The organism is Aquiflexum gelatinilyticum, from assembly GCF_024813435.1.
Lineage (GTDB): Bacteria > Bacteroidota > Bacteroidia > Cytophagales > Cyclobacteriaceae > Cognataquiflexum > Cognataquiflexum gelatinilyticum.
In genome coordinates this window covers 230,686-288,356 of the sequence record NZ_JANAEZ010000003.1, presented here as the reverse complement: position 1 = coordinate 288,356, position 57,671 = coordinate 230,686, and the positions used below count along the sequence as shown (strand labels likewise).

Here is a 57,671-nt window from a genome sequence, read left to right as displayed (position 1 = left end):
CTTCAATCAAAAAAGAGAGATTACCCAAGTCGTCTGCATTAGCGGTTTTGTTTCCATCCACCATTTGAAGCAATGGCAAAAACATTACCAATCCAAAGCCATCCAAAAGCCCCACTGAGATATTAAGCCCCATAGAAATAAAAATTCTATGCCGTAAATAGGAATAAAAAAACGAAAAATGTTTGAAGTATTTATTAAGCATTTTAATTCAAGGGTTAAATTCAGATTACAAATTTGATTTTTTCAAAAAAACAGAAAATTACCAATACTAGCCTTTAACCTTGAAAGGACCTTTCCCTGAATAGATTTAAAAAAAAATTGAAATTCTTTTAACATTCTGCTTGATGATATTTCACTTTCAGGGAATGTTATTGTGCTAAAATATTTTTTCAATATTTTCTTCTTTAATATTATGGGCCTTCCTGATTTCACATTTAGCCAATTGCCCCCATGAACTACCACTAGCCAAAAAGGAATACTTGAAATGTTGAAAACTTGTAAATGGTTTGAAACAGATTGGTGTTGGAAAGTAAATACTGAATGAACAATTTTTCTTTGTTTTTGAACTAACACCTGAAATGGATTATTATTCAGTTTTTTTCGGTACAGAATGGTAGTACTTGTGTCAAAAATCAAACCGCTAAGTGGATTTAATATAAAGGATTCAGGAAAAAGGTTAACTCTGGATAAAAAATATTTTTTAATTTCCTCAACATTGAATTTTGAAAGTGCGTCGTCGCTGTCCAGCCGGGCATTCATCAAATAATCATAGTTATCGGGAATATTTTTCAGTTCGGAAAGAATGTCTTCTCTAAAACCTGCCCAGGTACTGAATTTAAATTTAATTAAACCACTTCTATCTTTTTCTCTTAATACGTCTAATATTTTCTTATCTGTTTGAAAATCAAAAAAAACCCACCATTCAAAATTTTTGTCTGATTGGTTAAGTACAGATGGATAACAATAGTCAAAGAATAGATCGATCCTATTTTTGAGCCATTCATCGGGATTGATCCCCAATGTCTCGCTTACAATCCTCTTGTAGTCAAGATTGAATCTTGTAATTAATATGTATTTTAATTTCAAGCTTTTAACTCGGTCAAGAATTCCTCTTTCGAAATCAATCCCAAAAATCTCTTTCTGTTCTGTTCCAAGAAATCAAATTCAGCGTTTTCCAATTCACTCTTTTCAACATTCAATTGATGATGATTTTGGCCAAAAGAAATTACACCAAGACCTTGATCTGCATCTATCGTTCTAACGTTTAATTCAGGATGAAATGCGCGAAGGTGAACTATGGTTTTCCAAACATCACCGTTCCATTCTCCTGTCCACCCTTCTATCCCTCCATCTTGAAGTACTTCAATGACTTCATCATAGCTATTTTTGATTGGATAGGCTTGTGCTGCCCCTTTGGGATTACAATCATGGAGAACCATAAAACCATTTGGATTTAGAAATTCTAAAGAATTGATAACATCTCTCAAAGATTGGTCATAATTATGGAGACCATCAATAAAGACAAGGTCAATTCCATCAGGAAATGTTTTCTTTGCTTCATTCTTAAAAAAATCATCGCTTGTTTGCTTGAACAATTTAAAGTCATTCAGACCCAATACACCTTTCAAAGCTAAGTTTCTTTTTAGATGATAGGCAGGGTCAACACCAATCTTGAATTTGGCTTTGATCTCGGTAATCGTTTTTCCATCTCTAACCCCAATTTCGAGGTAGTTATTTCCCTTTATGCTATTTAATAGGGTATTGATAAGTGTTATTCTATTCATATTATGTTGCTTATTATGTAAAAATATCATGTAGTTTTTATAATTCTCCCAGGCACACCCACTACTGTGACATGGTCCGGGACATCTTTGGTAATGACTGAACCTGCCCCGATGATGACATGGTTGCCGATTTTGATTTTGGGAAGGATGGTGGCATTTGCCCCTATCCGGGTTTGGTTTCCGATTTTGGCAGCGCCAAGAATCACTGCCCTTGGACTGATTTCACAGAATTCCCCCACTTCCACCTCATGGTGGACCTGCGCCCCGGTATTGACTAAGCTGCCTTGGCCGATCTTTGCCTGAGAACCGATAAAACAATGGTTGAAAATATCCACGCCCTCAAGCTTAGCAAAGGGACTGATGGTGTTATTGAATCCCAAAAGATGAACCATTTTACCTCCGGCTTGGGTAAACCTTTCAAAAAACATCCACCTTAAGGCCGGATTGCCAACAGCTAAGATAAACCTCGGATCTTTGGCAAAATGGCTTTCGACCTGAGCTTGGTCCCTGATGATTAGGTATTCTTTCAAAACCAACTTCTCATTGGTCACATCATCAAAGAATTCCAACAAACTCGGAAGCCCGTCTTTGGATAGGATATCCAAACACTCCAAAGCATGTCCGCCTGCACCTGCTACGATCATCTATCAGTTGTTTTGTACACGGAGTAAAATCCTGGCAATCATTTTTTGTTCCTCTTTGCTCAGCCCATGATACAAAGGAAGGCACAAGACCCGGCTGCTGATGCTATCCGAAACAGGCGTCTCTCCCGAAGTATAATCCAAATGGTTGAGCCCCGGAAAGAAATACCTCCTTGACCCGATCTCATGATCCGAAAGCAGCGCCATGCTTTTTTCGAGTTGTCCTTCATTTTCAAAAATGATGGGGAAATAGGCGTAGTTGTAGGATTCGATCCCTACAATGTCCAAAAATTTCACTTTTAACCCTTTGAGCAAATCAAGATAATGGTGAAACTGTAACTTGCGGGCGGCAATGATATCAGCCAGGTAGTTCATATTGACCAATCCCATGGCAGCATGGAATTCGGAGTTTTTGCCATTGATACCGACACCGTTGAATTTCAAAAAACCATCATGCCCAAAGTTTCTGAGGTAGGACATTCTTTTCAGCAACTCGGGATCTTTGGTAAATACCCCTCCACCTTCAATGGTATGGAATACCTTGGTAGCATGAAAACTACAGGTACTGATATCCCCATATTCAAAAATGGATCGTCCTTTGATTTTGACACCGAAGGCATGTGCCCCATCATAGATAACTTTCAGCTGATGCTTTTTGGCAATCTTTTCAATGGCCTCCACATTACAAGGAACTCCATATACATGAGTTGCCAATATGGCTGAAGTCTGCGGGCTGATGGCTTCTTCGATTTTGGTAGGATCCAGATTCAGCGTGTTGGGATCAATATCTACAAAGACAGGTTTACATCCCTCCCAGACAATACTGCTAGTGGTGGCCACATAGGAAAAAGGCGTAGTAATGATCTCTCCGCTCAACCCAAGCGCTTTGATGGCAATCTGAATGGCAATGGTCCCGTTGTTTGTAAACAAGAGGTGATTGACATCCAAATGACTCTTGAGCTTAAGTTCTAGCTCATTCACCAAAGGACCATTGTTCGTCAGCCAGTTCCGCTCCCAGATTCCATCCAGGTAGCGGTGATATTCCTCCTTCGGAGGCAAAAATGGTTTTGTTACAGGTATCAAATTGCTAGATAGGTTTTAAAATAAAAATGATTGGAATATATTGTTCTTATCGGAATTTAAAATTGGTTAATTGAGCATCTAACTGTAATGACAAATCCTCAAGCAAAAACTGGCTTTTGGGATTGGATATAATGAATCATGGAGTTCCCTCCGCTAGAAAATTCCTGCGCATTGACAATAGAAGGAGTTTTGAATCCATTTTCCTCAAAAACTTCAACCAACTCGCCAAAGATATCTCCCAACCCGGGGATTGAATGATACTCCAGCAGGTACTGTTTGGAGCGCTTGATGCTTCCGCTTTCCTTCAAGTCCTCAAAGACCTGCCTTTCTGCACCCTCCACATCAAGCTTGACGAGATCAAATTCAGCTTCTTTCAATAAGTCAGACAAGCGGACAGCATCTATTTCTTTCAGGAAGGATTTCCCAATTTGAGGAAACAGGGAACCATTGATGATCGAGCCTGTGGGAGAAACATAAAAGCGTTCCTTTCCCATCCGGTCAGACAGGCAGGCATTGATTGCTTCCACTTGGGACAAACCATTACCTGCAATATTCTTTTCCAGATAATAAAAAGCCTGTGGATTAGGTTCGATGGCAATGATTTGAGCTTGGGGATACAAGGATTTAAAATACAAAACGCTGATCCCGATATTTGCCCCGCCATCGATGATTTTGGGTGTAGCGCTTTTCGAATCAAACTTGTAAACCTCTTCCAAAAAAATCTCTTTGACCAAGCGCAACAAGACCTGTGGAGAATTTGCAATTATCCTAAATCCAAAAAGACTGACCGTAACTTCCCTGTCATTCCTGAACTTTGCCCTGAAAAACAAAAAGCTAAGCGTGGCAAGCAGTTGAACCTTTCGTGTTTTTTGGCTATAAAATCCATGCCTGACAGCAGGGTAATAAAATTCCTTTAAAAGCGAAAAAAAATTAACCAATGACTTCAAATCACAAAACGAAATGGTGGTTTCTTATTTGAAAATAAATTGTCCTCTATTTTTTTCAAATTAGTAAAAGGTTTGGTACACTATTGCTGTGGACGGTGGACGGTGGACTGATGACCATTTTATTAAAATTTAAAAAATCATATTTTTTTATAAATAACCATATTTTTTCCTTCAAAATCAGCACTTTTCGGGCATGTTCCCTTACCCTTCTCCGACCCTTCCCTTACCCTTCCGTTACACCCTCCTTACCCATTCGTTACCTTTCGACCAATTTCCAAGAAAACGTATCACTTTTCCAATATCTAATTCAGCATTCAAAATTCTTCATTTCCAAGCATTACATTTGGCACCTTGAACATCTCAACACCAACATATTTTCCTGCACTGACAGGCATCAGGGCGATCGCTGTACTGATGGTATACTTCCATCATTTCAATCCTTTTGCAGGTTCCTCAGGTTTCGCTTTCAGATTCTTTGCAGAATTCCACACCGGCGTGACCTTGTTTTTTGTTCTGAGTGGATTTATCATCACCCACAAATACTTTCTTAACCCCTCACCTTCGCTTTCCGTCTATTTTTGGAACAGGTTCACCAAAATCTATCCGGTTTTCTTTATACTGACTATGTTGACTTTCCTCGCGAGGGCAATTTATTTCAGTCAATTTGGAGAAAAAGAAATCCCTGCTCTTATACTTAATCTTCTCCTTTTGAAAGGCTATTTTCAGGAATTGCTTTTCTCGGGAATTGCCCAAGCTTGGACTTTGACGGTTGAAGAAACTTTTTACCTGTCAGCACCGCTTTTGGCTTTGGCCTGGAAAAAATGGCGTTTGCCTTTATTGCTTTTACCGCTTACCATTATCAGTTCAGGGATTTTGATTCAAAATCTTTTTAAGGACCTGTTTCCCTTCGGCTTTTTTGGAGATCTTCAGTTCCTGTTCAATTTCACATTTTTTGGAAGATGCTTTGAATTTCTGTTGGGAATGGGATTGGCTTATCATATGCAGCGCCGCTTACCACTCAAACACCTGACGCTGTTTGGCGCAGCAGGGATACTGCTTTCAATAGTGGCTTTGGCTATGATTGGCAATGGGGAAAAAACAGGTGACAATTTTCCTTTGGGTATTTTGGTCAACAATTTTGCTTTACCCCTTTTTGGTATCTTGCCGCTTTTTTGGGGATTGTTGCATGAAGAAACAGTACTCAAAAAACTCCTTTCCTCGCGCCTGTTTAGGATCTTGGGAGACAGCAGTTACGTGTTTTACCTGATCCACATCGGGATATTCCAATTGGCATTGGCATCACTTGGCCTTTCTATCTTGACCAACCTATTGCTGTTATACCTTTTCGCCATCTTGGGTTATTACTTTTTTGAGCAACCAGTTAAGAATTATCTCAGAAGTCGGTTTTAGTATAGATGCGAGAAGAGAGAGCCGAGAAGCGAGAACGGAGATCTAGTTAACTTTAAAACTTCTAGAACCAAGTATCATGTACCAAGGACGAAGCCAAACCCGACAACGCGCAGCAGACAACCCGACAACAATTTCAACAACTAAAACAATTACAACCACTACAACCACCCCAACAGATCCTCCTACCCCACAAGATTCTCCTTACACAGCTTCGCCCCTTCAATCCCATCTGGGACATCCAACCGAGTACTAAAATTACTCATGAGTAACAAAATTACTCGGGCAGACGGGATTTGCAAACCTTCTAAAAACATTTTCGCCAATGAAAAAAAACTTAAAGAAAACCTTAATTTTCTCCAAAAACTTCGTCCTGAAGAAAATGAGGGTCGATAAATCTAAAATGCATTTCAAATCTTTAAATTGATTTTTATCAATTATTATATAAACAATTATTTTTCAATGAATTATAAATAAAAAAAATAACCATAAAACCCAAAATTCAACCTCTTCTTGAACCCTGCCCTTCCCTTGATTTACATTATTTAAAGTGAAAAAAATAGTATTACTTGGCACTTTAATTGGTCATCAAATTGAAAAGTTTTATACAAATAAAATTTTTCCTGTCGTTTAAGAAATGTCTGTTTATTGGAAAGTAGACGAAACCTGTTTGCAGGTCGACCCTTTGTAACAAAAGGATGCTTTTCGATATCATGAAAATTCCCGACAGCCATAAGGTATGTGGAAGGTGATCCGAAAAAAGGTGGTTAAAAAAATAACTGCCTTCCAATAGCGGGTAAAATTGTAAGTAAGAGATTGAAAAAGATAACCCCTAGTAATTTTAAAGCATGCTGATTATCCAATACCGTGCCCACGATTATTTCCTACACCAGCTTGACGAAAGTTTTATAGGATTGGCATTTGTGCTGACAGACAAGTACGAAGGCAACATGGATGTATTTTTGCCCCACAAACCCAAAATCATCATCCATGAGGGATTCATCTGTATCAAAAAACTCGAACTGAGTGTCAGGGGAAAAAATGACACAAGCAAATTCAATAAAAACCTTGACATCGAATTCAATGAGGTCAAAAAAGTCTTCTTCGACAAATCAGATGAGACTGAAGATTTTTTCCTGAATATCCCTGAAGGAAACTATGACAGGTTGGGATTTGGAATTCACCTGTCAGATCATGAACAAAACCCTTCTGTATTTATCAGTGCGTCTTACTACAGTACAGCAGGTGAATTGATTCCTGTGACCATAGAGCTTTTTGGGGCAAAGCCACGATTTGACTTGGCACTTGATGCCGACAGTTCTCCAATCCTTTCCTTTACTTCCGACAGGACCATCAACCCCTCCATCATCTTCGAAATCAATGCATCCAAATGGCTCGATACCTTGACCATTGAAGACTTTGAAGAAGCACAAAAAACTGAAGACGGCATCCTGATCAACGACAAGCGCAACCGCCATCTCTACTTCAAACTCGCCGCCGAAATCCACAAAGGCGACGAAATCAATGTAGAACTAAGATGAATGATAAATGTTGAATGAATAATGAGGACTAAAGCTATACTTCAAGATATATTTTCCGATTTAAACGTTTAATTTATCAATCCTGAAAAGGTCGTTTTGTATTTTAGTGAAAAAAGAAACTAAATATGAAAAATCCGATCGTTGATAAAAGTTTCATTTTCGCAGAGAAAATACTTAATATTTATTTCTTTCTTCGAGAAAATAATCACTACAGGTTAGCAGATCAAATTGTTGGTTCAGGCACTTCTATTGGTGCAAATGTAGAAGAAGCACAGGCAGCCCAATCAAAAAATGACTTTATTTCAAAAATTAGCATTGCATCCAAAGAAGCGAGGGAAACAGCATATTGGATCAAATTACTGGATCGAAAAGAACTGATCGGAGACCACCCGGACTTCATTTTTTTGCAATCCTAAATCTTAGAAATAAACAAAATGCTCGCCTCAATTCTCATTTCCTCAAAAAATAACCGCTAACCTCAATTCTACGTGCTTATCCCTTAATTTTTCATTCATAATTCACCATTCTAAATTACCCAAACTCCCACACCTTCCCCATATACAACACCCCGCCAAAGCTTTCTTTCCATTGCACAAGGCTTTCTTTTGGCAAACCTGTTTTTGGATCGGTGACGCCCCCAAGGTCAATGTATTTTTCTCCCACATGCCGCATCAGATAACCTATTAAGAGATCCACCGCCCTGTTTTTTCTGCCATCATCCGTTGAAGCGATGTATTGTGTCCTCGCCACTTCAGGGTGGGAAAACACGGTTACTCCTGCTAAAATTTCCCCTTTGTGATAGGCATTGAATTGACGGATTTTCCCCGGATTGTTTGCAGCAAGGTATTCAATTTCAGCCAAGGTGTGTACAGGTTCATAGCCCAATACCTGCTTGTGGTAAGGCATCAGGATTTCATCCCAAAACGTCACAAAACCATCGTCTTCTTCAATATGAATCCCCATATTCATGGCCTTCTGTACACCCCACCTTTTGCCCCTGTCCGAAATCACCTTTGGCAACTCGATGGCATAATTGGGATCCTCATCCACCAAAACCCCGCCACAAGAAACCATAAGGGACTCATTGTCGGTTTTTTGGGAGTGATAAAATTCCGGAACTGGCTTGACACGGATCCTTGTAAATCCTTTTTCAGAAAGGAATTGCAGGGATCTGAGGATGATTTCCTGCTGCTTGACGAAATCAATCCCGTTTCTGAAAATCCATCCCCCAAAGGTCAATCCCTGATGGGATAAAAATGTTTTTTCATAGCTGTTGCCCGGCAATACAGCCACCAATTCCTCCCCTTCTTTAATCAAAAGAGAGACATCAGTAAAACGGTCTCTATGGTAATCCATAAAATTCCTCGAATGAAGAAATATCCCATTGGAACTGTTTTCAACCAGTTCATTCCAAGACTCAAAATCAGATGGAGAATAGAATTTTATTTCCAAAGCTGTAAAAATTGGGTGAATAGTGTAATTGTGCATAGATGCATAACTTTATGAATATGATCAGAAATCAGGATGGAAAAAAAACTTCCTGCTACCGAAAGAATATGAAAATTAATGTCTGTTACTTCAATAAATCTGTTGAAAACCTGTTTCTATTTGTGGTAAATTACCCTTTCTACCTATGAGGTTAAAAAAATGCCGATGATCGTCATCCCTATAGTCATTAGTGCGGTAACAAATAAAATTTGCACTTAATCGACCTTTCCCTTTCAAGCTCCGGAAACAGAAGAAACCGGTTTATTCCTCCGGTACTCCTCTCTCTTATATCGCAACTTCCCTTTCCAGGCTAAAAATACCAAAAATGTAAAAACTATCCCGCCGATGAAATATACCTCAAAAGACATCTTGTGGCCAAAATGCATCCAATACCTTTGAGCAGGAAAGCTACCCATAGCCTCCTTACCCATTGCCAAAGCTTTTTCCATGCCGGGTACATTCATTGGTAACCAAAACAGGGATATCAATACATTGACAATACCGATCACAATCAAGTCTTTGTTGACAATCCTATACCTCCTGACTGCTTTCAAAAGCAGTACCACTATGAATGGGAAAAAAGCCAACAGCAACCTTGACTCCGGGTGTAGCGCAAAAATAAACATCAATATGCCTACTGCTGTCATCCCCATTCCGAGCTTTGCGGCCTCCTTCACCATCCTTGGAAAAAAAGCCAGTGCAAATGGAATGAGAAAGCCAAAAAACATCAAATGGCCAACGAGAAAATCTCCCGGAAACCGTAAGGTGTCAGCTACCATTCCCAAGAAAATTGAGCCTGGTTGAATTGACCTATTATTACCTGACAAGAGAAAAATCACAAGCACAAACACCAAAAATATCCCCACCAACCTTCCCATTTTTTGAGATTTGGTTTTTTTCACCAGCAGGACATAACTCTTGCCCCAGTCCACCGGATTCCTTACCATCATGCCCAATACAAACAAAACCAGGCTGAAAATTGAACCAAGATAGAGGACACCGTTCCAAAAACTTAGGGTTTCAAACCTCCCTGTAAGAAAACCCAGCATCACCAAAAATCCCAATAGAAATGAAGAAACAACAACCGGGAAAACTGACTTCGGCCTTTCTTCAGTATACAGCAACAGCGGCTCACTCGGCAAAAACAAGAGCAACAATCCCGTTATCATCATCGTCGGCCAGACAAACCCGGCAACAATAGAGACCAAAAAAAGCTTTTGACGGTTGATTTTAATAAAATAATTGGCCTGACCAATCGCCAACATCATGGTAGGAAGATCGGTTGAGAAGGGATTATACCAAGGTTCTTTGAGTACTGCAAAATTCACAAACAACAACACAAAGCCCAAAATGCTCAAACTATTTCCTAGCTGAAGTTTAGATGCCAAGGAGAAATACCAATAAACCCCCAAGCCAAGAAACAAAAAATGCAGAACCAACATCCCCCGGATCAGGTTGTCATTGCTTTTCACAATTTCAAACGCCCCAAACATCACATTTACAAAAGCAAATGGCATCACCCTTTGCATCTGAAACGCATTGTAGCTTCCCCCTTCTATTTTTTCTAGAAAATTTCCGGCTACATCTCTAAAAAAAAGCCCATCTCCCATGGCACCTTCGTTAACGGGGACTTTCTCGCCCACTATCTGAAAAAACACAACAGACAGAAGGGCAGCAATTAACGTGAATCTTATCAAGCTATCTTTGGGTTATATTAATTGTAATCTTTGTATTTGGACAATGATTTCGCCTACATTATAGGACTGAAATTCAAATCTAATCTATTTTTTCAAATCAGTGGATAGTCGCTTTTTTCAATTAATATCCATCAATATCCAATTTCAAATTAATATCAATAAATATCCAATATAAATCAATATCGAATATATACATTAGATTACTTGACGCTAACTATAAAAAACTCGGATAGATTGCAATTGTAGTGGCTATGGACTGTCGACCATGGTCTGTGGTCAAATTGATTTACCCAAACACCAGTAATCCCCCCACTTCCTCCAGTTCTTCTTCCAAAACAGACACTTTAATTCTCCTCTGTACTTTTTCATAAGTCTTGTTGACCAAAAATTCAAGGTATTCCTGATCAATCTCTTTCCCTATCAAAACCATCTCAATGGTACCTGAATCTATACCTTTGGCATAATCACCGATGATGTAAGCCCGCTCTACATTACCAAGCCGACGGACTACCTGTTCCAATAATTGGTCCAGACCCAAAAACTTGGAGACCATGTTTTTGATCTCCTGAAAGAAAGGATGTGTGTTGTTTGCCCGGTACATGATGGTCTTTCCCTCCTCACCGGATGTCAATAATCCGGCATCTGTCAACCTGTTGAGCTCCACCCGCACAGCATTGGTAGATTCATCAAACTCCTTGGCTAGTGAGCGCAGGTAGCTTGAATTGTTGTGTGAAAAAAACTTTAATAAAAGTTTAACCCGGGTTTTGGAAGTGACTATGGAGTCAAGCATTTTGTTGATCAGTAATATACATAAGCCAAAATTCCTCTATCTAAAAATGATCCAATCCGTAGTCTTCAATTTCCATCAACCTAATTAACAATTACCCAAATACATGTACTGTGTGTAACCGAAATAACCAATTACCATTAACCAAATACATGTACTGAGCGTAGTAGAAGTAACCAGAAAAAGCCCAGCTTCGCCCTCTCAGTCCCATAAATGAACCTACCAAGATGAGTAAATTTCTTACTCATGAGTAACAAAATTACTCGGGGAAAACAAAAAAACAAGTGCAAACAAATGATTTAAATCATGTACATAAGTCACTGATAAATAATAATTTATAAATATTCAGTTAAACAAAATAAAAAATGAAATTCAGCCTGAGATAAATGAATTTGGTATCAAATCCAAACCCTAAAAAAAATTTCAAAAAAATAAAGGGAATCCTCAGGACTCCCTTTTCGATGTTATCAATTCTCCCGAAAATGGTCCATTAAATAAAAATGGAACATTTAAAAAGGTCGCTATTTAATAGGTGTTTTAAAGTAAGAATTTATGAAGTACATCACCAAGGGAAAGGTGTGGACTGTCGACCAGGGACTGTTGACCCATGTCAATTACAATTTCCCTCTAAATCACAGTTATTCCCATCCTGACTTTCCGCAACCTGTAGCACAGGATTTGCCTTCACATAATCTTCCCAGGCTTTATGGATCGTTTCGTCAAAAACCTCCTTGGGTTGGGCGCCTGATATCCCATATTTCCGATCCACAACAAAAAAAGGAACTCCCCTCACACCTATTAACCTGGATTCGTAGATATCCTGCTCAACTTTCTCTGCAAATTCACCGGAATCCAGACACTCTGCAACCCTGCTTTCAGCAAGACCTACTTCCATTGCCAATGCTGTCAAAGTGGCTTTATCATCAATATTTGCTCCTTCCGTGAAGTAGGCTTTCAATAACCTTTCCTTCATTTCACCTCCTTTGCCTAGGGTCTTACCCAACTGAAGCAATCGGTGGGCATTCTTCGCATTGGCAACGACGGTTTTGTCCATGTGATAAACCAAACCTTCACCAGCAGCCATATCCACAACTTGTTGGGAAACCTGCTTTGTCTGCGCCATGCTCCATCCTTTGGTTTCTGATAGATATTCTAATGTAGATTTTGATGGATCGGTGACCATATCAGGATTGAGCAGAAAACTCTTCCACTCGACCTGAACATGATCTGCATATTCAAAATCCGCCAAAGCAGATTCAAGCCTTCTTTTTCCTATATAGCAAAAAGGACACATGATGTCCGACCAGATTTCTATTTTCATAATTCAGATAATTTTACTTCATTCATAAATCAATTTTAAAATGATATGGTTCAAAAATCAAATACAAAAGAATGTCCATCCTGTGCGATGGACATTGATCCAAAAGCTGAATTCTGCCCCATCTGCGAATACCATTTTCCAAAAAGAAACCCAGTTTACCAATGGATTGCCATACTGCTAGCCATACTGATGCTGATGTTGATGCTTTTTTAAACATCCTTCATTTTTCATTCTCAATTCTCAATTCTTCATTTATAATTTATCATTCTTAATTCTTAATTAACAATTCCTCAAACAAGCTCCAAATGCCTTTCAAGAGAATCCTTGACCGCATCTGCCACCATGTGGTAAAAAGCCTCAGGATTATTATCAACCTGCACGGCCTCCAAGGCCTTATAGTACGCTAACCTTGAAGTAAGGTCTCCCTTTAGGTTGGCTATTGTATAACCCTTCCTCAGCAAGATCAGATTCATCACCAGCCTGCTGCTTCTCCCATTTCCATCAATAAAGGGATGAATACTAACCAATCGTTCATGCATCTCAGCGGCCAAAATCACCGGATGCAGACGCTTCTTCTGCCTATCGTAATGGATAAAATATTCCTCCATCAATTTTTCAAGCAAAAATGGCTGAGGTGGAACATGGGCACTCCCGGAAATTCTCACAGGTACCGAACGGTATTTACCGGCATTATTCCTATCGATGCCTTTCAATATCAGGTAATGCAACTCCATCAAAACCCTTGGGCTAAAATCCAATTGATCGGTCACCAATTGATCCATATAGGAAATTGCCTCCGCGTGATTGATGGCCTCAAGATGCTCTCTCATGGATTTGCCCCCGATGGTAATCCCTTCATTGACCACAAGGTGAGTCTCCTGCAGGGTGAGCGTATTCCCTTCAATCCTATTACTTTCAAATGTATAAGCCACATTGAAAAATTCCTGCATTTTCTGCAATTGTGTAGGATTCAAAGGCCTTCTAGATTGCCATTTGCCTTTCAAATCATCGATATGCTTCAGCTTGTCTTGAATAGACGCACTCAATTCCTGCATGGTCAAAGACTGTTGCCCTGAAAGATAAGCAACCCTAGACTCAGCCAAAGCCAAAATCTCCCCCGCATTTTCTTCATAGGCCAACAAATTATAAACCTTCTCGGCCAGCCACATCTTTCTCGCCTCCTCAAATGGGATCTGAAGTACCTCAGCAAGCACCTTTAAATTATCTTCTGTCGGCAACCTGTTCCCTTTTTCATATTTAGAAATCAATGCCGGATCAATCCCTGTCTGAAAAGCCAGATTCCTAACCACTATTCCCTTTTCATTTCTTTTTTCAAAAAGAACTTCCGCTAATGTACTCACATTGTTGACTTTTAATTTGTTGACAAATTTATTCAACATTTTTTGGTTTAAAAATTTTTTTCACCATTTTGTTTTAAATTTCTCACCATGAACAAGCGGACATTCCTCAAAAACTTAACTTTTACCGGCATCGCCTCCTCTGCCTCATTTGAGGCCTTCTCCAAGACCATTGACGCTTATGCCCATATCCCTCCTGTAGACCTGGCAAAGGATGAAGATTTTTGGAGTAAGATCCGAGGCGGATACAAACTCAAGCCGGATTACATCAACCTAGAAAACGGGTATTATTGCTTTATACCCACAGAAACCCTCGAAAATTACATCAACCACATCCGGGAAATCAATTATCAAGGCTCATGGTATTTCCGGACTGTTCAGTGGGAAAACAAAGACAAAGCAGCAGCAAGGTTAGCCAAGGCCTTTGGAGGAAGTCCTGATGAAATTGCCATCACCCGCAATGCCACCGAATCCCTTGACATCATCATTTCAGGCTATCCTTGGCAAAAAGGCGATGAAGCCATATTTGCGCAGCAAGATTATGGCAGCATCCAAAACATGTTTATCCTTGCCTCACGAAGGCATGGCATCACAAACAAAATCGTCTCCATCCCAAACCATCCAAAAACGGATGAGGAAATAGTCAAGATCTACGAAGACGCCATCACTCCAAATACCAAACTGATGATGGTCAGCCACATGATCAACATCACGGGACAAATCATTCCCGTCAGAAAAATCTGTGACATGGCACACCGGCATGGTGTGGAAGTGATGTTAGACGGGGCACATTGTATTGCCCATTTTGATTTCAAAATCGAAGACCTCAATTGCGACTATTACGCTTGCAGCCTTCACAAATGGCTGAGTGTTCCCTTGGGCGCAGGATTACTTTACGTCAAAAAGGACAAAATAAATAAGATTTGGCCGCTATTGGCACCTTACGAACTCGACCATACCAATATAAAAAACCTTAACCACATCGGAACACATCCTGTCGCGACTGACCTAGCTGTGAACAATGCCTTGGACTATTTCGAAAAAATAGGAGCAGAGAGAAAAGAAGAAAGATTGAGATACCTACAATTATATTGGAGTGATAAGGTTAGAAATGTCCCAAAAATCAATGTCAATACCCCCGCTGACCCCTCCCGTTCTTGCGGCATTGCTAACGTGGGCATAGAAGGATTGGATCCCAATGAAATGGCAAAAATCCTGATGGAAAAACACAAAATCTATACCGTCGGCATCAATTATGCAGGCGTGGTTGGATGTAGAATCACACCAAATATTTATACCTCCACAGAAGAATTGGATGTTTTTGTCAATGCCCTGAAAGAAATGGCTAAATCTTAATGGTTTTTAAATTTTCATTCAAATTTTAACTCCATAAAAATTCCAAAACTTCAAATCAAATTTAAATTGATTTGAAATAACAAAAGCGAATTAAGGTTGCCAAAAAACCAAACATTCTATCGCATTATTACCATCAGTGTAAGATTACAGATGCTTATTGAAATAACTGAAATTAATTCTTGCATCTTGTTTTAAACCTTTTAACATTTGCACACGTTTTCAAAAAGCATGTCAAACCTTAATCTCATAGCAATCAAACTAACCGAAACAAAGATTTTGTCTTTGATAGTTGTTGCTATGCCATTTTTTACTCCATTGAGGAGGTTTAGGAACAGCTTCAGGGTGACATCCCTGACCTAACATTTGGTGTCCTACGTGGACGACCTACAATAGCACCTTCAATCTGTCATTACATCAAAAAGCTCGAAAGAGACTTATAACCATTCATTTATTCCCAATTGGACAAAATGGAAAACATTCCTTCCTTTATCATCAGACCTGCAACAGAAAAAGACGTAGTCTTTGCCGAGACCATCACCACCGAAATGGAAGAGTCAGCCAAAGCACGTGGAACGGGAATCGCAAAGCGTTCTCCGGAATACATAAAAACAAAAATGCAGGAGGGCAAAGCAGTAATCGCTTTGACCAAAGAAGGTATTTGGGCCGGTTTTTGCTACATTGAGGCATGGGGGCACGGTAAGTTTGTGGCCAATTCCGGTTTGATTGTTGCCCCCCAATTCAGAAAATATGGATTAGCCACTTTGATCAAAAATGAAATTTTCAAACTCAGCCGTACCAAATTCCCGGATTCAAAAATCTTCGGACTTACTACTGGTGCCGCTGTGATGAAGATCAACTCAAGCCTCGGTTATATTCCCGTTTCCTATTCAGACCTGACCGATGATGAGGAATTTTGGAAAGGCTGCAACAGCTGTGTCAATGTGGAAATTCTCAAAAGCAAAAACAGACAAAACTGCCTTTGCACAGCCATGCTTTATGATCCATCCAAAAAAGCTAAGGTGGAAGAGGTGGCTTTGAGGACGGATTTCAAGAAAAACATCAAGCTCTTTGAAAGGTGGACAAGACTTAAAAAATACGTCATGCTCAACCTCAAGAAAACCAAAGACAAAACCTTTAACCTATTTTAAACCTATTAAGCCCTATGCCATTGGCTTAAAAAATGATTTTACCAATGAAAAAAACAGTATTAGCGTATAGCGGAGGATTGGACACTACTTTTTGTGCACTTCATTTGACCAAAGACCTCGGCTACGAAGTCCATGCAGTATTGATCAACACAGGTGGATTTTCAAAATCAGAACTTCAGGAAATTGAAGAACGGGCAAACGGTCTAGGAGTAGCCTCCTTCACAGCATTGGATGTTACCAAAACCTACTATCAGGAAGTACTTAAATTTTTGGTCTTTGGTAATGTACTTAAAAACGCCACCTATCCCCTTTCGGTTAGTGCAGAGAGAATCCTCCAAGCGAAAACCTTGGCAGAATACGCCAAAAAAATCGGAGCAAAATCCGTAGCACACGGCAGTACCGGCGCAGGAAATGACCAAGTCCGTTTTGACATGATCTTTCAGACCATTGTTCCGGATATAGAAATCATCACACCCATCCGTGACCTCAAACTCAGCAGAGAGGAAGAAATAGCCTACCTCAAAAAACATGGCGTTTCCATGAATTTTGAGAAAGCAAAATATTCCATCAACAAAGGGATCTGGGGTACATCCGTCGGTGGCAAGGAAACATTGACTTCCAACCAAACATTGCCGGAAGAAGCTTGGCCAACCCAAGTAAGCAAAATCGGTTCAGAAGAATTGGTGATTGGATTCGACAAAGGAGAAATCAATGCTGTAAACGGCATCAGCTACAACAATCCTGTAGATGCCATCCTGAAAGTTCAGGAGTTGGCAGCACCCTATGGCATAGGAAGAGATGTGCACGTCGGAGATACCATTATCGGCATCAAAGGAAGGGTTGGTTTCGAAGCAGCTGCCCCTCTCATCATCATCAAAAGCCATCAATTGTTGGAAAAACATACCTTGACCAAATGGCAGACATTCTGGAAAAACCAGTTTTCCGAATTCTACGGCAACCATCTTCACGAAGGCCATTACCTCGACCCCGTGATGAGAAACATGGAAGCATTTTTGGAAAGCACCCAGGAATTTGTCTCAGGCACAGTGAAAGTGCTCCTCCATCCATACAGATTCCAATTGGTGGGAATAGAATCATCCCATGACCTGATGGCTTCCAAGTTTGGCAGCTATGGTGAAATGAACAAAGGGTATACAGGCGAAGATGTCAAAGGCTTTACAAGAATCCTTGGAAACCAAACTGCGATTTTCCATCAAGTAAACAACCATGAAGAAAATTAAAACAGCCATCATTGGGGCAGCAGGATATACCGGAGGCGAACTCCTTCGTCTCCTTTTACATCATCCTGCCTGCGACTTGGTGTATGTACACAGCAATAGCCAAAAAGGAAAAAAAGTAACCGAAGTCCATCCTGACCTGATTGGTGACACCGAGCTGGTTTTCACTGATAAAGTTAAAACAGAAGGTATCGAAGCTGTTTTCTTGGGTCTTCCCCATGGGGAAACCAAAGGTTTTTTGGAAAACCATACCTTTTCCACCGACACTGTAATCATTGACTTAAGCACGGATTTCAGAGACGAAAGCAATGGATTTGTTTACGGATTACCTGAAGTCAACAAACATAAAATCAAATCTTCAACCAAAATTGCCAACCCGGGTTGCTTTGCCACGGGGATTCAACTGGCATTGATTCCTGCTGTGGCCAAAGGTTGGGTTAAGGATACAGTCCAAATTTCGGGAATTACAGGAAGTACCGGTGCCGGTAAGAAATTGGCAGATACAAGTCATTTCAGCTATAGAACAGGGAATATGTCTGTTTACAAATTGTTCACTCATCAGCACCTCAAAGAAATCAAGCAAACTTTTGGTCAGCTATTTGCTGAGTTCAATCAGGAAATTCTTTTTGTCCCTTATCGCGGAAATTTCTCTCGCGGGATATGGATCACCGCTTACTTTCCTTTCGAAGGAGATTTGGATGATGCTAGAAAGGTGTACAAAGATTTCTATCATGATGCTCCATTCACGCATGTTTCGGATCAAGATATCGACATGAAGCAAGCGGTCAATACCAACAAATGCATCCTTCATTTACAAAAAGAAAAGGGGCAGTTGGTCATCTATTCTGCCATTGACAACTTGCTCAAAGGAGCCTCCGGCCAAGCAGTCCAAAATTTCAACATAGCTTTTGGATTGGAAGAAACTGCCGGGCTGCATTTAAAAAGTATCGCTTTCTAACCTATCAACCATGAACCTATTTGACGTATATCCTTTGATCAATGTCACCCCAGTAAAAGCGCTAGGGTCAAAACTTTGGGATGAAAAAGGAGACGAATACACAGACCTTTACGGAGGCCATGCTGTGATTTCCATCGGACACAGCCACCCCCATTTCAACCAAAGAATCAAAGACCAATTGGACAGGATCACTTTTTATTCCAATTCTGTCCATATCCCAGTCCAGCAACAACTAGCCAAGAAATTGGGGGAAATGTCGGGATATCCTGACTTCAATCTTTTCCTTTGCAACTCCGGAGCAGAAGCCAATGAAAATGCATTGAAATTAGCTTCCTTCGCAACAGGTAAATCCGGATTTATTTCATTTTCAGGTGCTTTCCACGGCAGGACTTCTGGTGCTGTTGTATTGACAGACAATCCAAAAATCGTAGCCCCTTTCAATCAAAGGGCTGATGTATTTATCCTTCCTTGGGAAAATATTGAAGCGGTAGAAAACCAGTTGAAAGTAGGAAACATTGCAGGAATCATCATTGAAGGTATTCAGGGTGTCGGCGGCATCCATGTTCCTTCCCCTAAATTTTTATTGGAGGTTTCAAGATTGGCAAAAACTTATGGCGCAAAACTGATCCTTGACGAAGTTCAATCCGGATATGGGAGAACAGGAAAATTCTTTGCACATCAATGGGTGGAAGGTTTGGTCCCTGATCTCATCACCATGGCAAAAGGGATGGGCAATGGTTTTCCAATTGGAGGCGTATTGATTCATCCTGATTTCAAAGCCTCCTACGGTCTTTTGGGGACGACTTTCGGAGGCAACCACCTAGCCTGTGCAGCAGGATTGGCAGTGCTTGAAGTAATAGAATCTGAAAATCTCCTGCCCCACGCAGAGAAAATGGGAGAATTCTTGATTTCGGAATTGAAAAAAATCTCCGGGGTGACCGAAGTCAGAGGAAAGGGACTTATGATTGGAGTAGACCTTGACAGGGACGCTGCCCCTGTTCGTTCTGAATTGGTGAGCAAATACAAAATTTTCACAGGCAGTTCAGCAGGAAAACAGACCATTCGATTGCTTCCACCTTTAAATATTGGACCGAATGAGCTATCTTCGTTTATAGGTAGTTTAAAAGAAATATTGAATTGATTTCAAATTCATACCCCATCCCATCCATTAATTTTGGATAGAAATTGAATAAAAATGATGCACTTTACCAAATTTGAAGATAAAGCCACCGCAGAAAAACTCATCCAAAAGGCACTTGATTACAAAAGGGATCCTTGGATCGATCAGGCTAAAGGTCAAAGAAAAAGAATTGGATGCATTTTTTTAAATCCCTCACTCAGAACAAGGGCGAGTACCCAAATTGCTGCACAACAACTCGGTATGGAAGCCATCGTCATGAACATGGACAAAGAAGGATGGGCATTGGAAATGCGGGAAGGTGTCACCATGAACAAAGGCACTGTCGAACATATTAGGGATGCAGCAGGTGTATTGGGTTCTTACTTTGACATCCTTGCGATACGGGCATTTCCTTCATTGACCAACAAGCAGGAAGATTTGGAGGATTTTGTTTTCAACCAATTTATCAAATACTCCGGAATCCCCGTCATCAGCCTGGAATCTGCGATCCGCCATCCTTTGCAAAGTCTGGCAGATATGGTGACCATTCATGAAAACCGGAATCAGGAAAGAAAACCAAAAGTTGTGCTTACATGGGCACCACATATCAAAGCCATACCCCATGCGGTCGCCAATTCATTTGCAGAATGGGCCATTGGATGCGGGCATGAGCTCACCATCACACACCCATATGGTTATGAATTGGATGAGAACTTTACCAAAGGTGCAAATATCGTCCTTGACCAAAAAGAAGCTTTGGCAGGAGCTGATTTTGTTTATGTCAAAAACTGGTCAGGATTCAATGATTATGGTAAAATACTAAATACGGACAGTTCTTGGATGCTGACAGAAAAGCATCTAAAACATGCCAAGAATGCCAAAATTATGCATTGCCTTCCTGTAAGGAGAAATCTTGAATTGTCAGATGAGATGTTGGACGGACCAAGAAGCCTTGTCATGCAACAGGCACATAATAGAATTTTCGCAGCCCAATCAGTGATCAGCCATATTTTGGATCAAAAATAATCTGGGGTCTAACCTTAGTGGAAAAACCCATCAGCTCAAACCTAACAAATCATGAATATCAGCATCATCAAAATCGGAGGAAATGTCATTGACTTTCCGGCAAAGTTGGAAGAGTTTCTCTTCCTTTTTTCCAGATTTCCGGGAAAGAAAATCCTTGTTCATGGAGGAGGAATTATGGCCACCAAATTTGGCGAAAGCCTCGGGGTTATGCCCGAAATGGTGGACGGAAGAAGGATTACCGACAAGGAGACCCTTGATATAGTGACCATGGTCTATGCAGGCCTGATCAACAAACAGGTAGTCGCAAAGCTCCAAGGGCTCAAACAAAATGCCATTGGTATGACCGGCGCAGACGGAAACCTGATCAGGTCTGATAAAAGACCTGTCAAAACGATCGATTATGGATTTGTGGGGGATATCAAGGAAGTCAATGTAGACCTGATCCAAATGCTCCTCGATAAGGATATCATTCCGGTGGTTTGTGCGATTACCCATGACAAGAAAGGTCAATTGCTCAATACCAATGCCGACAGCATCGCATCCGAGCTTGCCACCAACCTCTCCAAAAACCACAAAGTCAACCTTTACTATTGCTTTAATAAGTCAGGGGTCCTGATCGATGAACATAACGACAACTCGATCATCCCCATGATCAATGAGGAAATCTACGCTGAGCTCAAAAAAGAGAACGTCATCCACTCTGGTATGATCCCAAAATTGGACAACGCCTTCGCGGCCTTGAACAAGGGAGTCAACTTTGTTTGGATTGGAAAAGCAGAAAATCTTCTGTTAGCAGCAAAAGGAAAACTTTCGGGTACCACTATCGAAAAACACCGCTACGACTTATACTGACCTCGAGTCAGGTAAATTATAAATTCACTATGAATTACTCCAATCCTTCGTTCCAAAGTCTTTATGAAGAGGCCATCTCTTTGTTGGTTTCGATGATAGAGACTCCGTCATTTAGTAAGGAAGAGGAAAAAACCGGAGACTTAATTGCCGATTTTTTAGAGAAAATGGGCATCAAAGCCCACCGAAAAGGAAATAACATTTGGGCATTTAACAAGCTTTTTAATCCCATAAAACCCAACATACTACTTAATTCTCACCATGACACAGTCAAGCCAAATGCGGGTTATACCAAAGATCCTTTCAAAGCAATCATAGAAGATGGCCGAATTTATGGATTGGGAAGTAATGATGCAGGCGGATGTTTAGTAAGTTTGATTGGGGCTTTCTGTTATTTTTACGAAAAAGATATTCCCTATAACCTGATTTTGGCGGCTACGGCTGAGGAAGAAATATCGGGAAAAAACGGCGTAGAAAGTATATTGAACGAACTTCCGGAATTGGAACTCGCCATCGTAGGAGAACCAACTTTGATGCAAATGGCTGTGGCAGAAAAAGGACTGCTCGTCATTGACGCTACTGTAAAAGGAAAAGCAGGACATGCGGCAAGGGAAGAAGGTGAAAATGCGATATATAAAGCTCTGGATGATTTGAATAAATTGCGGGAGTACCAATTCAAAAAGGAATCTCCTTATCTGGGAAAAACCAAGGTGACCGCGACCATCATTCAAGCAGGTTCCCAGCACAATGTTGTCCCTGATACCTGTACCTATACACTTGACGTCAGAGTCACTGACAGCTATACTTTGGAAGAGGCACTCGCTGAATTAAAGAACATTCTTAAAGCTGAATTGAATCCCCGATCACTCCGGTTGAATTCCTCAAAAGTACCCGATGATCATAAAATATTGAAAGTAGGGAAAATGTTGGGTCTAGAAACTTACGGTAGCCCTACCCTTTCGGACCAAGCTTTGATTCCCTTTCCTTCAGTCAAAATCGGACCAGGGGACTCTGCACGTTCACATACCGCAGACGAATTCATTTATTTCAAAGAAATCCAAGAAGGCATCCAGGGATACATAACTTTACTTGAAAATTACTTCCAACTACCCTAAAATTACTCGAGTATTATTTCTACCTAATTTCAATTTATTTCAATTCTATTTCCGCCTTATTTCCATTTATTTCAAATAACTCAATAACCAGTAACTTATTAACCAATAACTCAATTACCAACCATGAAACTCTGGCAAAAAAATACGGGCTCAAAAAAAGAAGTTGAAAGATTCACTATCGGCAGAGATCCTGAATTTGATGTCATTCTTGCACCATTTGATGTTTTGGGTTCAATGGCACATGCCATCATGTTAGAAAAAATTGGCTTATTAGAAGCTGATGACCTGATAATGCTAAAAACAGGACTGAAAGAAATCTATCTGGAAATAGAAAAAGGGCAGTTCAAAATTGAAGAAGGTGTGGAAGATGTCCACTCCCAAGTTGAATTCCTATTGACACACAGGTATGGAGAAGCCGGAAAAAAACTCCACAGTGGCCGTTCCCGAAACGACCAGGTCTTGGTAGACCTCAAATTGTATTATAGGGCGGCCATCAGAGTAATCGTAGAAGCTACCGAGGAACTCTTTGGCTTATTGATCCAACTTTCAGAGAAACATAAAAACGATCTCATGCCGGGTTATACCCATACCCAATTGGCGATGCCGTCTTCTTTCGGTTTATGGTTTGGTTCTTTTGCAGAAGGTCTTACCGAGGATTTGGATTTGCTTTATGCAGCTTACAGACTCTCCAACAAAAACCCACTTGGTTCGGCAGCAGGTTATGGGTCTTCTTTTCCATTGGACCGGACACTGACCACAAAGCTTCTTGGGTTTGACGACCTCCACCACAATGTCATAAACGCTCAAAACAGCCGTGGTAAAACAGAAAAGACCATCGCTTTTGCAATAGCCGGTATTTCAGGAACTTTGAATAGATTGGCTGCGGATGTCTGCATTTTTATGAACCAGCATTTTGGATTCATCACCTTTCCGGATGACCTGACCACAGGTAGCAGCATCATGCCCCATAAAAAGAATCCCGATGTTTTTGAATTGATCCGTGCAAAAACCAACCAACTTCAAGGAATGCCGAATACTATCACTTTGATGTTGACCAATACCACCACAGGTTATCACCGAGACCTTCAATTGTTGAAGGAAGTTCTTTTTCCGGGAATTGAAAATTTATTGGATTGCATCAGGATGAGTACTTTCATGTTGAATGAAATAAAAGTCAAACAAAACATCCTTGCAGACCCATTTTTCAGACATGCTTTCAGCGTTGAAGTGGTCAATAATCTGGTATTAAAAGGAATGCCTTTCCGTGATGCGTATAAAAAAGTCGGCATGGATATAGAAAAAGGCGAATTCTATCCCGATCAGAACCAAGTGGCCCATACCCATGAAGGCAGTATCGGAAATCTTTGCTCAAATGAAATCACTGAAAAGATGGAAAAGGCAATTCAGAAGTTTGATTTTGAAAAAGTGAATGTGGCTTTGGAAAACCTAATGAAAATCTGAGCCAAATATTTTATTCTAACCGATGAGGATGGTCACTTCGTGAAATCAGTATTGAAATAAATTTTGGCGTCATCCAAAGTTTTTATCAAGCCCATCAAGTTGGTAGGTGTATTGATGTTGAAATCAGAAAATTTAATTGGCAATTCACCCTTAAAATTGATCCGATTTTCTTCCTGACTAACTTTCACAGGAAAATTTACTTCCTTGGTGATTCCTGCAATTGACAAATCTCCTCTCGCCTCCAAAAGAAAGCCCGAACCTTTGATTTCCTTCAGGCTAAAATTTATGTGTTTGTATTCTTCTGTTTTCAAAGCTTCATAGGCGTGCTTATCAAGTGCTTTGTTCCCGCTTTTCAAACTCTCAGATTCCATTTCTACCCAAAGACTTTTGATCTCTTTTAACTCTGTACCCTCTATCATAAACTGACCCTTCCCACTTGCAGCAGTAGATGTAAGGGTCCAGGTCCTGATATTTGATTTGCCCACGATTTTGAGTTCAGAAGATGGAGAAAGCGTGTAGGAAGTCTGTCCTTGCAGTGGATGAATAATCGAAGCCATCCAAACAAAACAAGCGGCTATAAGCATCAAAATTTTGGTATTTTTCATAGCTAATTTTGAAAATTGAAAGTTTAACTTTATTCAATAACAAACTCAGGTAATAACAGGAAAAGGGCTTGACTCTCTCAGTCTAAAAATATCATGCTCATTAAACCAATCTACTACAATAAAAAATGCATTTACCCGAAAACAAATTCAGAAACCTAATGTAAAATCTAAGGTAAGTTTTTCTTCAACTTTGACAAGTCCCCCCATTTTTTTTGGTGCTTCCAAATTCAGTTCTTCAAAACTCAAAATCAGATTTGCGTGAAGTCCTTCGGGAACTCTTTTCAAAACAAGGGATGAAAAATCTAATTTTTTTCCTACTAAGGTTACTGAAAGATCGCAGGTATAATGTCCATAATTGGACTTGAGGTTTTGTACTTTGACACGGGCTGAGGGGAATTTGTCTGATTTTATTGTATTTCTAAAATCCCGGTTTATCAAAAAATTGCCGCAGGAAAAATCCCTGACCGGGATATCAAAAACCATTTCTTTTGGTGTTCCTTCAAAGTCAATAAATAACGTATCCTTCAAGCCTACTTTTGAATAATCACAGCTAAATCCGCCGATCGAGGTCTGACCACTTACTGTGATCATCTTTCTGGTAACTATTACCTCTCTCTCTTTTGTTTCGGGATTCAGGAGAATCAAAATCAAGGCTAGAAGGATACGCATCATGCTAATTTATTATTAGAATCCAATTACACCTTCAATCATGAGGCCATTGAATTTACCGCCATTTCTGATATCTGTAGCAGCAAAGTTACTGTAGTTCTGCTGAACGTATTCCAATTTAGCTAAAACATTTTTGGTTACAAACCATCCGCCGCCGATCTGGATTCTGTCCAGGCTTACATCCAATCCTGATCCTGCTAATTTACCGTTGACTTCATTATACCTTCCTGCAACGTAGTATTTTTCGTTTCTACCAAATCTGTAGACAAGGTCAAGTCCAGTTTGTTTCCAAGTTCTGTCCACTGTTTCGTTAGCAGCCCTACCTTTTGATTGCTCGAAGTTACCAAAGAGTTCCAATCCGTGGAATTTAATGAAAGGGTTGACCACTAGGGCAGTGATGTTATTTGTTTGACCTGGGTTGATACGTCCTGAGGTGAAGTTGGCAGAAGTAGAAGCCAAGGTATTTTCCATCACTAGGTAATATCTTGAACCTGCACGGTCACCACCCCACAAAGTGTTTCTTGCTGAACCTGAAGTGGTGTAGACAGAACCTGTCAATCTCACTCTCAAATCGTCAGAAAGTTGTTTGTCGTATCCCAATTTACCGATAAATGAAGGCTTTCTTGCAGCAGGATTTGTTACACCACCTTGAATTTCACCACCTGTGACAGCAGCCATGGCCAATATACCGTTAGATTGGAAGAACAACTCACCACCAACTTCTGTAGTGAAAGCATCCATAATGTAGTTTCCGATGAACGGGTTGTACATAGCGTTACCGTTGTCAGTTCTTCGGAATTGGGCATCACCATAGTTAATCTGCATGTGTCCCACTCGTAGTGTAAGGTATTTATCAAACCAGTCGGTATTGCCTACGTTTAGAAAGCTCAATTTATCCACCTGTAAGTAGCCACCTTTTACCCAGGTTTCAGGGTGGTGTCTAGAAGACAAGTAAGCAATCAGGTTCAATCTCAAACCATCTGCCAAGGCCACGTCAATGTTAAGGTTGGCAGTGGCAAGGTTGGTACCTGCACCGATATCTGCTAATTTGTTTAGGTTCACATTATTGGCATTCAACACTTCATTTGCAGTGTTTGAATGGCTTAGGTTTTGCCATTGTTGGGTGAAATGACCCCCAATACGAACTTTCATTCCTTCATATTCGATAGTATCAGCTTTTCCGGTTTCGAAAATATTGATACCTCTTTGGTCATAAGGTCTCCAGAATTGCAAGTCTCTCTGTAGTCCTTGGGCAAATGTGGATAAGGATAACCCCACAAAAGCGATCGCAGCAATAAAATACTTTTTCATGATGTAAAGGTTTTAATTGATAGGTTGAAATGTTGTTTTAAATGATATTTTGACTTCGTCTCTTGTTTTTACAGTTCCCATCAAGGCCGTTGGCGGAGTGATGGAAAACGTTGTAAGTTTTGTATCAAAGCTTCCTTCAAAAGTAAATTTGTTTCCACTTTGGGTAACTTTGACAGGAAATGATGCAGGTTTTGTGACTCCCGCGATTGTAAAATCGCCTTTTGCCTGAAAACTGCTTCCGCTGCCAGTGATCTCTTTTAAAGTGAAGCGGATTTCTTTGTTCTTGCTTGTGTCTAGGGCCTTGTAAGCGTTGTTGTCCAGACCCTTCGTCCCACTTTTTAGACTTTCAGCCTGGGCAGATACCGAAGCACTTTTCACGCCTTTGAGTTGGTTGCCTTCCACTACCAAAAGGGCTTCTCCTTTTGCGGTATTGGTCGTCATAGTCCAGTCATGCAAACTAGATCCGCCGTCTATTTTTAAAGTTGGTGAGGCTGAAAGCGTGTACTTAGTTTGTGCTTGAAGTGTCGAAATTGCTGATATCAGGATAAAAACCATTATCGTTGATATCGTCTTCAATCTGTTTTTCATAATCAGTTGTGTTTGTTTGATGATGCTAAATTGGGGATATGCATCTCATTAAAACATGATGAAAATCATTAAATAGTATGATTTATCGCACAACGATATTTTATGGAATATAGCAAAATAAAAAAACAGAATCTCCTCCTATAATCAAGAGAAAATTCTGTTTTTCAACAAAAAATCACAATAAAATAAATACTATATTTTATTTGAATAATTTTTCCAAAATTTTATATGTTATTAGATAAGTCGGACGGACCCCCTCCATACCCAATGCGCCTGATGCAAGGGTACTTCCTGTCTCCAAAGGATTGTCAGATGCGTAATACGCATAAAGCACTTTTACATTTTTTGAGATGTTCTGCCTGATCTTACTTTCTGATTGAATGGCCTTCTGATAATGTGCCCCTTCCATTTCCAAACCTATGGCCTGCCAGCTTGATTCCATCAAGTAGCTAAGTACATCCTTGTTTTGAAGTGAAGTACCTAAAACCGTAAACATGGTACCCTCAAACACGCCCAAGCCATATCCTTCAAAGTCTTGTTTTTTCAATTCATTCCTGATAGGATAATTGTCAGCTGTTCCTTCAAAAACATGGCTTGTGGGGATCATGATGTCCCCTTTTTTTCCGGTAAGGATTCCTGCTTTTCCCATAATAGAAGCTGAAAGCACATTCAAAGGATAAGACTTACCATTGATATGGTCATAAGGTTTGAGCAATTCATCAAAGCACTCATAAGCCTGCTCACCAAATGCATAATCCATGATCAGAATCACAGGTTTCTTTTTGTCTTCTTTAGCGATTTTGACTCCGGGAATAAGGGAATCATTGGACATTTTGGCGGTATCAATGAGCTGCACGTTGATATTGGTACCTGAAGTATCATGAACTTCAATGAGGCCATTTTTCAAAGCAAAGTTCCAAATCTCTTTGCCTTTATTAACTTTTGCCCCGGTACTGATATCCATGGCGATTTTTTCTATTTCTTCGAAAGAATTTAATCCCAATGCCTGATGTCCATAGATGGTGTTAGCCACACTATGGAGATTGGCAGAGATAATATGGATTGGCCTTTCTATCAATCCCGCTTCAAAAAGAACTGATTTGATCGCATTGGCCCATAACTCCCCGTATACGTGATGCCCAACCCGCTGTCTCAAAGTAGACGAAAAGGATATCTCCCTGTCTTTGCCGTTGAAAAACTCATCTATAGCAAGTTTTCCTAAGTGGTATACAATCGAAAAAAGGCTGCTTGTGTGCGGAGAAGATTCAAATTTCTGAACAGCCTCGTGGGTCTCATCAAATGTCCTTCCGATCACATGACTGAGATAAGAGCAAGCCACTTCTCTGTCAAACTCCTCACCGTTCACTTCTTTCTCGACTGTTTTTTCCAACATTTCCCAGTTTAGGTCTATTCTTCCTTTATGGTCTGTGCTGTTGGACTTGATTTTTTCTGATTCGATATAAAGAAAAGTAATGTGCGTGAGGATATCATAAATATCTGATCGACCGCGGGTCATTTCGACATACATCTGATCCTGATCCACACGGTAACAGTTTCTTTTCCGTTTGGCAGGGACGATAGCTGAAAAAGTAGAGTTTTCATATCCTTCCCTGCTGATCAACCTGATATAGCGACATTGTTCGATTCCTCTCGGAAGGCGCTCCATGACGTACAATAACCCGTCCAATTCAATCTTTTCATCGTCGCCCAAAAGCCCGTAAATCTCCGGACTCAACACCAAAAGTGAATCTACAAGCGACTCACCGGAAACTCCCATCGGCTTGTAAGAACCCCTCATAAACAGGTGTCTCATGGTGATATAGAGTTTTTCGATGGCTGCCCGTGATTCTTGTGCGCGTGTTCTTTGCATAGTTTTTAAAATTTTTTTATTGGATAAATTCTACAAACTTAATCATTTTTACCCAATCTCTAAGGTTAAATTTTCATTATCCTTACTTTCGAGGCAGTAACTCAGGCATATTTTTGTCTCAAAACATTCAGATGATGTTGGGCATGACCGGCAATAATATGAAAGAGCGCACGGACTGAAACTTGAAACCCATTGGCATTTCCGATATTGGAATAGGAAGATTCCGGCAGGTAATTCAAAAGTGAGACCAATGCCTTTCTTGACAATTCAAAATCTTCCAACAATGTCGAAAGCGGGATTAGGTTAAAATCAGCAGTAGCCACATATTGGTCTTGGTCAAAACCGGGAAGAGATGCTTTTTCGCCTCTTGCAAAGCACAAAGCCCTGAATGTCATGATTCTATCCGTATCTATAATATGTCCCAAAACCTCTTTGGAAGTCCATTTTCCAGGCTCATAAGCCAAAAGGCTTTTTTCCTCTCCCATTTCCTGATAAAAATTTCTGATCTCTGTCACTTGCTCCAAAAGTAAAACAGGAATATCCTTCCCTTTTACCCAAGACACATATCCGGTATAATATGACTGGTATTCACCTTCGCGGGGTACTAATAATTCGTTCATGTAATTCTGTTTTAAAATTGAGGTATCTAAAGGTAAATTTAACCCATTCACCTTGAGCATTACCCATTATGAAAAAAATTTTACTCATAGCAGCTTTTTTTGCTTTTAATTTTGCAAACGCACAGACTCAAATCATCCACCGTGATGTCGAGATAGAAAAGATGGTCAAAGAGATATCTGCAACCAATCTTGAAAAATACGTCCGTGACCTTGCCGGATTCAGAACCCGTCATACGCTAAGTCCCAACCATCCAAAAGATGGAATCTCTGCTTCCCAAGAATACGTGCTCAACCATTTCAAATCCTTCGAAGCTGCATCCGGTGGAAGGCTGACAGCTTTCCTTGATACTTATACCATACCTGCTGACAACAGAAGAATCCCTGCTGATGTCCAATCCGCAAATGTGATGGCTACGCTCAAAGGCACTGATCCAAGTGACAACAGGGTTTTTATCATTTCCGCCCATGTGGACAGCAGGGCTTTGGATGTGATGAACACCAATATCGATGCTCCCGGAGCCAATGACGACGGATCGGGTGTGGCCGCAGTCATCGAGTTGGCAAGGATAATGTCCCAAAAATCTTATCCTTCCACTATCATTTTTGTGGCTGTTTCCGGTGAAGAACAAGGCCTCAAAGGAGCTGCCTACCTTGCTGAAAAAGCAAAAAAGGAAAACTGGAATCTTGTGGCGATGCTTAACAACGACATGATCGGAAACTCCAATTCATCAGAAACCAATATTAATGACAATACGCGTGTCAGGATCTTTTCTGAGGGCGTACCTGCGGCAGAAACTGAGCAGATGGCGGCCATCAGGCGGTATACCAACGGAGAAAACGACAGTAAATCACGTCAGCTTGCTAGGTATATGAAAGAAGTCGGTGAAAGGTATGTCGATCAGCTAGAAGTGAAACTGGTTTACAGAAATGACCGTTTCCTAAGAGGCGGTGACCATACTCCTTTTGCAAGGGAAGGATTTACCGCTATCAGGGTCTGTGAAATGAATGAAAACTACTACCATCAACATGAAAATGTCAGGGTAGAAAATGGCATCCAATATGGGGATTTGCCAGAGTTCGTGGATTTTGAGTACATGAGAAAAGTAACTGGTATCAACTTAGCATCTCTATATTCAATGGCTTCAGCACCTTCCGAACCGCAAACTGTCGGTATTGATGTCAGGAAACTTAGCAATACCTCCACCCTTAGATGGGAAGTACCTGCAAAAGGAAAAGCCAAAGGTTATTATGTATTGATGAGAGAAACAGATTCGGCAACATGGGAAAAGAAATTTTATACAGAATCAACTACTTTGACAATCCCCTATTCGAAAGACAATTATTTCTTTGCCGTACAGGCGGTTGGTGCAGATGGACATGAAAGTATGGCCGTATTCCCTCAGCCGATTACCAGGTAAAAATGGAATTGATAGAAATTAAATGAAATAAGGTAGAAATAGATAAAAATAAAGTTGAAATAAATTCTTTAGAAATAAACGCTAAAAATAAAGGGATAGGTTTGATGATTGGAAAATTTATATCGCCGAAGGCATTATATCAACCTATATCACGAAGCTTATATCTTTTAAATATCACCGAAGGCATATATCCCTTTATATCGCGTAGCTTATATCTTTTAAATATCGCCGAAAGCATATATCAATCTATATCGGGAAGCATATATCCATATTTTAGAAAGGATAACCGATTGCAAAATTAAGCACCATATTTTCCCTTCTCCATGCAGCATCCAATACATTAAAGGTATCGAGCCACCTGTCGTTTTCAGGTAGCCAGGGTTTGCGTACAGGAAAAGCAAGGTCAAACCGCAATACAAAAAGATTGATGTCTATCCTGAGTCCAAAGCCTGCCCCTACACCTAATTCTTTTGCCCAATTTCTGGAGAATTTACCCCCGGGAAGGGCATCATTTTCATTGAAAAGCCAGATGTTACCCGCATCCGTAAATACCGCTCCTTTTAGGTACTTGTTAAGTGGAAACCTCAATTCCACATTTCCTTCCAGCCGGATATCACCTGCTTGGTCAAAAAACCCACTTGTACTTGCGTCTTCAGGTAAAAATATACCCGGTCCCAATGACCTTATTCTAAATGCCCTGACACTTCTGGGACCTCCTGAGAAAAACTGCTTCACAAAAGGAAGGGATACCGAATTGCCCAAAGGAACCCCGACTCCACCGTAAAGTCTGGTGACAATCATACTTTCCTTTGAAAATTTGTGGTAAAATCTGATGTCCATCTCATTTTTGACGAATTGGGCATATTCCAGTCCGAATACAAATCCCGGATTTTCCGTATCCAACAGGGTGTTGATTCCCTTCAAAAAATTACCTGCAAGGTCTATTGTCGTCGAAAAGAATATCGCATTTTTCCTATGGGTATCCACCAGTTGATTGTAATTGAAAGTATAATTCATCCCTAGGATAAACTGTTGTTCAAAACTTCTTCGCAAAAAAGGATTGGATTCCAATATTTCATCAAATTCGGGAGTGGTTCTAATCAGGTTGACAATGCTTGCACTGATAGGATTGAATTCATGATAGGTGTATTTATTGATGTTCCAGAAATAACCGAAAGAAGTATTGTAGGAATTGAGAAGATATAAATCTGTCCTGTTTTGATATTCCACTCCTGCTGTAATTCGGGTTTTGGGAATCGCAAATTTGAACCTGTTCATAACAGGGACAGGGAAAAGAACTCTCGGAAATACCAAAGAACCCTGCAATCCGAACTCAATAGATTGCTGCGCTTGCCTGTCTCCTGATTGCAATTGCACTTCATATCCGAACTTTGCTGTCAGATTGAATATTTCGCCTCCTTTAAATAAGTTCCTATTTTGAAAGTTGAGCTGCAATGCAGGCCCCACGAAACTGTTTGACTTGGTGACTCCCTGAACCTCTGCACGTACCGACCTTTGATTGAGAGGAGAAAGTAAAATCCGGGCATTTAGCGGATAGTTTCCATCCTCACCTCTGATACTGTCTGCTTCTTCAAATGAAATATTGACATACCTGAAATTTCCGATGGAAGAAAGCCTATTGGATGTTTGACGGGAGATCTGCGGATCAAACTTTGAACCTTCCCTGAACAGAATATAATTGGCCAGTAAATCCGGCTTAAAAACCAATTCAGATTGAATGATGTCAATCCCATTGATATTTACAGTATCTGGATCCGTGATATCTTCATTGATGGCATAGTTTGGAAATACTTTGATATCCTGAATCGTGTAGGGAAATTTGGATTTGACAGGTGTATTCCCTTTGAGTCTCAAATAAAGGTCAAATCTCCTGTCCTCATATTGGTTGGTATCAGCTTCGAAAATCAAAAGATCCGCATTGAAATTATAGTAGCCCTTTGATTTGAGTTCCAAATCTATTCTCTCCCTTTCCTTTTTTAAATTGTCCAGGTCCAGTTTACTTCCTTTGACCAAATCGGACTTATCAAGCGAGGTTTTTATTTCTTGAATGACTTCCAAAGAATCTCCTAGAAGCTGATAGGTTTCAAGGCGATAAGGTTCTCCAAAACTCAAAGTATATTCTATCCTTACGAATTTGCCATTTTCAATGAGTTCATATTTTGGCTCACCAAAAAAATACCCCATATTCTCTAACCTGTTTATCAATATCCCCGTGGTTCGCTCAGGCTGGACGTCACTGAGATAAACAGGCTTCTCCCCAAATCTTTTTCCCAAAAATCTATTTATAAATCCGGGTTTTTCTTTGCTGCTTTTGTAATGCGCCCACAATCCAAACCTTGTTCCCAAAATTTTTGCATTAGGATCAGGTTTGATGAGGTTATTCAGCTCACTTTGGAGATTAGACCTCTCCGATTTGGTAAGTGGAGCTTCAAGGTTAAGAACATGTCCGGTGTAAAGGCTTTGACCTTCGGGAATGAATTTTTTGACCCCACAGGAGAAACTGAGCAGGAGAAAAATGAACAATATAATTGACGGCTGCTTACTCATGTTGTGGCATTTTATTTTCCTCCTCTTTTTCCTCAGATACCTCCACATTTTCTTCTTTCTTTACTCCTTCAAAGACACTTTTTCTCCAAAGTTCTTTAAAAGCATTGAATTCCTTATTGAAAATAAGTGATATTCCAGTGACCACCAACTGACCATCAATGACGGATTCAAATTGGTTTTTGCGGTAGGCCTTTGCCCGCCATTGACCTCTTTGATCTAGGAGGTACTCTACACTTACATCTCCAAAAAGTGCATCCGCCTGATTCATTTCCTGATTCCCTCCTTCCACATCCACTTGTCCTCCCACGGAGATGACAAGTCTGTCATCAAGAAGGGATTGCTTAGCAGCCACATTCAGTTGCGTGCGGTCTTGGCCTGCTCCGGTCTGGAAGTCAGTGTAGGAATCTAGGTCAAAATCCAATGAGAACCCTGTGTCTCCGAAAAGCTTTCCAGACAAGGCATTCAGCTGGCTTGAAAGCACCTGACTGACAGAAGTGCGGGCGAGGTTAACAGATCCACCTCCCGATCCGTCATTTCCCATCACAGGGAAGAATTGGTTAAGTACCAACAATGAAAATACCTGCTTGGTAAGTTCATCTTCCTGTTCGTTGATCTGCTGGATCATTCCATAAACACTACCGCCAAATGCGCCCCTCTCCTGTTCTGCAAGATCTAGCTCAAATGAAATTTCAGGTTTCATCAATTCCCCATCAATTTTGAGGTAAACCATAAACGGAAGCACCTGTCTGAATTGGCTTTTGGTATCATTGTCAGTGCCGCTGAGTTGAGCCTGCATCAGTTCAGCTGCAGAAGTCCTGATATTATAGATGGCAGTCAGGTCAAGGGTTGCATCCAAGGGATCCCCTCTCCATACCACCGTGCTTCCCGAGGCAAGTTCAAACCTCCTGTTTACCAGGTTGAAGAGATTCATTTCATAATGTCCGCTTCTTACAACGTACCTGCCTGACATGGAAATGTCTCCGTTAGGGTTCATCAGCATATTCAAATCACCTTCTCCCTGGATTTTGAGGTTATCATTGGTCCTTTCATCGACAATGAGGTTAAACACCGTTTTTGGGTCAATCCTGAGGTTTGCTTTGACATCATACCCTTTGATGCCCTGCGTGGTAAGGTCTCCTTCCCTTTGGTAAATGAGGTCATAGGGATCCTGATGGTTTACAAAAATCACGACACCTGTCCGTTCTACCAAGTCAAGCCTGTCCTCAGGCACAATAAATGTCACTTCAGTCCCTTCATTTACTTTGAGTTGCGTATTGATCATCGGAAGGGAAAAGGTACCGCCAATCTGTAAATCAAGATCTACATTGGCTTTACCAAAAAAAAGATCGCTGTCTTTTCTGGTAGAATTCATTACCTGAAAGCCCTGCGTTTTGAGCTTTAAATCAAAACCCACATCAGCAATGTTTTCAGTAATGATCCTCCCATTGGTAATAAAGGAATCCCCTTCGGCATCTTTGATGGTGAAGTTGTTGAAATACACCGCTTGATTGTCCAGTTTAATCAATTCATCAGGAAAATTGAAACTAGTATTCAGTTGGCTTACTAAAAAGCCAACATCTTTAAAACCAATGGCCCCATTATACAAAGGTTCCCTAACTGATCCATTTACTTTAAAATCTCCCGTGATAAAACCTTTTGCCTCTCTCAGAGCACTGTCAGAAACAATTTCCAAAAATGACATTTGCAAAGCATTGAGCTTTAGGTTCAGATCGAGATTTGTCTTTAAAGAATCTGCCAGAATTGATCCGAAAATATCCAAATCCACTTTCCCTTCTTTCAGAGCAAGGTTGAAGTCGTATTCCTGAAGACTCAATGCTTTGGCCTTTAAATCAAGAATTCCTAATGGTATATCTGCCAATTCAAAATCACCGATGGTCAAATCAGCCACCAATCCAATAGCATGGAATGGATTTACAGCAATAAAATTGCCGTTCACCTCCCCTTTCGCAATAGGGTTTTCGGGATTGAGAAATCCAAACACGGTATGTAAGGCGAAGTTTCGAAAACCTATCCCGAGGTGTTCTTCTTCCAGGTTGGGAAAATCATTTTTCACCCCAAAATACTGCTCCTCCATTCTGAATTCAACGTTTTGAAAATTCAAAGATTTTGGAGCATAAGTCACAAGGTTATTGGAGGGAATCTCCCAATTCTCTTTGTTGAAAATAAGGGCTTCCGGTAAAACCCTGACCTGGATGGTATCACCAAGGTTGGTAACCTGGGCTGCAAAATTGATTACAGTTTCTTGTTGGTATTTTGAATTAAAGGAAAAATTTACTTTTTGATCCCGGAAGTCTGCATGCAATCTTGTTTGGCCCATGTTTACCGGATCATAAAAAAACCTGTCAAAACTTGCATCAAAATTCAATGTCGATGCATCTCCGTCCAAATCCAGCCTGAATGTATCGATGCCTGCATTTAGGTAGAGCAAATGGGGCATCCTAACTAATGTATTTAATTTTTGAGAAGCAGAATTAAAATCAAATTTTATCAGAAGGGTATCCATCTGGTCAATATCCGAGAGCAGAAGTTGGTCAATAAAAGGTGTGGAGAGAAATTTGAATTCGGACTTGGCAACTACATTTACACTATCAGCCAATTCCGAATGGCCCACTATCACCTTATTAAAGTAATTCTCAAGGGAAAGAGAAAGATTTGATAATGAACTGTTTACTGTAAAAAAACCATTTAGAAAATCAGATTGAACCTTCAAATCTGACAGCTGATCTGAAAGACGGGAATCCACCTTTATCAGTCCTATAGGAAAATCTCTCCCTTCTAAATGAAAAAAACTGTCAAAGATCTCGATACCGGCAGTCATATTTTCCGGTCTTCCTGAAAGTTCGCCCGAAATCTTAAAGTTGGTATCGATATCTTGCTTAGTAGCCCCGATTGCTTGCGTATTGAGTTTTTTTACATCCAACAAGAAGTTTAATTCAGGTGAAACCGTATCTATTTTAGCAGTGGCATTGAAGTCAAAATCAACATTTTCCTTTGAAAATACAGCTTGTAATGTGGCCACTGTATCTTTGGCAGAAAGGGATAATCCAAGCTGAGAAAGGTCAATATCCTCCCAAGCCAGATTGCCAAAATCAACTTTCATCAAACCTTCCAGATCATACCATCCCGAGCCATTCCCTTCTAGATGAGAGACGAGACTGATGGGCTCCAATTGTGGAAGGTCGAGGATTTTGCCAAGGTCTAATTCTTGAACATTCAATGTAGAATTCACAAAATAGACTTCATCTCCATTGACCGTTCCTTCCAAAGACACATTCCCTTCACTTGTTTCCAGTAATATTTCTGTTTTGAAATCCTCAAAACCACCGATTGCCATAGCAGTTAGTTTGATGTCTTCGGGAATCTGATAGCTCCCATCTTCCAAAAATGATTCAATTACCCTACCTTTGGTTTCAAAAGTAAAGTCCGGGATATTAACAGACATTCTTTCAAAATCAACTGCATTTACTATCCCGGCTGATCTGATTTTTAACTTGGTAAGCTTCCCATAGGACAAGTCAAATGCAGGAATATTCAATCTTGCCAGACTCCCTGAAATTGACCCGGAGGCTTTTAGCCCGTTCCTTGTTAATTCCTTGAAATAAATATCATTTTTATATTCAGGTACAAAAAAGAGGGCTTCGGATGCATCCGTTTCAAATTGCTTAAACTGGATATCAAAACCTGCTTTCTCAGGATTATTGATAAATCCATCCAAACTTTGATAGGTAATCAAAAAATCACCTTTCAGCAAGGATTTTCCTGTTTGGACATCGATGCCTTCTATGTTGATTTTATTGTCATCCGCCCCGAGTTTGGCCTTTAGTGTTTGTATTTCCAATCCACTTCCTTCTATTAGGGAAAAATCATCTATGGCAGCTTTTGCTTTTTGATCTTTCAGAAAAAGGCTGTGGGCTTGGAGGTTTAACTTTGACAGAGTGATTGTTTCAGGATTAAAAACACCCTTTTTGACCACACCGCCTCCTGAATAAAAATTGAATTCGTCATTTTCCAGCTTGAGAGAGCCAACCTCCACCCACCAATCCGGCCATAAAAAAGCTGCCGATTCTTGGCTAGGTGCTACATTTTGACCGAGGTCATCCGGATTTATCCTCAAGTCAATCTTGGAATCAGACAAAGCCAAGGATTTTAGCATGATTTTGTTTTCCTCCAAATTGGCTTCGGGAAGGGATAGGAATAAATCCCCAATATTCATTCTTGTAGAAATACCATCAGGTGTTGAGGTGTATTCCATTTTGCTGTTATGGATTTCAACCATGTCCAAAACCAATAATGGCAAAGGGGAAACAGAAAGTGTATCCACCTCCTCCGAAGGTGGAAAAGGATGGGTCTGAAGGTAAATGATGTTTGCTTGGTCGATCAGTACATTTTGAATCCCAAAATCCATTTTATTAAGATCGAATCTGTCTGACTCAATCCGGATTTCTTTCCAACCTGCGATTAGGTCTATACCCAAAACCTGATCATCATAGTGCAGACTGACATTTTTAAGGTCTATGGGACCAAAAGAGAGCTCTGGAAAAGGTGCTACACTGTCTGTCTCACTGATAGAATTGGCACTATCAACCGGACTGACAAATGCATCCACCAAAAAGCTAAAATTAAAATCCTGATAAACAGAATCCCTTTTGACATTGGCTACCAAACCATCCAAATCTATTTTTGAGATATTGATTTCTCCATTTCTGATCAAAGGCAGAAATTCAATGCCTGTCTCCAGATGATTAGAATATACCAAAGTATCTCCTTTCAAATCTTCCAGATAAAGTCCCTTGAGGGAAATATTTCCTACGAAAGTGATGAAAAGCTTGTCTATCCTGACGACTGTACCAGTTTTATTGGAAACATACTTGGTAGCTTTTTGGACAATGATATCTTGTCCCCAAGGACTCCTGATGAAAAAGAAAAGCCCAACCAACAAAAGCAGGATTACAGCTATTGTAATGCCTAAAGTTTTTAGAAATATCCTTACAAACTTTTTGATGGGCTTTGGAATTTGATGTCTTGGCTAATCCCAAATATAAGGTTTAAACCCCTTTCATAACGAATAATTATGCTATTTGTAATCTCCATTTTTCAAGTATACATGAAGAAACAATCAACTCAAGGTTAATTAATCGTTACCATTCCAAAATGTCGAATTTTAAAATCATCAATTTACTAATTTGACCAAATAATGTTCTTTTGAAAATGACCCACATCCTTTTCAGTATTATTTTCTTGATGGCAAGCTATTTTTTGGCTGTATTAGCTTTGGTACAGGGATATATTCCGGGAGGATATAGAATTGAAAAAGGGGACGATGGAAAAACCCGTGAATTCCTGCAATATTTAAAAATACTTGGAATCAGTTTTATCATTGCCTCTGCCCTATCAGGCATGATGTTTTACTTTTTCATTTATCCCAGCTATCAGTATTAAAAATGATTTTATCATTCCTTTTTTAGAGATATCAATTTTTTTACCCATTTTAACGCATCGAAAATTCTTTCATTCTTATCCAAAAAAAATCCATGGACTATATTATCAGACCTTGCGAAGAAAAAGATTTAACCGACTTGGTAAAATTATGTGCTGCACATGCCGAGCATGAAAAATCAGACTATTCACCTGAAGGAAAAATCGAAGGACTCAGGGAAGCAATCTTAGGAAAAAATAAAAAACTGAATTGTTGGATTGTGGAAATCGATGGAAAACCAGAGGGATTTACCACCTTCACCATTGATTTTTCTACTTGGGATGCCGCACCATTTTTGTACATGGACTGTCTCTTTTTGAATGAAAAATGCAGAAGCACCGGAATAGGCGCAGAAATCATGCGGCGGATCCGGGAAGTAGCCAAAGAAAACAAATGCGTCAATATCCAATGGCAGACACCTGAATTCAATGTCCGAGCCATCAAGTTTTATGTTGGGCTTGGAAGTACCGGAAAGCAAAAAATGAGGTTCTTTTTGAAGCCATAAGATTGGGTATTGGGTTAATGGTTATTTGGTTATTTGGGAAAGTCTTTAACCTTATTTTAAATAGAAATTTTATAAAACAGAAAAACCTCCGAAATCGGAGGTTTTTCTGTTTTATATCAAGAACAAAGTTTAATCGAATAGATCAAACTTCACCCCGAAATTGATTCGGGCATTGTAATATTCCTCTTGGGCAGTTCTTTCTCTGATTCCCTGATAGTACCTCAAAGGCTGATTGGTCAGGTTGTTTGCCTCTGCAAATACCCTCCAGTTTTTGGTGATGGCATACGATGCATTGACATCAAGGAATGTCTGACGGTCGTAATACAAATCTTCAAAATTGGAACCACCGACCTCGTCTATATAACCACTTGCATGGTTGACGGATACCCTTAGGACAATTTTTTCAGTTTCAAATGACAAGGAAGCATTGAACATGTTTCTTGCTGTTCCAGGTAATTTAAGTTCATCATCTTCTCTTCCTTCTATTCCTGAGGTTCTTGAATCAGTAAAGGTATAGTTGGCAAAAATCCCTAAACCTTTCCAGATACCCGGAAGAAAATCAAACTGTCTTTGGATGCTTGTTTCAAAACCGTAGACATTGGCTGTTCCGCCGTTTTCAGGCTGCGTGAGTTCAATTAACTGACCAAACTGAGGATCAGTAACGTTCAATTGGGTGCTTTGGTAGATGAAATTATCAACGTCTTTGTAGAAACCACCTGCCGTAAATACACCAACTGACTTATAATAATTTTCAAACATCAAATCAAAATTCATTGAAGTAGTCGGTACTAGGTTCGGGTTTCCTCTTTGTAAAGACTGGTTTTCAGGACTGAATATGGCAAAAGGAACCAAGTCAAAATAATTTGGTCTGGCGATGGTATTGGCCCAAGCCAGTCTCAAAATCCTGTTTTCATTGATATCATATTTGAAGTGGGCTCCTGGCATAAAATTGGAATAATTTTGAGTAACAGACGCTGATTGGGTGAAAGTCTCCTCATCTTCATCAAATTCATAACCTCGATATTCCAGGTTGGTGTTTTCCAATCTCAATCCCAAAATACCTGAAAGCTTGGAGTTGAACTGGTAATCAGTCATCACATAGCCTGCTGAAATGGTCTCAGAAGCTTGGTAGTTTCCGGTAATATATTCAGCCACGGCGTCTTCATAATCAAACAATGACTCATTTTTTAGGTCCAATCCTCCCAAAAATTCTTTGTCGACAAATCTTCCAGGAACATATTGAGGTCCGTTTAGAAACACCCTGTCATTTTGAAAGCTATAAGGCAAAGAACCCAGATTATTTCCACCCGGACCCAAATCCACAATCGGATCATAGACATCGTATGAGTCTGTTCTTTCTTTATATTTTGACCTCACCCTTCCGCCAAATTTCAAAATTCCTTTGTTGGCTGCATACGGCATGGTAAAATCCACCCTGCCGTTTAGGTCTTCTTCGAAAGTATTGTTATTGGATTCATAGATTTCATTGAGACCAAGTCCCAATGCATCATCTTGGTTGACTAATGTAGTCAAAACTTTAAAAGGATCCCTGATGTCCAAAATAACATCTGCATTACTTCTATGTGTTATATACCTTTCATTTGGTCTATCTTCTGAAGCTTTGGCATAAGTTCCGTTCCAAGTCATTTTCAATTTGTTGAAAATATGGCTTCCTGAAAGCGTGGTGTTGATTACCCTTTGGTCTTCCAGACGTGCATTCTTAACCCTGTCATTATCAATCCCACCTTTTGTCTGAATGGCAGTCCTTCCTCTCATTTGAAAAAGATTTGGAGCCAAGGTTGTAAAATCTCCTGATTCAAAAGGCCTGTCAGTACGGTCCACTCTAAATCTGTATCTGTTTTCCCAATCATCCCTCCAATTGTACATGGTATTGAATACTATCGAATGGTTCTTATTGAAATCATAATCCAAAGCCAATGATGCTGACCTTCTTACCCTTTGTACATTATATTTTCGGATATCGAAATTATTTACAACAACAGGATTATTGGGATCATCAGTCTCCGCCCATTGAGCTTCATAATTGTCAGATCCGAAATTATGGTTATTGTAGGACCCTGAAAAAATCACTCCCAATTTGTCATTTGCAATCCTGTCCCCGATTATCAAACCACCTGTCCAGATAGGTTTATTTGTCAATAAATTGATGCCTGATGCCGCTGTACCTGAAACCCTGAGTCCGTTAGGAGCCTTTCTCGTCACAAGATTCACTGCACCACCGATGGCATCGGCATCCATATCCGGAAGTACACTTTTATTGACCTCTATCGTCTGAATCATATCAGAAGGAATCAAATCCATCTGAATTCTTCTATTATCACCTTCTGCAGATGGAACTCTTTCTCCATTGATCATGACTGAATTCAACTCAGGAGCCATGCCGCGAATGATGATGTTCCTAGCTTCACCTTGGTCATTTTGCATGGTGATACCGGGAATCCTTTTTATAGCATCTCCGATATTTGCATCTGGAAAACGGCCAATCTGGTCTGCCGCGACGATGTTGGTGATATTTGAATTGGTTTTTTGTTGGTTTAAGGCTCTTGCTTGGCCTTTAAGTCTATCTCCAAAAACAATTACCTCGCCGCCTTCCAAAATTCCGGGCATCATCTGAAATCTCATTTCCAATGTCTGCCCATCCTGAAGTGTAATTTCTTGTTTCAATGAGGTATATCCTAGGTAGGAAACTACTACAATATACTTGCCGGAAGGAACACCCTGAATCACAAAATCCCCAAGTTGGTTGGTGACAGTTCCCTTATTTGTCCCCTCCAAAACAATGTTGGCACCTGGAAGTGAAAGGTTTTGGTCATCGATTACTTTTCCCCTGAATGTAGCCTGCGCCAAAATTTGTCCTGAAAACAGGATCAAGCTTAGCATCAAAATAAGTTGTAAACGTTTTTTCATATAAAGGTTAGATAGTTTTTATTTTTTGGATTTTAGGATAGTGCCCGCAAGGTCTTCCCATCTGTATAATTGGAAGGTTTTGTCATCAGACATGGCGACAAACATTCCTTTTGTGAAATTGCTGTTTAAGGGCATACTAGTGACCTCAGAACCATCACTGGAAACAGTGGATGTTTTGATGATGGTGATCAGTTCATGTTGATGAGGATCGGATGGGGCGCCCTCCCTTGGAAAAACATGGAATTGGTTGACTTCCTGATCTGAAACAAGAATATAGCCCGTCTTCTCGTCAAGTTTGTAAATGGATATTCCTTCGTGGTCTTGGGTAAATCCTTCTGTCGCAAAAAGTGCCAATTGCTCATTTCCTTTGGAAGGATCGGCATGGTATTTTCTCACCCCTACTCCTTCGTCTGAATAGTAGATATAGCCCAATTCATTGTCTACTGCAATGGCTTCGATTTCTTTCTTTCCGCTATAGTTGCCAAATTTTCTGACTAGGTCAAGTTTTATTCCTGACTCAGATCCAATGATTTCATATTGCCATAGATAGGTTCCATCGGTGGGTCCTGATTTTCTTCCTGCGATGACATAGTGTTTTCCATTTGACTTATCATGATAAATGGCAACACCCATTAAGTCACGGAACATTTTTCCGGTTTCTTCTTTATAAATTTCCAATCCACCAACCTGAATTTCTTTCATATCAGGAAGGGAATAAAACCTGAGTTTGGAAGTCATCCGCTCTCCAGTAACAGCAAAATCCACTAAGGTATCTCCCATTTTTAAACCGTAGGAAACATCCACATTATTGGGTCTTTGGAGACCTTTGACTGTCAGAGAATCGATTTTTTTTCCCTCAAGGTCAAAAACATACAAGGCCCCATCAGCATCTTTGTCCGTGCCAATGATCAGACTTTGGGAAGGATCTTCACTATTGATCCATATGGCAGGATCGTCTGTATCATAAATGACCGAGTCGGTCACAAATAACGGTTTAACTTTTTGAGGTACTTCAACTGCCTCTTCCGTGACTGTGTTTGGTGATTTTTGACAGGAACAAATCAAAAAGGGAATCAAAAATGGTAAACCGTAAATTTTTCTCATCATTTCGTTATTCTTTTAAATAACAAAACTAGAGTACACTCCATCTTATGCCTATTTTTTGGTGTTATCAAAAAAGCAAAAATCGAAGAATTTAAGGTTAATTATTCTTCTGAGTCAGAATGATATAAAACAATATATAAGTTTGATTTTCAGGTAAATAAATAATATTATCCAAAAGTTATGATCAGGTATTTCAAAAAAATCACTTAATATTCAATTCACACTTGATCATTTCCAAGAATTAAGAAAAGGTGAAAAATACTCCTTTTGGGGTATAGTTTCCGGGTTTTGCTTTTTGGAATTTTAGATCAGTTAATTATTTCTTTTTTTATAAAACCGCTGACTATGGAACCTTATTTGAAATTTGATATTGGTACTGGATTAAAAAAATTCAAGAATACCAAAACAATCAGCCTGGTCAATCCAAAAACCGAAGTTCCCACTAAGCCGATCAAATATAAAGTATTAGACAATATCCATCCCGGGAGAATCGCCATCCCGACGTTGGAAGGGTTTGAAATTTTGCATGTTGCCAAAATATTACGCTGTGAGGCAAATGGCAACTACACCAAAATCATCTATGACGGAAATAACTTTCCCATCATGGTAAGCAGGCAACTGAAATGTCTGGAGAATGCACTTTTAAAAAGCGGCTTTCTCCGGATACACCATTCCCACCTGATCAATCCGCTTTACATAAAAAAAATTCTCAAATCAGAAGGTGGGCAAGTGGAAATGGAGGATGGAACCAAAATCAGGATTTCCAAGAATAAGGATGAAATAATCGAAACCCTTTTCAACTCATTCGAAAAAATCTAAAAACAAAAAAGCCAAACATCACTGTTTGGCTTTTTCAATTTTTTGCAACGACGCTTACATTTTGTTTGCTTCTTTGAGATTTTCGATGGCAAGTTCAAAATCAGCTTGAATTTCCAATGCCTGATTCAAAGCTGTAATAGCCTCAGCTTTGTTTTTCTGATACATGTAAACCATCCCTTTTAGGTTCAACGCTGCAGCCTTGAGGGAAACTTCTTGTGTAGTGTTGTCATTTTTTGGAAAGCCTACTTTTTCTTCAGATGATTTAGGAGCCTTTACCAACATATTGATGGAGTTGAGCGCTTCATCCTGTCTGTTGAGGGAATATTGCATGTAGGCAGTTTTGTAAAGGCTAAACAGGTTGTTGGTAAGTAAATAATGCCTTTCAAAATTTGGCAATGCCTTGTCCAATGCGCCTAATTGTTCCAATGAATTGGCTGCAACTTCAAGGGCAATGAGGCTTTTGTCATTCATTTCCAAAACATCCAAAGCAGAAACCGCCGCGGAAGTATATTGACCTGCTTCAAAATATAGTGAAATAAGAGTCTCAGGATAAGTTATATTGGTAGGATTTCTTTCGATCAGTTCAAAGAGTTTCATGCGGGCCACAGCCAAGTCATTGTACCTCAAAGCCAACTGATAAATCTTCCTGTCGATTTCATTTCTTTTTTGGTTTGTCTCAGAATCTACAGGTTTATCTTGGGCAAATACCGAAATGACCATTGCTAACATCAAGGTCACTGTCATCATTATTTTATTCATTTTTCTATCTTTAATTCGTTGTCAATCCTTTTGTGGCGGCTAATTTATATAATAAGTCCATAGCTTCAGCTTTATTGTTTTGAATTTGTCCCTCCAAAATCGCCTCTTTGATTTCTTCTTTAAGTTCTCCCACTATTTTGGAAGGTTTGAGACCAAACAAGGCCATGATTTCCTCTCCTGAAACAGGTGGTTGGAAGTTTCGGACTTGGTCATTTTCCTCAACCTCTTTCATTTTTTCCTCAACTTTGTCAAAGTTGGCCAAAAAACGCTGCACTTTGTTGTTGTTTTTGGAGGTGATATCAGCCCTGCAGAGTTTCATAAGGTCCTCTATATCATTACCTGCATCGAATAGCAACCTTCTTACAGCTGATTCTGTGACTTTTTCGGATACCAAAGAAATTGGTCTCAGGTGAAGCCTGACAAGCTTTTGTACATACTTCATCCGCTCGTCCATCGGGAGTTTCATCCTGCGGAAAATCCCCGGAACCATCCGAGACCCTTTGTCCTCATGTCCATGAAATGTCCAACCGACTTTTTGATTGAACCTCTTAGTGGCAGGTTTGGCAATATCATGCATGATGGCTGCCCAACGCAGCCAAAGGTCGTCTGAAACTTGGGATACATTGTCCAATACCTGAAGGGTATGGTAGAAATTATCTTTATGGGATTTGTCACCCACTGAGTCTACACCTTGGAGCTCGACCATTTCAGGGAAAAACTCATGCAAGAGTTTACTCACAAACAGCAATTTGAAGCCGTATGAAGGTTTGGCTGTCAAAATGATTTTATTCAGTTCGTCAATTATCCTTTCCGCTGATATGATTTGCAACCGATGTGCATCATGCACAATGGCGAGGAATGTATCAGGTTCGATGTCAAAATTCAATTGGGTTGCAAAACGAATCGCCCGCATCATCCTGAGTGGATCATCAGAAAAAGTGATTATCGGATCTGTAGGAGTCCTGATGGTTTTCTTTTTGATATCTCCCATACCGTCAAATGGATCGATCAATTCTCCATAATTATGGGAATTGACAGATATAGCCATGGCGTTGATGGTAAAGTCCCTGCGCTCCTGATCTTCCTGTAAGGTACCGTCCTCAACTATTGGTTTACGGGAATCGTGCCTATAGGATTCCCTTCGGGCTCCTACAAATTCCACATCCCAATCCTCTAAACGGATATTGGCTGTTCCAAAATTTTTAAAAACCGAAAGCGGTACATGTTCCTTAAAACTGTCAGCGACAGCTTTCGCCAATGCAATCCCACTTCCCACGCATACAAAATCAATGTCTTTGCTTGGCCTGTTCAATACCAGATCCCGGACATAACCACCGACCACGTAGGTTTCCAAGCCAAGTTCATCAGCTATCCGCCCTACACGGCTGAAAATTTCAAGTTTGTCTAAATGGGATTTAAAATTCATGCTCTAATTATTTTGACATCCCCGTCAGGGCTCAAAAACATCTCTTTGGTACCTGCACTCAAAAGCGGAAAAAATTCCTCTGTAGCCATATCCCAATCTTTAGATTTGCTAAACTGAAGAATCAATGGCTGAGAAAAAGCAAACAAAAACCTGTTCCAAAAATCCTTTCTGATTACAGAAAATTTGACTTTGCCTTCCAATATCGGTCCGTTTTTTAAAATCCTGTTGACAGGCGTATGGTAAATTGTTGGCTTGGTGGCGTATTCAATGATATCCAAAGAAACCTCCGAAAACTGCTCTGCCACATGCCTGATCTGGAAAACTTCAAAAAAAAGAAATATACCGTCTTGGTCATCTTTTGCAGCGTCCCAACTTTGAGGTGCAACCAACTCCAAAATGGTACCATGACCATCTTTGACCTTGATTCTTCCCTTTTCCTTGAGGATTTTGACTGCATCTTTGATTTCCATTCTGATTTTTTTGCCCCAAAAATAAGGTAGATTATTGGAAGGAGTGCTAAAAGGGATTATAAAGTTTGTGATTAAAAGGCCAATTATCTAATTCGCTCATTAAACTTCTGTAAAATGTGGTTAGAGATTTACCCTCATTTTATTTTAGCTAAAAATAAAATCCACAGCTGCTTTAGCATGTAGTTGCGTAGTGGATATCAAATGAAAATCCGTTTCCTCCTGCTTGATCAGCAATGGCAATTCGGTACATCCCATGATCATTCCTTCTGCTCCTTTTTCTTGGAGAAGTCTCATTTGTTCCAAATAAAAAGCTTTGGCCTCATCGGTAAACTTTCCAAGTGTCAACTCCTTGGAGACGTAATAATGCGATTTGTCCAAGTATACAGCATCAGGAATAATGGTATCAATATCAAAATGGGATTTGAGGTATTTGGGAATAAAATCACCTGTCATCGTTGGTTTGTTTCCTAACAGACCAAGCTTTCGTAGCCCCTGTTTTTGGGCACTTTTTCCGATTGCGTCTGCAATGTGGAGAATAGGGATATTGATTTTAGGTTGAACAAAATCATAGACCATGTGTGGCGTATTGGCGCAGATGACGATGCATTCTGCCCCGCCTGCCTCAAGTTTCTGAGCAGTCTGCAAGTAAGATTTGTTGATCAGGTCTTTATCTTGTTCCCGCATCAGTTGGATATTTTGACTGTAGATCAACATAGGCGGGTTTTGGTCGTGACCCATTCTTTCACCGGCAAATTCATTGATCAATTTGTAATATTCTATGGTGGAGTGCCAGGAAGTCCCTCCGATCAGTCCGAGAAGTTTCATGATGGGAATTTAGTTTTTTTGTTTTGATGACTTTGTGATTTAAGCTACAATTCCTACAATAGCTTTTAAGATGGATTCAAAGAAGCCTGATTTGTTTTTGGCAAAAAAAAGAATCCCTGACTATAAAGCTCAAAACACTTCTTTATATTTTTCCTTTACTCACCTCACGTCCAAATCAAATTTTTCTCCTACCTTTGAATCCCATAAGAATCCAAACAATATTCTATATCCTACCCTTCTTATGGGCTCAACCACCAAATATATCTTTATCACCGGAGGCGTTACATCCTCACTTGGAAAAGGCATTATCGCCGCTTCTTTGGCCAAACTCTTGCAGGCTAGAGGCTTTAGTGCCACCATCCAAAAATTCGATCCTTACCTTAATATCGATCCCGGAACACTCAATCCATACGAACATGGTGAATGCTATGTCACAGAAGACGGTGCTGAAACCGACCTGGATTTAGGTCATTATGAGCGCTTTCTCAACACCCCAACTTCCCAAGCAAACAACATCACCACAGGAAGGATTTACAACAACGTCATCACTAAAGAGAGAAAAGGTGAATATTTGGGAAAAACCGTGCAGGTAATCCCTCATATCACAGATGAGATCAAAAGGAATTTTTTCAAACTTGGAGAAGAAGGCAAATATGATGTCGTGATTACCGAAATCGGTGGTTGCGTAGGTGATATTGAATCACTGCCGTTTATTGAAGCCGTCCGTCAGGCAAAATGGGATATCGGCGCCAACAATATACTTGTTGTGCACCTTACACTTATTCCATATCTCGCCGCAGCCAAAGAACTTAAAACAAAGCCCACCCAACATTCTGTCAAGCAATTGCTTGAAGCGGGGATTCAGCCGGACATCTTGGTCTGCAGAACAGAGCATCACCTTCCTTTGGATGTCAAAAAGAAATTGGCCCTGTTTTGCAATGTGCAGCTAAACTGTGTGATTGAAGCCATGGATGCTGAGACCATCTATGATGTTCCTTTATTGATGAAAAAGGAAAAGCTTGATGAGCGCGTCATGAGCAAACTTAAACTGAGCTCAAAAGTAAATACCGACCTAGAACAGTGGAAGGACTTTTTGGGCAGGTTAAAAAACCCCACGCAGGAAGTCAACATAGGTCTGATAGGAAAATATGTATCCCTTCCTGATGCCTACAAATCTATCATTGAAGCCTTTGTTCATGCAGGTGCAGCCTGCGAATGCAAGGTAAATTTGACATTGATTTCATCTGAAGAATTACTTCCCGAAACAGTCGCCAAAAAGCTTGAACATCTGGACGGCATATTGGTAGCTCCCGGGTTTGGTGAAAGAGGACTTGAAGGAAAGATAGAAACTGTTAAATTTGCCCGCGAAAACAACCTTCCTTTTTTCGGGATATGTTTGGGCATGCAGGTGGCTGTAATTGAATTTGCCAGAAATGTACTCGGACTCAAAGGCGCAAACAGCACAGAAATGGACCCAAATACCCCACATCCTGTGATCGGCCTGATGGAAGATCAAAAAAATGTGGAGCTGATGGGTGGAACCATGAGGCTTGGTTCTTATCCTTGCGAACTCAAAAAAGGAAGCAAGGCGGCCCAGGCCTACGGCAAAGCAAAGATTAGGGAAAGACACAGACACAGGTATGAGTTCAACAACAAATACCTGTCACAAATGGAAAAAATGGGTATGATTCCTTCCGGAATCAATCCTGAGACACAATTGGTTGAAATTATTGAGCTTAAAAACCACCCTTGGTTTTTGGGAACCCAGTTTCATCCCGAATATAAAAGCACAGTTTTGAATCCACATCCTTTGTTTGTGAAGTTCGTAACAGCTACTATTGCCAACAAAAAAACAAATATTTGAATACCAGCCTTATTAGAGAGATAGGTAACACAAAGTAAAAGGGAATTCCTTCTCAATACTTTCTGTTACCTTTAGTTTTCAAAAGGCATTTAAAGTAACTATATGGACAGAAACCAAGCGGCGGGCTTAATCTTATTTGCAGCAGTATTGCTGATTTATTCGATTTTCTTTGCTACCTCCCCCGAACCACTCCCTGAAGAGACAAATAATGTAACACAGAACGTCCAACAGGAACCTGCGGAAACCGATACCATAACAGAAGACATTATTCAGCCCGACAGTATTCAGGACCTGATCGCTCAGCGTCAATTTGGTGTTTTCGCTCCAATGACCAAAGGAACGCAGGAAGAAGTTGTCCTCGAAAATGACCAAATCGCAGTCACTTTCTCCACCAAGGGTGCAGAAATCACCAAAGTGGAACTGAAGGAATTCAAAACCTGGGATCAGAGACCATTGGTATTGTTGGACAATGAAAGTTCAGATTTAAGCTATTCAATTCAGACTGATAAAGGACCTTTAAGTTTAAATGAATTCTATTTCAACCCTACACTTTCATCAACTGAAGTGGAAGGAGTCCCTGTGTCAATCATCACTTTCATTACCAAAGCTGGAACCGGATCAATTACCAGAACCTATTCCTTGGCTGATGGGGGATTTGTTTTAGATAAATCTCTTGAATTTACCGGACTTTCCAACAGCTTAAAAGACACAACCATTTTAGTCAATTGGGATGCTAAGCTTATACGTCAGGAACAGGATATCGAGGAATCAAGGAGGAAAACCAACATCAATTTCTTTACTTCAGATTCAAGCCACGATTATTTGAGTACTACCTCAGAGGAAGATGATGCTGAAGTCCAAGAACCATTAAAATGGGTAAGCTTTAGCCAGAGATTTTTTACCTCAGGGATCATTGCAGATAATAATTTCAGTTCGGCAAAGTTTAACCAACAAACCCCACAAGATACCCTCTCCATCAAAAATGTTCAGGCAGCAATGGTTTTACCATTAGACAACAACAAGGTTGAACTGAGCTATTATTTTGGACCAAACAGGTACAACACCCTGAAAAAAATCACACCGGGATTTGAGAATAACGTCGACATGGGTTATTTCTTTGTCAGCTGGGTGAATAAGTACATTATTGTAAACCTTTTCCAGTTCCTTGAAAAGTACTTCTCCAATTACGGTATCATCATCATCATTATAGTCTTGATTATCAAAATTGCCCTTACACCGCTGACCTACAAGTCATATATCGGTATGGCAAAAATGAGGGTAATCAAACCAGAAATTGATGAACTGAAAGCAAAATATCCTGATGATCCTACCAAAATGCAGCAGGAACAGATGAAGCTCTTTGGGCAATTGGGTGTAAGTCCGATCTCAGGTTGTCTGCCTTTGGTCTTCCAAATGCCCTTCTTGTTTGCAATGTTCTTCTTCTTCCCAAATGCAATCGAACTTCGTCAGCAATCCTTCCTGTGGGCCCATGACTTGTCTACTTATGATTCAATTTTGAGGTTGCCCTTTACAATACCTTTCTATGGATCTCACGTGAGTTTGTTTACGATATTGATGACGGTTTCCCAAATAGCCTATACTCATTTCAACAACCAGCTCACTGCACAGACCGGACCGATGAAAAACCTCGGGTACATCATGCCTGTGGTATTCATGTTTGTACTTAACTCATTCCCCGCGGCATTAAGTTTCTATTATTTTGTATCCAACATGGTAACCTTCGGACAACAAGCGCTGATCAAATTGTTTGTGGATGATGCCAAAATCAGAGAGAAAATTGAGCAGAACAAAGTGAAAAACGTGGACAAGAAAAAGTCAAAATTTCAGCAAAAGCTTGAAGATGCCATGAAAGCGGCAGACGCCAATAAGAAAAACAAATAACAAAAGGGACCCAAAAGGGTCTCTTTTCTTTTTATGTCTTTTCCTTTAAACCTCAGACTATTAACATTTTCAGATAGATACTGTGGATAACAATTCATTTCATCCAAAAATTTAAATGATATATTTGTAAATAGAGCTAATAAAATCATTCTCGCAACCATGATCGAACTGACCTATTTTGGACATTCATCCTATTTAGTAAAAATCAACGGAACGAAAATCCTTTTTGACCCCTTCATCAGCCCTAATCCGAAAGCATCAAAAATAGATGTCTCTTCCATCAAAGCGGATTATGTATTGCTCAGTCATGGACACGAAGACCATTTGGCAGATGCAGAATCCATCACCAAAGCCAATAATGCTATGTTGGTCTCCAATTATGAAATAGCTGTTTGGTTTGCTCAAAAGGGTGTAGAAAAATACCATCCTATGAATATAGGGGGAAGTAAAAAGTTTGATTTTGGAAAAGTAAAGTATGTGAATGCCATTCATAGCAGCACGCTCCCTGACGGTTCCTCAGGTGGTAATCCCGGAGGATTTGTGGTCAAGCATCAAGCAGGATGCTTTTATTATGCAGGTGATACAGCACTTACCTATGACATGAAGCTGATCGGGGAAGAATTTAAAATTGACTTCGCAATACTACCTATTGGGGACAATTTCACAATGGATATCCATGATGCCATCAAGGCCGCGGATTTTGTAGGCACAAAAAAAATTGTGGGAATGCATTACGATACCTTCCCCTACATTGAAATAGATTTGGAAGCTGCAAAAAAAGCAGTTTCAGAAGCAGGAAAAGAATTGATTTTGCTTAATATTGGTGACAGTATTACCCTCTAAAATATTTATGGGAAAAGTTATCGCAATTGCTAACCAAAAAGGGGGCGTAGGAAAAACCACTACTGCCATGAATCTGGCAGCAAGTCTCGCAGTTTTGGAATTCAAGACTTTGGTCATTGATGCGGATCCGCAGGCAAATACTACTTCGGGTCTTGGTCACGATCCAAAAGAAATAGACACAAGTATATATGAGTGCATGGTGGACGGGATAGACATCCACACCATCATCCTCAAAACTGAAATAGAAAATCTGGAATTGGTCCCTTCACACATCGATTTGGTCGGTGCTGAAGTAGAGATGATCAATCTCGAAAATAGGGAGGAGAAGATGAAATCTGTCATCCACCTAGTCAAAGACAAATATGATTTTGTAATCATAGATTGCTCACCTTCATTGGGATTGATCACGATCAATGCGCTTACAGCAGCCAACTCAGTGATTATCCCTGTGCAATGCGAATACTTTGCCTTGGAAGGTCTGGGCAAATTGCTGCATACCATCAAAATCATTCAGACCAGACTCAATCCTGAACTGGAAATAGAAGGAATTCTTCTCACCATGTATGATGTGAGGTTAAGACTTTCAAATCAGGTGGTAGAGGAAGTTAGAATGCATTTCAAAAACATGGTTTTTGAGACAATTATCCCTAGAAACGTCCGCCTGAGTGAATCCCCAAGCTTTGGGCTTCCTGTAATCGCCTTTGATGCAGAAGGAAAAGGAGCTGTTGCTTACCTCAACCTTGCCCATGAAATCGCTGTTAAAAACGGCAAGGAGAAAGTTAACTGATTGAAAGAATATTATGACTGATAAAAAACCTACACCAAAGAAAAGCGCACTGGGAAAAGGATTGGGAGCTTTGTTGCAGGATTCTCCGCAAAAAAACAAAAGTGAGTCCCTCATGCCTTCTTATCCGACGGCCGGGATTTTTGAGATTTCTCTTGATGAAATTCAGGTAAATCCATACCAGCCCAGAACGCACTTTGACAAGGATGCATTGCAGGAATTGGCTGATTCCATCTTGACTCAAGGAATTATCCAGCCGATCACTGTCAGAAAACTGGATGAAAATGAATACCAGCTGATATCCGGAGAAAGGAGATTTCAGGCTTCAAAAATAGCCGGTCTGAAAAAAATCCCCGCTTATATCCGGACTGCCAATGACCAGCAAATGCTGGAAATGGCATTAATAGAAAATATCCAAAGAGAAAACCTCAATTCCTTGGAAATCGCACATTCTTACCAAAGACTTTTGGCAGAATGCAATCTGAAACAGGAAGAACTCGGAGAGCGTGTGGGTAAAAATAGGACTACGGTCAACAACTACCTGAGATTACTCAAATTGCCACCTGATATTCAGGCTGGATTGAGAGACAATAAAATCTCCATGGGACATGCAAGGGCTCTGATCAATGTGGAAAGTATCGACAGACAGCTTGCCATATTTAAAAAAGCAATTCAAGAGGAGTTGAGTGTGCGTCAGGTAGAAGCCCTCGTAAAATCAATCAACGGGGACCGCGAGGAAAAGGAAAACAAAAAAGTATTTCCATTGGATCCTGTAAGGAAATATGAAATCACAAAAATCCAACAAAGACTTGCGAGTCATTTTGGAACAAAAGTGAACCTAAAGTCGGATGCAAAAAACAAAGGAGAAATAAAAATACCCTTTCATTCAACCGAAGACCTGAACAGAATTCTGGAAATTTTGGAGATTATCTGAATCTTGAAAAAGTTTACCACAAACTGGCGTTTGAAAACAACATCTAAAGCAATGATAAGCCTTATTATCGTTGCTGTTTTTGTTTTATTTCCGATAAGTGAAGCCGCCTCCCAAATCCAGATTGTTGCTCCGGATACCGTAAAGGTTGATTATTCCAATTCCGCCATAAAAAACCCAAAAACTGCCACTCTCCTTTCTGCGATGCTTCCGGGAGCCGGCCAAGTTTATAATGGAAAGCCCTGGAAAGTCCCGATCATCTATGCAGGTTTTGCCGCCAATATCTATTTTATAGATTTCAACAATAGGCGTTATGAGCTCTTCAAAGAAGCTCTTGCCATCTTTGATGAGGATCCAAAAGACCCTGAACAACCATTCCCAAGTCTTAACCGTGACGGATTGGTACGGAATGTCAATTACTGGAAGCGGAACCGGGATTTGAATTACTTCCTGTTTATTGGTATTTATGCACTCAATATCATCGACGCCAATGTAGATGCGCATTTATCCGCATTTGATGTGAGTGATGACCTGACTTTCCGGTTTGAACCGAGCTATGAATCATTGAGTGCAGGAGGAGGCAATGTCATGGGATTATCGTTAAAAATTAATTTCTATTGAAATGAACATTCTTTTATTAGGATATGGGAAAATGGGAAAAATCATCGGGGAAATAGCCGAATCCCGTGGACACCATATCGTTGGAAAAATCAATATTGAAAACAGACAGGACTTGGATTTGGTAGACATTTCCAAAGTAGATGTTGCCATAGAATTCAGCTCACCGGAATCAGCCCTTGAAAACATAAGTTGGGCGATTGAGCGTGGCATTCCTGTAGTCTCAGGCACCACAGGATGGCTTGACAAAAAACCGATGGTTGAACAGTTGACTTTGCAGTATAATTCAGCTTTCTTTTACGCCTCCAATTACAGTATCGGAGTCAATATTTTTTTTAAGTTAAACCGGTTTTTAGCATCATTGATGAAAGACCAACCGGAGTATAAAGTGAGTATGGAAGAAATCCACCATACTGAAAAAAAAGATGCACCAAGCGGTACTGCAATCACACTTGCCGAAGGAATTATCAAAGAAGTTCCCCGCATTGAAAACTGGACGCTTTCCGAAGGATTGACCGAAAATGAACAAACTTTACCAATAACTTCCAGGCGGATCGATCCTGCTCCGGGAACCCATATCGTAAGGTATCAGTCTGATATTGATGATATTGAAATCACCCACACTGCCCATAGCCGCAAAGGATTTGCACTTGGTGCGGTTTTAGTGGCGGAATGGATAAAAAATAAAAAAGGCGTATTATCAATGGACGAATTCCTATCTTTCTGAAATTTTAAACTATAATGACTGAAGTAAAAAAGAAAAAATCTGCAACTCGTGAATGGGCAGATGCACTGGTCTTTGCAGTAATTGCTGCAAGCTTAATCCGTTGGCTCCTTCTTGAGCCATTTACTATCCCCACGGCATCTATGGAGAAATCCCTGCTTGTAGGCGATTTTCTTTTTGTGAGCAAAATGCACTATGGAACAAGGATTCCAAGAACTCCTTTGCAGGTTCCTTTGACACACCAAAAAATCTGGGGTACTGAAGCCAAATCTTATGTGGATTGGATCAAATTACCCTATTACAGGCTTCCCGGTTTTTCTGATGTCAAAAGAAATGACGTGGTAGTATTCAATTATCCTTCTGAATTTGAATATCCTGTCGATCTCAAAACAAATTATATCAAAAGGGCGGTGGCTGTCCCTGGAGATATCCTTGAAATCAGAAAAACACAGATTTATGTAAATGGTGAGCCTAGCTCCAATCCTGAGAAAATGCAGTTTTCTTACGATGTGATGTCGGATAGAAACCTTACTCCTGAGTTTTTTGATGAGTATGGCATCAATCAGGACAGTTACATGCCATTCTCAAATGGTTCGGGATACATGGTCATGGCTACTGCCGAATCAATTGAAAGACTTAAAAGCTCACCTGCTGTCGGTTCCATCACGATGAGACAGGACAGAGAGGAATATGGAGATCCGAGAATTTTCCCTGACGGTGTGTATTTCGGATGGAACAAAGACAATTGGGGCCCACTGGAAATACCTGGAGAAGGTTGGACGATTGAGATGACAAAAGAAAACATTGCAAAATATTCTTATACCATCGAGAAATTTGAAGGGCACGAAGATGTCAAAATTCAGGACAATGAGTTGTATATCGATGGCCAAAAGGTCACTTCCTACACTTTCAAACAGAATTATTACTTCATGATGGGCGACAACAGACACGATTCTCTCGACTCAAGGTATTGGGGATTTGTGCCTGAAGACCATATTGTAGGCAAGGCCTGGTTTTTATGGCTATCCCTTGACAAGCATAAGTCGATGTTTAACAAGATACGTTGGAGTAGGTTCCTAAACGGAATCGACTAAAAGCAAAAAGCCGGGATTTAAATCCCGGCTTTTTTTTATGAGTCAAACTGAAATACTTACAAAATTCAGGATTATGCTAATTTTTTCTTTATGGCGGCCAAATCTGCTTTTTTTAATACTTCGTTGTTCACCACCAAAACAGGTGCAGATTTACAAAAATCCATACACTTTGTCTTTATGATTTTATATTTACCTTTATGATCTTCTGATTTGACAAGGTCTTTGAGTTCATGCTGAAGCTTTTTACACCCACATTTTTTGCAGTCAGAACCGTTACAGACAAAAATAAATTTTCGATAACTTCCCATTATGGATTTTTGAAGTGGACAACAAAGGTAACTGGTTTTGGAGAAAGAAAAGGAAAGAGCAGGAAAAACAGCCTTGAAATGAATTCAAACCAACAGGATTTATGGAAAAACCAACCTGCAAAAATTCATATATAACTTCTTTTTTCCTTTCAAACTTCAAGTCCTACTATTTGCTAATTACTACTCAACCATGAACCCATTGCATCAACAATCCGCTGAGGTAAGCACCGTATGTTCCTAAAGCATAACCTAAAACAGCCATCAAAACGCCTACGGGAGCAAGGGAAGGATTGAAC

The 57,671-nt window shown here is 40.1% G+C and carries 52 protein-coding genes (2 of these 52 only partly in view); 25 read left to right on the top strand and 27 right to left on the bottom strand.

What is annotated here, in order from left to right; genetic code table 11:
• From NK987_RS09185 to NK987_RS09160, 6 genes are all read right to left on the bottom strand, one after another.
• On the bottom strand, positions 1-133 hold the 5' portion of the coding sequence (locus tag NK987_RS09185) for an ABC transporter ATP-binding protein (protein ID WP_259263605.1). The gene continues 1,577 nt to the left of window position 1, outside the view; only the first 133 of its 1,710 coding nucleotides appear in the window; it begins with the start codon at positions 131-133; its stop codon lies off the left edge, out of view.
• Positions 134-243: 110 nt separating this feature from the next.
• The gene (locus NK987_RS09180; RefSeq protein WP_259263604.1) at positions 244-1,086 is read right to left on the bottom strand and encodes a putative rhamnosyl transferase; all 843 of its coding nucleotides are present in this window, start codon (positions 1,084-1,086) and stop codon (positions 244-246) included.
• Positions 1,083-1,784 carry a class I SAM-dependent methyltransferase gene (locus NK987_RS09175; RefSeq protein WP_259263603.1) on the bottom strand — a complete coding sequence of 234 codons (702 nt, stop codon included), beginning with the start codon at positions 1,782-1,784 and terminating at the stop codon, positions 1,083-1,085. Before NK987_RS09175 ends, NK987_RS09180 begins: the two co-directional genes overlap by 4 nt.
• Before the next feature lie 26 nt (positions 1,785-1,810).
• Positions 1,811-2,428: an acetyltransferase gene (locus NK987_RS09170; protein WP_259263602.1), complete on the bottom strand. Its 618-nt coding sequence runs from the start codon at positions 2,426-2,428 to the stop codon at positions 1,811-1,813.
• A gap of 3 nt (positions 2,429-2,431) precedes the next feature.
• Positions 2,432-3,508 (bottom strand): DegT/DnrJ/EryC1/StrS family aminotransferase, encoded by a 1,077-nt coding sequence (locus tag NK987_RS09165; protein ID WP_259263601.1) that lies wholly within the window; start codon positions 3,506-3,508, stop codon positions 2,432-2,434.
• A gap of 98 nt (positions 3,509-3,606) precedes the next feature.
• Complete coding sequence (locus NK987_RS09160) at positions 3,607-4,455, bottom strand: FkbM family methyltransferase (RefSeq protein WP_259263600.1); 849 nt, start codon at positions 4,453-4,455, stop codon at positions 3,607-3,609.
• A 351-nt stretch (positions 4,456-4,806) separates the two neighbouring features.
• On the opposite strand from NK987_RS09160, the gene NK987_RS09155 reads away from it, so the two are divergent.
• The 3 genes from NK987_RS09155 (at position 4,807) to NK987_RS09145 (ending at position 7,819) form a co-directional block, all read left to right on the top strand.
• Positions 4,807-5,865 (top strand): acyltransferase family protein, encoded by a 1,059-nt coding sequence (locus NK987_RS09155; protein WP_259263599.1) that lies wholly within the window; start codon positions 4,807-4,809, stop codon positions 5,863-5,865.
• Between the two features lie 845 nt (positions 5,866-6,710).
• Positions 6,711-7,403 carry a hypothetical protein gene (locus NK987_RS09150; RefSeq protein ID WP_259263598.1) on the top strand — a complete coding sequence of 231 codons (693 nt, stop codon included), beginning with the start codon at positions 6,711-6,713 and terminating at the stop codon, positions 7,401-7,403.
• A 125-nt stretch (positions 7,404-7,528) separates the two neighbouring features.
• The gene (locus NK987_RS09145; RefSeq protein WP_259263597.1) at positions 7,529-7,819 is read left to right on the top strand and encodes a four helix bundle protein; all 291 of its coding nucleotides are present in this window, start codon (positions 7,529-7,531) and stop codon (positions 7,817-7,819) included.
• Between the two features lie 115 nt (positions 7,820-7,934).
• On the opposite strand, the gene NK987_RS09140 is transcribed toward NK987_RS09145, so the two are convergent.
• The 4 genes from NK987_RS09140 to NK987_RS09125 all read right to left on the bottom strand — a co-directional run bounded on the left by NK987_RS09140 (position 7,935) and on the right by NK987_RS09125 (position 12,696).
• On the bottom strand, positions 7,935-8,891 hold the full coding sequence (locus NK987_RS09140) for a GNAT family protein (RefSeq protein ID WP_259263596.1): 957 nt from the start codon (positions 8,889-8,891) through the stop codon (positions 7,935-7,937).
• Positions 8,892-9,124: 233 nt separating this feature from the next.
• Positions 9,125-10,588: a hypothetical protein gene (locus NK987_RS09135; protein WP_259263595.1), complete on the bottom strand. Its 1,464-nt coding sequence runs from the start codon at positions 10,586-10,588 to the stop codon at positions 9,125-9,127.
• A 286-nt stretch (positions 10,589-10,874) separates the two neighbouring features.
• Positions 10,875-11,378 carry a winged helix-turn-helix domain-containing protein gene (locus tag NK987_RS09130; RefSeq protein ID WP_259263594.1) on the bottom strand — a complete coding sequence of 168 codons (504 nt, stop codon included), beginning with the start codon at positions 11,376-11,378 and terminating at the stop codon, positions 10,875-10,877.
• 607 nt (positions 11,379-11,985) lie between these two features.
• On the bottom strand, positions 11,986-12,696 hold the full coding sequence (locus tag NK987_RS09125) for a DsbA family oxidoreductase (RefSeq protein ID WP_259263593.1): 711 nt from the start codon (positions 12,694-12,696) through the stop codon (positions 11,986-11,988).
• Positions 12,697-12,741: 45 nt separating this feature from the next.
• On the opposite strand from NK987_RS09125, the gene NK987_RS09120 reads away from it, so the two are divergent.
• Entirely contained in the window at positions 12,742-12,909 is a 168-nt protein-coding gene (locus NK987_RS09120) for a hypothetical protein (protein WP_258422710.1), read from the top strand.
• Between the two features lie 77 nt (positions 12,910-12,986).
• Here the strand turns inward: NK987_RS09120 and NK987_RS09115 are convergent, their stop codons facing one another.
• A complete protein-coding gene (locus NK987_RS09115; protein WP_259263592.1) occupies positions 12,987-14,096 on the bottom strand; it encodes a Fic family protein in 1,110 nt (369 codons plus the stop codon).
• A gap of 48 nt (positions 14,097-14,144) precedes the next feature.
• Between NK987_RS09115 and NK987_RS09110 the strand changes: the two genes are divergently transcribed.
• The 9 genes from NK987_RS09110 to argH all read left to right on the top strand — a co-directional run bounded on the left by NK987_RS09110 (position 14,145) and on the right by argH (position 24,325).
• A complete protein-coding gene (locus tag NK987_RS09110) occupies positions 14,145-15,410 on the top strand; it encodes an aminotransferase class V-fold PLP-dependent enzyme (RefSeq protein WP_259263591.1) in 1,266 nt (421 codons plus the stop codon).
• Between the two features lie 467 nt (positions 15,411-15,877).
• On the top strand, positions 15,878-16,558 hold the full coding sequence (locus NK987_RS09105) for a GNAT family N-acetyltransferase (protein ID WP_258422707.1): 681 nt from the start codon (positions 15,878-15,880) through the stop codon (positions 16,556-16,558).
• Positions 16,559-16,602: 44 nt separating this feature from the next.
• The gene (locus tag NK987_RS09100) at positions 16,603-17,799 is read left to right on the top strand and encodes an argininosuccinate synthase (RefSeq protein WP_258422706.1); all 1,197 of its coding nucleotides are present in this window, start codon (positions 16,603-16,605) and stop codon (positions 17,797-17,799) included.
• Positions 17,786-18,754: an N-acetyl-gamma-glutamyl-phosphate reductase gene (gene argC / locus NK987_RS09095; RefSeq protein WP_258422705.1), complete on the top strand. Its 969-nt coding sequence runs from the start codon at positions 17,786-17,788 to the stop codon at positions 18,752-18,754. The genes NK987_RS09100 and argC overlap by 14 nt, the downstream gene beginning before the upstream one ends.
• A gap of 10 nt (positions 18,755-18,764) precedes the next feature.
• Positions 18,765-19,895 (top strand): aspartate aminotransferase family protein, encoded by a 1,131-nt coding sequence (locus tag NK987_RS09090; RefSeq protein WP_259263590.1) that lies wholly within the window; start codon positions 18,765-18,767, stop codon positions 19,893-19,895.
• Positions 19,896-19,949: 54 nt separating this feature from the next.
• Entirely contained in the window at positions 19,950-20,900 is a 951-nt protein-coding gene (locus NK987_RS09085; RefSeq protein WP_259263589.1) for a Rossmann-fold NAD(P)-binding domain-containing protein, read from the top strand.
• A gap of 51 nt (positions 20,901-20,951) precedes the next feature.
• A complete protein-coding gene (gene argB / locus NK987_RS09080; RefSeq protein WP_258422702.1) occupies positions 20,952-21,752 on the top strand; it encodes an acetylglutamate kinase in 801 nt (266 codons plus the stop codon).
• A 29-nt stretch (positions 21,753-21,781) separates the two neighbouring features.
• Entirely contained in the window at positions 21,782-22,864 is a 1,083-nt protein-coding gene (locus tag NK987_RS09075; RefSeq protein ID WP_259263588.1) for a M20 family metallo-hydrolase, read from the top strand.
• 123 nt (positions 22,865-22,987) lie between these two features.
• Positions 22,988-24,325 (top strand): argininosuccinate lyase, encoded by a 1,338-nt coding sequence (gene argH / locus NK987_RS09070; RefSeq protein WP_259263587.1) that lies wholly within the window; start codon positions 22,988-22,990, stop codon positions 24,323-24,325.
• 32 nt (positions 24,326-24,357) lie between these two features.
• Here argH and NK987_RS09065 read toward each other — a convergent pair whose 3' ends face one another.
• The 6 genes from NK987_RS09065 to NK987_RS09040 form a co-directional block, all read right to left on the bottom strand.
• Positions 24,358-24,930 (bottom strand): YceI family protein, encoded by a 573-nt coding sequence (locus NK987_RS09065; RefSeq protein ID WP_259263586.1) that lies wholly within the window; start codon positions 24,928-24,930, stop codon positions 24,358-24,360.
• A gap of 147 nt (positions 24,931-25,077) precedes the next feature.
• Positions 25,078-25,602 (bottom strand): hypothetical protein, encoded by a 525-nt coding sequence (locus NK987_RS09060; protein ID WP_258422698.1) that lies wholly within the window; start codon positions 25,600-25,602, stop codon positions 25,078-25,080.
• A 12-nt stretch (positions 25,603-25,614) separates the two neighbouring features.
• Positions 25,615-26,910, bottom strand: coding sequence for a hypothetical protein (locus NK987_RS09055; RefSeq protein ID WP_258422697.1), 1,296 nt, complete (start codon positions 26,908-26,910; stop codon positions 25,615-25,617).
• A 12-nt stretch (positions 26,911-26,922) separates the two neighbouring features.
• A complete protein-coding gene (locus NK987_RS09050; RefSeq protein ID WP_259263585.1) occupies positions 26,923-27,498 on the bottom strand; it encodes a YceI family protein in 576 nt (191 codons plus the stop codon).
• A gap of 199 nt (positions 27,499-27,697) precedes the next feature.
• A complete protein-coding gene (locus NK987_RS09045) occupies positions 27,698-29,368 on the bottom strand; it encodes a DUF6909 family protein (RefSeq protein ID WP_259263584.1) in 1,671 nt (556 codons plus the stop codon).
• A 101-nt stretch (positions 29,369-29,469) separates the two neighbouring features.
• Complete coding sequence (locus tag NK987_RS09040; RefSeq protein ID WP_259263583.1) at positions 29,470-29,988, bottom strand: DinB family protein; 519 nt, start codon at positions 29,986-29,988, stop codon at positions 29,470-29,472.
• Positions 29,989-30,056: 68 nt separating this feature from the next.
• On the opposite strand from NK987_RS09040, the gene NK987_RS09035 reads away from it, so the two are divergent.
• Positions 30,057-31,406: a M28 family metallopeptidase gene (locus NK987_RS09035; RefSeq protein WP_259263582.1), complete on the top strand. Its 1,350-nt coding sequence runs from the start codon at positions 30,057-30,059 to the stop codon at positions 31,404-31,406.
• A 273-nt stretch (positions 31,407-31,679) separates the two neighbouring features.
• On the opposite strand, the gene tamL is transcribed toward NK987_RS09035, so the two are convergent.
• Positions 31,680-33,974 (bottom strand): translocation and assembly module lipoprotein TamL, encoded by a 2,295-nt coding sequence (tamL, locus tag NK987_RS09030; RefSeq protein WP_259263581.1) that lies wholly within the window; start codon positions 33,972-33,974, stop codon positions 31,680-31,682.
• Positions 33,967-38,931: a translocation/assembly module TamB domain-containing protein gene (locus tag NK987_RS09025; protein ID WP_259263580.1), complete on the bottom strand. Its 4,965-nt coding sequence runs from the start codon at positions 38,929-38,931 to the stop codon at positions 33,967-33,969. Before NK987_RS09025 ends, tamL begins: the two co-directional genes overlap by 8 nt.
• 272 nt (positions 38,932-39,203) lie before the next feature.
• Between NK987_RS09025 and NK987_RS09020 the strand changes: the two genes are divergently transcribed.
• Both NK987_RS09020 and NK987_RS09015 read left to right on the top strand, forming a co-directional pair.
• On the top strand, positions 39,204-39,434 hold the full coding sequence (locus NK987_RS09020; protein WP_259263579.1) for a hypothetical protein: 231 nt from the start codon (positions 39,204-39,206) through the stop codon (positions 39,432-39,434).
• 92 nt (positions 39,435-39,526) lie between these two features.
• Entirely contained in the window at positions 39,527-39,976 is a 450-nt protein-coding gene (locus tag NK987_RS09015; RefSeq protein WP_259263578.1) for a GNAT family N-acetyltransferase, read from the top strand.
• 129 nt (positions 39,977-40,105) lie between these two features.
• Here NK987_RS09015 and NK987_RS09010 read toward each other — a convergent pair whose 3' ends face one another.
• Both NK987_RS09010 and NK987_RS09005 read right to left on the bottom strand, forming a co-directional pair.
• Positions 40,106-42,904, bottom strand: a complete 2,799-nt coding sequence (locus tag NK987_RS09010) for a TonB-dependent receptor (protein WP_259263577.1) — start codon at positions 42,902-42,904, stop codon at positions 40,106-40,108.
• A gap of 18 nt (positions 42,905-42,922) precedes the next feature.
• A complete protein-coding gene (locus NK987_RS09005) occupies positions 42,923-44,008 on the bottom strand; it encodes a phytase (protein WP_420841177.1) in 1,086 nt (361 codons plus the stop codon).
• A gap of 345 nt (positions 44,009-44,353) precedes the next feature.
• On the opposite strand from NK987_RS09005, the gene NK987_RS09000 reads away from it, so the two are divergent.
• Positions 44,354-44,827: a LytR/AlgR family response regulator transcription factor gene (locus NK987_RS09000; protein WP_259263575.1), complete on the top strand. Its 474-nt coding sequence runs from the start codon at positions 44,354-44,356 to the stop codon at positions 44,825-44,827.
• Between the two features lie 54 nt (positions 44,828-44,881).
• On the opposite strand, the gene NK987_RS08995 is transcribed toward NK987_RS09000, so the two are convergent.
• The 4 genes from NK987_RS08995 to NK987_RS08980 form a co-directional block, all read right to left on the bottom strand.
• Positions 44,882-45,586: a tetratricopeptide repeat protein gene (locus NK987_RS08995; protein WP_259263574.1), complete on the bottom strand. Its 705-nt coding sequence runs from the start codon at positions 45,584-45,586 to the stop codon at positions 44,882-44,884.
• A 10-nt stretch (positions 45,587-45,596) separates the two neighbouring features.
• Positions 45,597-47,012 carry a CCA tRNA nucleotidyltransferase gene (locus NK987_RS08990; protein WP_259263573.1) on the bottom strand — a complete coding sequence of 472 codons (1,416 nt, stop codon included), beginning with the start codon at positions 47,010-47,012 and terminating at the stop codon, positions 45,597-45,599.
• Positions 47,009-47,482, bottom strand: coding sequence for a hypothetical protein (locus NK987_RS08985; RefSeq protein WP_259263572.1), 474 nt, complete (start codon positions 47,480-47,482; stop codon positions 47,009-47,011). The genes NK987_RS08990 and NK987_RS08985 overlap by 4 nt, the downstream gene beginning before the upstream one ends.
• Positions 47,483-47,626: 144 nt before the next feature.
• Positions 47,627-48,307 carry an aspartate/glutamate racemase family protein gene (locus NK987_RS08980; protein WP_259263571.1) on the bottom strand — a complete coding sequence of 227 codons (681 nt, stop codon included), beginning with the start codon at positions 48,305-48,307 and terminating at the stop codon, positions 47,627-47,629.
• Positions 48,308-48,548: 241 nt separating this feature from the next.
• On the opposite strand from NK987_RS08980, the gene NK987_RS08975 reads away from it, so the two are divergent.
• The 8 genes from NK987_RS08975 to lepB all read left to right on the top strand — a co-directional run bounded on the left by NK987_RS08975 (position 48,549) and on the right by lepB (position 57,067).
• A complete protein-coding gene (locus NK987_RS08975) occupies positions 48,549-50,171 on the top strand; it encodes a CTP synthase (protein WP_258422804.1) in 1,623 nt (540 codons plus the stop codon).
• 102 nt (positions 50,172-50,273) lie between these two features.
• Entirely contained in the window at positions 50,274-52,073 is a 1,800-nt protein-coding gene (gene yidC, locus NK987_RS08970) for a membrane protein insertase YidC (protein WP_259263570.1), read from the top strand.
• 159 nt (positions 52,074-52,232) lie between these two features.
• Entirely contained in the window at positions 52,233-52,916 is a 684-nt protein-coding gene (locus tag NK987_RS08965; protein ID WP_259263569.1) for a metal-dependent hydrolase, read from the top strand.
• Positions 52,917-52,923: 7 nt separating this feature from the next.
• Entirely contained in the window at positions 52,924-53,703 is a 780-nt protein-coding gene (locus NK987_RS08960) for a ParA family protein (protein WP_258422679.1), read from the top strand.
• Positions 53,704-53,716: 13 nt separating this feature from the next.
• Positions 53,717-54,634 (top strand): ParB/RepB/Spo0J family partition protein, encoded by a 918-nt coding sequence (locus NK987_RS08955; RefSeq protein ID WP_259263568.1) that lies wholly within the window; start codon positions 53,717-53,719, stop codon positions 54,632-54,634.
• A 51-nt stretch (positions 54,635-54,685) separates the two neighbouring features.
• Positions 54,686-55,252: a DUF5683 domain-containing protein gene (locus tag NK987_RS08950; protein ID WP_259263567.1), complete on the top strand. Its 567-nt coding sequence runs from the start codon at positions 54,686-54,688 to the stop codon at positions 55,250-55,252.
• Between the two features lies 1 nt (position 55,253).
• Entirely contained in the window at positions 55,254-55,976 is a 723-nt protein-coding gene (gene dapB / locus NK987_RS08945; protein WP_259263566.1) for a 4-hydroxy-tetrahydrodipicolinate reductase, read from the top strand.
• A 14-nt stretch (positions 55,977-55,990) separates the two neighbouring features.
• On the top strand, positions 55,991-57,067 hold the full coding sequence (gene lepB / locus NK987_RS08940; protein ID WP_259263565.1) for a signal peptidase I: 1,077 nt from the start codon (positions 55,991-55,993) through the stop codon (positions 57,065-57,067).
• 71 nt (positions 57,068-57,138) lie between these two features.
• Here lepB and NK987_RS08935 read toward each other — a convergent pair whose 3' ends face one another.
• Together NK987_RS08935 and NK987_RS08930 are read right to left on the bottom strand one after the other, a co-directional pair.
• The gene (locus tag NK987_RS08935; RefSeq protein ID WP_259263564.1) at positions 57,139-57,375 is read right to left on the bottom strand and encodes a (2Fe-2S) ferredoxin domain-containing protein; all 237 of its coding nucleotides are present in this window, start codon (positions 57,373-57,375) and stop codon (positions 57,139-57,141) included.
• Between the two features lie 184 nt (positions 57,376-57,559).
• Positions 57,560-57,671, bottom strand: partial view of a DUF819 family protein gene (locus tag NK987_RS08930; protein ID WP_259263563.1) — the end only. The gene runs 1,139 nt beyond the window's last position; only the last 112 of its 1,251 coding nucleotides appear in the window; the start codon falls outside the window, past its right edge; its stop codon occupies positions 57,560-57,562.

Coding starts and splice junctions, on each gene's coding strand:
- NK987_RS09170 (WP_259263602.1), bottom strand. CDS start 2,428: ATGATCGTAGCAGGTGCAGGCGGACATGCTTTGGAGTGTTTGGATATC.
- NK987_RS09100 (WP_258422706.1), top strand. CDS start 16,603: ATGAAAAAAACAGTATTAGCGTATAGCGGAGGATTGGACACTACTTTT.
- NK987_RS08985 (WP_259263572.1), bottom strand. CDS start 47,482: ATGGAAATCAAAGATGCAGTCAAAATCCTCAAGGAAAAGGGAAGAATC.
- NK987_RS09065 (WP_259263586.1), bottom strand. CDS start 24,930: ATGAAAAATACCAAAATTTTGATGCTTATAGCCGCTTGTTTTGTTTGG.
- NK987_RS09145 (WP_259263597.1), top strand. CDS start 7,529: ATGAAAAATCCGATCGTTGATAAAAGTTTCATTTTCGCAGAGAAAATA.
- NK987_RS09035 (WP_259263582.1), top strand. CDS start 30,057: ATGAAAAAAATTTTACTCATAGCAGCTTTTTTTGCTTTTAATTTTGCA.
- NK987_RS09015 (WP_259263578.1), top strand. CDS start 39,527: ATGGACTATATTATCAGACCTTGCGAAGAAAAAGATTTAACCGACTTG.
- NK987_RS09055 (WP_258422697.1), bottom strand. CDS start 26,910: ATGAAAAAGTATTTTATTGCTGCGATCGCTTTTGTGGGGTTATCCTTA.
- yidC (WP_259263570.1), top strand. CDS start 50,274: ATGGACAGAAACCAAGCGGCGGGCTTAATCTTATTTGCAGCAGTATTG.
- NK987_RS09115 (WP_259263592.1), bottom strand. CDS start 14,096: ATGTTGAATAAATTTGTCAACAAATTAAAAGTCAACAATGTGAGTACA.
- NK987_RS09110 (WP_259263591.1), top strand. CDS start 14,145: ATGAACAAGCGGACATTCCTCAAAAACTTAACTTTTACCGGCATCGCC.
- dapB (WP_259263566.1), top strand. CDS start 55,254: ATGAACATTCTTTTATTAGGATATGGGAAAATGGGAAAAATCATCGGG.
- NK987_RS09150 (WP_259263598.1), top strand. CDS start 6,711: ATGCTGATTATCCAATACCGTGCCCACGATTATTTCCTACACCAGCTT.
- NK987_RS09000 (WP_259263575.1), top strand. CDS start 44,354: ATGGAACCTTATTTGAAATTTGATATTGGTACTGGATTAAAAAAATTC.
- NK987_RS09060 (WP_258422698.1), bottom strand. CDS start 25,602: ATGATGCGTATCCTTCTAGCCTTGATTTTGATTCTCCTGAATCCCGAA.
- NK987_RS09090 (WP_259263590.1), top strand. CDS start 18,765: ATGAACCTATTTGACGTATATCCTTTGATCAATGTCACCCCAGTAAAA.
- NK987_RS08965 (WP_259263569.1), top strand. CDS start 52,233: ATGATCGAACTGACCTATTTTGGACATTCATCCTATTTAGTAAAAATC.
- argH (WP_259263587.1), top strand. CDS start 22,988: ATGAAACTCTGGCAAAAAAATACGGGCTCAAAAAAAGAAGTTGAAAGA.
- NK987_RS09130 (WP_259263594.1), bottom strand. CDS start 11,378: ATGCTTGACTCCATAGTCACTTCCAAAACCCGGGTTAAACTTTTATTA.
- NK987_RS08960 (WP_258422679.1), top strand. CDS start 52,924: ATGGGAAAAGTTATCGCAATTGCTAACCAAAAAGGGGGCGTAGGAAAA.
- NK987_RS08950 (WP_259263567.1), top strand. CDS start 54,686: ATGATAAGCCTTATTATCGTTGCTGTTTTTGTTTTATTTCCGATAAGT.
- NK987_RS09010 (WP_259263577.1), bottom strand. CDS start 42,904: ATGAAAAAACGTTTACAACTTATTTTGATGCTAAGCTTGATCCTGTTT.
- NK987_RS09140 (WP_259263596.1), bottom strand. CDS start 8,891: ATGCACAATTACACTATTCACCCAATTTTTACAGCTTTGGAAATAAAA.
- lepB (WP_259263565.1), top strand. CDS start 55,991: ATGACTGAAGTAAAAAAGAAAAAATCTGCAACTCGTGAATGGGCAGAT.
- NK987_RS09175 (WP_259263603.1), bottom strand. CDS start 1,784: ATGAATAGAATAACACTTATCAATACCCTATTAAATAGCATAAAGGGA.
- NK987_RS09085 (WP_259263589.1), top strand. CDS start 19,950: ATGATGCACTTTACCAAATTTGAAGATAAAGCCACCGCAGAAAAACTC.
- NK987_RS09120 (WP_258422710.1), top strand. CDS start 12,742: ATGGTTCAAAAATCAAATACAAAAGAATGTCCATCCTGTGCGATGGAC.
- NK987_RS08975 (WP_258422804.1), top strand. CDS start 48,549: ATGGGCTCAACCACCAAATATATCTTTATCACCGGAGGCGTTACATCC.
- NK987_RS08990 (WP_259263573.1), bottom strand. CDS start 47,012: ATGAATTTTAAATCCCATTTAGACAAACTTGAAATTTTCAGCCGTGTA.
- NK987_RS08935 (WP_259263564.1), bottom strand. CDS start 57,375: ATGGGAAGTTATCGAAAATTTATTTTTGTCTGTAACGGTTCTGACTGC.
- NK987_RS08995 (WP_259263574.1), bottom strand. CDS start 45,586: ATGAATAAAATAATGATGACAGTGACCTTGATGTTAGCAATGGTCATT.
- NK987_RS09075 (WP_259263588.1), top strand. CDS start 21,782: ATGAATTACTCCAATCCTTCGTTCCAAAGTCTTTATGAAGAGGCCATC.
- argB (WP_258422702.1), top strand. CDS start 20,952: ATGAATATCAGCATCATCAAAATCGGAGGAAATGTCATTGACTTTCCG.
- NK987_RS09105 (WP_258422707.1), top strand. CDS start 15,878: ATGGAAAACATTCCTTCCTTTATCATCAGACCTGCAACAGAAAAAGAC.
- NK987_RS09050 (WP_259263585.1), bottom strand. CDS start 27,498: ATGAAAAACAGATTGAAGACGATATCAACGATAATGGTTTTTATCCTG.
- NK987_RS09045 (WP_259263584.1), bottom strand. CDS start 29,368: ATGCAAAGAACACGCGCACAAGAATCACGGGCAGCCATCGAAAAACTC.
- NK987_RS08980 (WP_259263571.1), bottom strand. CDS start 48,307: ATGAAACTTCTCGGACTGATCGGAGGGACTTCCTGGCACTCCACCATA.
- NK987_RS09125 (WP_259263593.1), bottom strand. CDS start 12,696: ATGAAAATAGAAATCTGGTCGGACATCATGTGTCCTTTTTGCTATATA.
- argC (WP_258422705.1), top strand. CDS start 17,786: ATGAAGAAAATTAAAACAGCCATCATTGGGGCAGCAGGATATACCGGA.
- NK987_RS09020 (WP_259263579.1), top strand. CDS start 39,204: ATGACCCACATCCTTTTCAGTATTATTTTCTTGATGGCAAGCTATTTT.
- NK987_RS08955 (WP_259263568.1), top strand. CDS start 53,717: ATGACTGATAAAAAACCTACACCAAAGAAAAGCGCACTGGGAAAAGGA.
- NK987_RS09040 (WP_259263583.1), bottom strand. CDS start 29,988: ATGAACGAATTATTAGTACCCCGCGAAGGTGAATACCAGTCATATTAT.
- NK987_RS09005 (WP_420841177.1), bottom strand. CDS start 44,008: ATGAGAAAAATTTACGGTTTACCATTTTTGATTCCCTTTTTGATTTGT.
- tamL (WP_259263581.1), bottom strand. CDS start 33,974: ATGAGTAAGCAGCCGTCAATTATATTGTTCATTTTTCTCCTGCTCAGT.